This window comes from Streptomyces sp. B15 (assembly GCF_018070605.1).
Lineage (GTDB): Bacteria > Actinomycetota > Actinomycetes > Streptomycetales > Streptomycetaceae > Streptomyces > Streptomyces smyrnaeus.
In genome coordinates, this window is record NZ_JAGPXJ010000012.1 from 57,476 (window position 1) to 113,459 (window position 55,984).

Annotated in this window: 50 protein-coding genes and 3 pseudogenes (1 of these 53 only partly in view); 30 read left to right on the forward strand and 23 right to left on the reverse strand. The window is 70.4% G+C overall.

All coding sequences use genetic code 11. The features are described 5' to 3' along the window. Positions 1–159: 159 nt before the first annotated feature. Complete coding sequence (locus tag KBY19_RS08435) at positions 160–903, forward strand: VCBS repeat-containing protein (protein ID WP_210965509.1); 744 nt, start codon at positions 160–162, stop codon at positions 901–903. 127 nt (positions 904–1,030) lie between these two features. Here KBY19_RS08435 and KBY19_RS08440 read toward each other — a convergent pair. Both KBY19_RS08440 and KBY19_RS08445 read right to left on the reverse strand, forming a co-directional pair. Then, positions 1,031–1,234: pseudogene (locus KBY19_RS08440) on the reverse strand (VOC family protein); the annotation flags it as partial. Between the two features lie 13 nt (positions 1,235–1,247). Further along, positions 1,248–1,835 carry a GNAT family N-acetyltransferase gene (locus KBY19_RS08445; RefSeq protein WP_210965510.1) on the reverse strand — a complete coding sequence of 196 codons (588 nt, stop codon included), beginning with the start codon at positions 1,833–1,835 and terminating at the stop codon, positions 1,248–1,250. A 172-nt stretch (positions 1,836–2,007) separates the two neighbouring features. Here KBY19_RS08445 and KBY19_RS08450 point away from each other — a divergent pair, with 172 nt between their 5' ends. Next, complete coding sequence (locus KBY19_RS08450) at positions 2,008–2,883, forward strand: IS5 family transposase (RefSeq protein WP_210965511.1); 876 nt, start codon at positions 2,008–2,010, stop codon at positions 2,881–2,883. Positions 2,884–2,904: 21 nt separating this feature from the next. On the opposite strand, the gene KBY19_RS08455 is transcribed toward KBY19_RS08450, so the two are convergent. Beyond that, entirely contained in the window at positions 2,905–3,324 is a 420-nt protein-coding gene (locus KBY19_RS08455) for a MarR family transcriptional regulator (protein ID WP_247690759.1), read from the reverse strand. A gap of 124 nt (positions 3,325–3,448) precedes the next feature. Here KBY19_RS08455 and KBY19_RS08460 point away from each other — a divergent pair, with 124 nt between their 5' ends. The 3 genes from KBY19_RS08460 (at position 3,449) to KBY19_RS08470 (ending at position 6,310) form a co-directional block, all read left to right on the forward strand. Beyond that, positions 3,449–4,321, forward strand: a complete 873-nt coding sequence (locus KBY19_RS08460) for an alpha/beta fold hydrolase (RefSeq protein WP_099885950.1) — start codon at positions 3,449–3,451, stop codon at positions 4,319–4,321. A gap of 93 nt (positions 4,322–4,414) precedes the next feature. Further along, on the forward strand, positions 4,415–4,861 hold the full coding sequence (locus tag KBY19_RS08465; protein WP_099885949.1) for a hypothetical protein: 447 nt from the start codon (positions 4,415–4,417) through the stop codon (positions 4,859–4,861). A gap of 90 nt (positions 4,862–4,951) precedes the next feature. Further along, positions 4,952–6,310 carry a hypothetical protein gene (locus tag KBY19_RS08470; protein ID WP_143674949.1) on the forward strand — a complete coding sequence of 453 codons (1,359 nt, stop codon included), beginning with the start codon at positions 4,952–4,954 and terminating at the stop codon, positions 6,308–6,310. 70 nt (positions 6,311–6,380) lie between these two features. Here the strand turns inward: KBY19_RS08470 and KBY19_RS08475 are convergent, their stop codons facing one another. Together KBY19_RS08475 and sigJ are read right to left on the reverse strand one after the other, a co-directional pair. Then, the gene (locus KBY19_RS08475; protein WP_210965512.1) at positions 6,381–7,583 is read right to left on the reverse strand and encodes an NAD(P)/FAD-dependent oxidoreductase; all 1,203 of its coding nucleotides are present in this window, start codon (positions 7,581–7,583) and stop codon (positions 6,381–6,383) included. Positions 7,584–7,676: 93 nt separating this feature from the next. Next, positions 7,677–8,621, reverse strand: coding sequence for an RNA polymerase sigma factor SigJ (gene sigJ / locus KBY19_RS08480; protein WP_099885946.1), 945 nt, complete (start codon positions 8,619–8,621; stop codon positions 7,677–7,679). 184 nt (positions 8,622–8,805) lie between these two features. On the opposite strand from sigJ, the gene KBY19_RS08485 reads away from it, so the two are divergent. The 3 genes from KBY19_RS08485 to KBY19_RS08495 all read left to right on the forward strand — a co-directional run bounded on the left by KBY19_RS08485 (position 8,806) and on the right by KBY19_RS08495 (position 11,763). After that, on the forward strand, positions 8,806–9,561 hold the full coding sequence (locus KBY19_RS08485) for an SDR family NAD(P)-dependent oxidoreductase (protein ID WP_099885945.1): 756 nt from the start codon (positions 8,806–8,808) through the stop codon (positions 9,559–9,561). A gap of 227 nt (positions 9,562–9,788) precedes the next feature. Further along, complete coding sequence (locus KBY19_RS08490; RefSeq protein ID WP_210965513.1) at positions 9,789–11,144, forward strand: hypothetical protein; 1,356 nt, start codon at positions 9,789–9,791, stop codon at positions 11,142–11,144. A gap of 145 nt (positions 11,145–11,289) precedes the next feature. Beyond that, complete coding sequence (locus KBY19_RS08495) at positions 11,290–11,763, forward strand: carboxymuconolactone decarboxylase family protein (protein WP_099885943.1); 474 nt, start codon at positions 11,290–11,292, stop codon at positions 11,761–11,763. Positions 11,764–11,941: 178 nt separating this feature from the next. Here KBY19_RS08495 and KBY19_RS08500 read toward each other — a convergent pair whose 3' ends face one another. Beyond that, positions 11,942–12,790: an oxidoreductase gene (locus KBY19_RS08500; RefSeq protein WP_099885942.1), complete on the reverse strand. Its 849-nt coding sequence runs from the start codon at positions 12,788–12,790 to the stop codon at positions 11,942–11,944. Between the two features lie 39 nt (positions 12,791–12,829). On the opposite strand from KBY19_RS08500, the gene KBY19_RS08505 reads away from it, so the two are divergent. Continuing rightward, entirely contained in the window at positions 12,830–13,522 is a 693-nt protein-coding gene (locus KBY19_RS08505) for a DNA-binding response regulator (protein WP_247690760.1), read from the forward strand. 108 nt (positions 13,523–13,630) lie between these two features. On the opposite strand, the gene KBY19_RS37475 is transcribed toward KBY19_RS08505, so the two are convergent. Continuing rightward, complete coding sequence (locus KBY19_RS37475) at positions 13,631–13,942, reverse strand: hypothetical protein (RefSeq protein ID WP_307843470.1); 312 nt, start codon at positions 13,940–13,942, stop codon at positions 13,631–13,633. Here KBY19_RS37475 and KBY19_RS08515 point away from each other — a divergent pair. Then, positions 13,834–14,136, forward strand: a pseudogene (locus tag KBY19_RS08515) (aldo/keto reductase); the annotation flags it as partial. The gene KBY19_RS37475 and the pseudogene KBY19_RS08515 overlap by 109 nt on opposite strands. A 202-nt stretch (positions 14,137–14,338) precedes the next feature. On the opposite strand, the gene KBY19_RS08520 reads toward KBY19_RS08515, so the two are convergent. Together KBY19_RS08520 and KBY19_RS08525 are read right to left on the reverse strand one after the other, a co-directional pair. Then, positions 14,339–14,629 carry a hypothetical protein gene (locus tag KBY19_RS08520; RefSeq protein WP_099885941.1) on the reverse strand — a complete coding sequence of 97 codons (291 nt, stop codon included), beginning with the start codon at positions 14,627–14,629 and terminating at the stop codon, positions 14,339–14,341. Continuing rightward, the gene (locus tag KBY19_RS08525) at positions 14,626–15,336 is read right to left on the reverse strand and encodes an HNH endonuclease family protein (protein WP_247690745.1); all 711 of its coding nucleotides are present in this window, start codon (positions 15,334–15,336) and stop codon (positions 14,626–14,628) included. Before KBY19_RS08525 ends, KBY19_RS08520 begins: the two co-directional genes overlap by 4 nt. 382 nt (positions 15,337–15,718) lie before the next feature. On the opposite strand from KBY19_RS08525, the gene KBY19_RS08530 reads away from it, so the two are divergent. Further along, complete coding sequence (locus tag KBY19_RS08530; RefSeq protein WP_099885940.1) at positions 15,719–17,419, forward strand: SpoIIE family protein phosphatase; 1,701 nt, start codon at positions 15,719–15,721, stop codon at positions 17,417–17,419. An 87-nt stretch (positions 17,420–17,506) separates the two neighbouring features. Here the strand turns inward: KBY19_RS08530 and KBY19_RS08535 are convergent, their stop codons facing one another. The 4 genes from KBY19_RS08535 to KBY19_RS08550 all read right to left on the reverse strand — a co-directional run bounded on the left by KBY19_RS08535 (position 17,507) and on the right by KBY19_RS08550 (position 21,731). Further along, on the reverse strand, positions 17,507–19,174 hold the full coding sequence (locus tag KBY19_RS08535; RefSeq protein WP_210965515.1) for an alpha/beta fold hydrolase: 1,668 nt from the start codon (positions 19,172–19,174) through the stop codon (positions 17,507–17,509). A gap of 291 nt (positions 19,175–19,465) precedes the next feature. Further along, the gene (locus tag KBY19_RS08540) at positions 19,466–20,353 is read right to left on the reverse strand and encodes an aminoglycoside phosphotransferase family protein (RefSeq protein WP_210965534.1); all 888 of its coding nucleotides are present in this window, start codon (positions 20,351–20,353) and stop codon (positions 19,466–19,468) included. Between the two features lie 79 nt (positions 20,354–20,432). Then, positions 20,433–20,939: an aldehyde dehydrogenase family protein gene (locus tag KBY19_RS08545; protein WP_307843471.1), complete on the reverse strand. Its 507-nt coding sequence runs from the start codon at positions 20,937–20,939 to the stop codon at positions 20,433–20,435. A 57-nt stretch (positions 20,940–20,996) separates the two neighbouring features. Then, positions 20,997–21,731: a hypothetical protein gene (locus tag KBY19_RS08550; protein ID WP_210965517.1), complete on the reverse strand. Its 735-nt coding sequence runs from the start codon at positions 21,729–21,731 to the stop codon at positions 20,997–20,999. 254 nt (positions 21,732–21,985) lie between these two features. Here KBY19_RS08550 and KBY19_RS08555 point away from each other — a divergent pair, with 254 nt between their 5' ends. Further along, positions 21,986–23,137, forward strand: coding sequence for a S1 family peptidase (locus tag KBY19_RS08555; protein ID WP_099885935.1), 1,152 nt, complete (start codon positions 21,986–21,988; stop codon positions 23,135–23,137). 102 nt (positions 23,138–23,239) lie between these two features. Here KBY19_RS08555 and KBY19_RS08560 read toward each other — a convergent pair whose 3' ends face one another. Continuing rightward, entirely contained in the window at positions 23,240–24,229 is a 990-nt protein-coding gene (locus KBY19_RS08560) for a LysR family transcriptional regulator (protein ID WP_210965518.1), read from the reverse strand. Between the two features lie 86 nt (positions 24,230–24,315). On the opposite strand from KBY19_RS08560, the gene KBY19_RS08565 reads away from it, so the two are divergent. Further along, positions 24,316–25,638, forward strand: coding sequence for an aspartate aminotransferase family protein (locus tag KBY19_RS08565; RefSeq protein ID WP_099885933.1), 1,323 nt, complete (start codon positions 24,316–24,318; stop codon positions 25,636–25,638). Between the two features lie 86 nt (positions 25,639–25,724). Here KBY19_RS08565 and KBY19_RS08570 read toward each other — a convergent pair whose 3' ends face one another. Both KBY19_RS08570 and KBY19_RS08575 read right to left on the reverse strand, forming a co-directional pair. Beyond that, entirely contained in the window at positions 25,725–26,486 is a 762-nt protein-coding gene (locus KBY19_RS08570) for an IclR family transcriptional regulator (RefSeq protein ID WP_307843472.1), read from the reverse strand. 40 nt (positions 26,487–26,526) lie between these two features. After that, positions 26,527–27,930, reverse strand: coding sequence for an MFS transporter (locus KBY19_RS08575; RefSeq protein ID WP_210965520.1), 1,404 nt, complete (start codon positions 27,928–27,930; stop codon positions 26,527–26,529). Positions 27,931–28,207: 277 nt separating this feature from the next. On the opposite strand from KBY19_RS08575, the gene KBY19_RS08580 reads away from it, so the two are divergent. Then, a complete protein-coding gene (locus KBY19_RS08580; RefSeq protein WP_247690747.1) occupies positions 28,208–29,191 on the forward strand; it encodes a 2-hydroxyacid dehydrogenase in 984 nt (327 codons plus the stop codon). A 39-nt stretch (positions 29,192–29,230) separates the two neighbouring features. On the opposite strand, the gene KBY19_RS08585 is transcribed toward KBY19_RS08580, so the two are convergent. The 5 genes from KBY19_RS08585 to hppD all read right to left on the reverse strand — a co-directional run bounded on the left by KBY19_RS08585 (position 29,231) and on the right by hppD (position 33,897). After that, positions 29,231–29,665 (reverse strand): VOC family protein, encoded by a 435-nt coding sequence (locus tag KBY19_RS08585; protein WP_210965522.1) that lies wholly within the window; start codon positions 29,663–29,665, stop codon positions 29,231–29,233. A 74-nt stretch (positions 29,666–29,739) separates the two neighbouring features. Then, positions 29,740–30,429 carry a DUF899 family protein gene (locus KBY19_RS08590; RefSeq protein ID WP_210965524.1) on the reverse strand — a complete coding sequence of 230 codons (690 nt, stop codon included), beginning with the start codon at positions 30,427–30,429 and terminating at the stop codon, positions 29,740–29,742. 171 nt (positions 30,430–30,600) lie between these two features. Further along, positions 30,601–31,890 carry a geranylgeranyl reductase family protein gene (locus KBY19_RS08595; RefSeq protein WP_099885930.1) on the reverse strand — a complete coding sequence of 430 codons (1,290 nt, stop codon included), beginning with the start codon at positions 31,888–31,890 and terminating at the stop codon, positions 30,601–30,603. Beyond that, on the reverse strand, positions 31,887–32,636 hold the full coding sequence (locus tag KBY19_RS08600) for a demethylmenaquinone methyltransferase (protein WP_099885929.1): 750 nt from the start codon (positions 32,634–32,636) through the stop codon (positions 31,887–31,889). Before KBY19_RS08600 ends, KBY19_RS08595 begins: the two co-directional genes overlap by 4 nt. A 100-nt stretch (positions 32,637–32,736) precedes the next feature. Next, the gene (hppD, locus tag KBY19_RS08605) at positions 32,737–33,897 is read right to left on the reverse strand and encodes a 4-hydroxyphenylpyruvate dioxygenase (protein ID WP_099885928.1); all 1,161 of its coding nucleotides are present in this window, start codon (positions 33,895–33,897) and stop codon (positions 32,737–32,739) included. Positions 33,898–34,266: 369 nt separating this feature from the next. On the opposite strand from hppD, the gene KBY19_RS08610 reads away from it, so the two are divergent. The 4 genes from KBY19_RS08610 to KBY19_RS08625 are packed head-to-tail and all read left to right on the forward strand — an operon-like array spanning position 34,267 to position 38,508. Continuing rightward, positions 34,267–35,292: a methyltransferase gene (locus tag KBY19_RS08610; RefSeq protein WP_180289982.1), complete on the forward strand. Its 1,026-nt coding sequence runs from the start codon at positions 34,267–34,269 to the stop codon at positions 35,290–35,292. Continuing rightward, the gene (locus KBY19_RS08615) at positions 35,289–36,404 is read left to right on the forward strand and encodes a prenyltransferase (RefSeq protein WP_307843473.1); all 1,116 of its coding nucleotides are present in this window, start codon (positions 35,289–35,291) and stop codon (positions 36,402–36,404) included. The genes KBY19_RS08610 and KBY19_RS08615 overlap by 4 nt, the downstream gene beginning before the upstream one ends. Next, positions 36,401–37,555, forward strand: a complete 1,155-nt coding sequence (locus KBY19_RS08620; RefSeq protein WP_099885927.1) for a polyprenyl synthetase family protein — start codon at positions 36,401–36,403, stop codon at positions 37,553–37,555. The genes KBY19_RS08615 and KBY19_RS08620 overlap by 4 nt, the downstream gene beginning before the upstream one ends. 2 nt (positions 37,556–37,557) lie before the next feature. After that, positions 37,558–38,508, forward strand: a complete 951-nt coding sequence (locus tag KBY19_RS08625) for a tocopherol cyclase family protein (protein WP_210955578.1) — start codon at positions 37,558–37,560, stop codon at positions 38,506–38,508. 314 nt (positions 38,509–38,822) lie between these two features. Here the strand turns inward: KBY19_RS08625 and KBY19_RS08630 are convergent, their stop codons facing one another. Beyond that, positions 38,823–39,596: a YhjD/YihY/BrkB family envelope integrity protein gene (locus KBY19_RS08630; protein ID WP_221506101.1), complete on the reverse strand. Its 774-nt coding sequence runs from the start codon at positions 39,594–39,596 to the stop codon at positions 38,823–38,825. Positions 39,597–40,122: 526 nt separating this feature from the next. Here KBY19_RS08630 and ctaD point away from each other — a divergent pair. The 3 genes from ctaD (at position 40,123) to KBY19_RS08645 (ending at position 43,448) form a co-directional block, all read left to right on the forward strand. Then, positions 40,123–41,775, forward strand: coding sequence for a cytochrome c oxidase subunit I (gene ctaD, locus KBY19_RS08635; protein ID WP_099887008.1), 1,653 nt, complete (start codon positions 40,123–40,125; stop codon positions 41,773–41,775). Next, entirely contained in the window at positions 41,765–42,166 is a 402-nt protein-coding gene (locus KBY19_RS08640) for a hypothetical protein (RefSeq protein ID WP_210965526.1), read from the forward strand. Before ctaD ends, KBY19_RS08640 begins: the two co-directional genes overlap by 11 nt. A 190-nt stretch (positions 42,167–42,356) precedes the next feature. Beyond that, on the forward strand, positions 42,357–43,448 hold the full coding sequence (locus tag KBY19_RS08645) for an NAD-dependent epimerase/dehydratase family protein (protein ID WP_210965528.1): 1,092 nt from the start codon (positions 42,357–42,359) through the stop codon (positions 43,446–43,448). A 24-nt stretch (positions 43,449–43,472) separates the two neighbouring features. On the opposite strand, the gene argG is transcribed toward KBY19_RS08645, so the two are convergent. Then, positions 43,473–44,918 (reverse strand): argininosuccinate synthase, encoded by a 1,446-nt coding sequence (argG, locus tag KBY19_RS08650; RefSeq protein WP_099885922.1) that lies wholly within the window; start codon positions 44,916–44,918, stop codon positions 43,473–43,475. Positions 44,919–45,251: 333 nt separating this feature from the next. On the opposite strand from argG, the gene KBY19_RS08655 reads away from it, so the two are divergent. From KBY19_RS08655 to KBY19_RS08695, 9 genes and pseudogenes are all read left to right on the forward strand, one after another. After that, positions 45,252–45,416: a hypothetical protein gene (locus tag KBY19_RS08655; protein WP_210955577.1), complete on the forward strand. Its 165-nt coding sequence runs from the start codon at positions 45,252–45,254 to the stop codon at positions 45,414–45,416. Positions 45,417–45,468: 52 nt separating this feature from the next. Then, the gene (locus KBY19_RS37180; protein WP_307843474.1) at positions 45,469–48,531 is read left to right on the forward strand and encodes an AAA family ATPase; all 3,063 of its coding nucleotides are present in this window, start codon (positions 45,469–45,471) and stop codon (positions 48,529–48,531) included. A gap of 759 nt (positions 48,532–49,290) precedes the next feature. Then, complete coding sequence (locus tag KBY19_RS08665) at positions 49,291–50,781, forward strand: sensor histidine kinase KdpD (RefSeq protein ID WP_247690748.1); 1,491 nt, start codon at positions 49,291–49,293, stop codon at positions 50,779–50,781. Positions 50,782–50,784: 3 nt separating this feature from the next. After that, positions 50,785–51,189, forward strand: coding sequence for a roadblock/LC7 domain-containing protein (locus KBY19_RS08670; RefSeq protein WP_180289847.1), 405 nt, complete (start codon positions 50,785–50,787; stop codon positions 51,187–51,189). Beyond that, positions 51,186–51,533, forward strand: a complete 348-nt coding sequence (locus KBY19_RS08675) for a DUF742 domain-containing protein (RefSeq protein WP_099885920.1) — start codon at positions 51,186–51,188, stop codon at positions 51,531–51,533. The genes KBY19_RS08670 and KBY19_RS08675 overlap by 4 nt, the downstream gene beginning before the upstream one ends. Further along, complete coding sequence (locus KBY19_RS08680) at positions 51,514–52,134, forward strand: ATP/GTP-binding protein (RefSeq protein WP_099885919.1); 621 nt, start codon at positions 51,514–51,516, stop codon at positions 52,132–52,134. The genes KBY19_RS08675 and KBY19_RS08680 overlap by 20 nt, the downstream gene beginning before the upstream one ends. Positions 52,135–52,283: 149 nt before the next feature. Then, entirely contained in the window at positions 52,284–53,660 is a 1,377-nt protein-coding gene (locus tag KBY19_RS08685; protein ID WP_247690765.1) for a cytochrome P450, read from the forward strand. Positions 53,661–54,034: 374 nt separating this feature from the next. Next, positions 54,035–55,220: pseudogene (locus KBY19_RS08690) on the forward strand (selina-4(15),7(11)-diene synthase). 36 nt (positions 55,221–55,256) lie between these two features. Next, a protein-coding gene (locus KBY19_RS08695; RefSeq protein ID WP_307842359.1) for a cytochrome P450 crosses the window boundary here: on the forward strand, positions 55,257–55,984 show its 5' portion. 622 nt of this gene lie beyond the right edge of the window; only the first 728 of its 1,350 coding nucleotides appear in the window; it begins with the start codon at positions 55,257–55,259; its stop codon lies beyond the right edge, outside the window.

The window sequence follows — 55,984 nt, forward strand, 5'->3', positions numbered from 1 at the left end:
AGCCGACCGACAGGGCGTTCCGCGGGGCGTCGCCCTGAGCCCGGAGCCCAACCCGGGCGGGGCCGACGCCGTCCCCATCCCGGTGATCCAGGCGTGCGCGCGTGGAGCAGCACCGGCGCACATCCCGACCAACCGCAATGACAGACAAGGAGTCAATAGATGTCTCGCACACGCACACGGTGGATCGCCGCACCGCTCGCGGCGGCAGCCCTGACCCTGACGTACGCCGGCTACCAGGCCGGGGCAGCCGAGCCGTCGGCCCAGGGCGCGGACGTGTCCGGCCGTGCCGCCGGAGCGGCAGCCCCCTGCCTGACCGACGCGACCACGCTGGTCGGCGACCTCGACGGCGACGCCCACCCGGACAAGATCACCAACCCGGAGCACACCGGGACCGGGATGACGGTCCAGTGGGGTGGCACGAACGGCTCGTTCGGCGAGAAGATCCCCGTCAGGAACCTTCTCGGTGCGGAAAAGGGTGAGATCGCGGCCGCCGCGGTCGCCGACTTCGACAACGACGGCACCCTCGACATGGTCGTCAACATCGTCGAGCCGTCCGGCGGAGACGACCCCTCCACCGCTCGCCTCGCCGAGTACCGCCCCGGTCCCCTCGACCGGACGAACCTGCGGTCCCCCGACGCCCGGCACTCCGACATCGGCGAGCACAGCGAGGTCCAGCAGTTGAGCGTCGCCCGCTACAACGACGACGAGTATCCCGACCTCGCCGTCCTCAACAACTCCGGTGACGGTCAGATGGACCGGGACGTACGCCTGTCCCAGCCGGGCGGCGGCCTGGGCGACTACGACTACGAGGCGAAGGAGAAGTACGGCGAATTCGGCACGTGGGCCGAGCCGCCGGCCATGCCCGGCGACGGCTGGAAGCAGTTCTACAAGCCCTGCTCCTGACCACCGCCGAGGGCCGCCGGTTCCCAGGAGAGCGACGGCGCCGCTGTGGCCACAGCGGCGCCGTCCGCGTGCCGCCGCGTACACCGGCACCCCCGAGCGTCCGGGCGCACGACACTGCGGCGGGGCCTTACTTGCTGTGCAGGATCTGGATCAGATTGCCGCAGGTGTCGTCCAGCACCGCAGTGGTGACCGGACCGGCCTCCAGCGGCTCCTGGGTGAAGTGCACCCCCAGTTCGCGCAGCCGGTCGAACTCGGCAGGCACGTCATCCACGGCGAAGGAGGCGGCCGGGATACCCTCCTCGGCCAGCGCCGCCTTGTACGGCCTCACCGCGCTGCCGGCTGCCTCATGGGATGTCTTCGTGGCGCCGCACCTGTCGGCGCTGCTCCCATGCCTCCCGCGTGAGTGCGTACTCGACCTCGCCGTGCCCGGAGCCGGGAATCGCCTCCGGCCAGTCTCCGGCGAAGTGCCGGACAAGGGACAGTCCGCACTTCTCCATCACACGCCGCGACGCCTGGTTGACCGCCATGGTGTTCGCGGTCACCCGCTCCACCGCGAGCTGGGTGAAACCCTTGTCGATGAGCGCACGTGCCCCCTCGGTGGCATGACCGCGGCCCCAGGCGGACCTGCCGAGCCGGTAGCCGAGTTCGACCACGGCCGGGCTGTCCTCCTCCAGCGGCCGGAACTCGAACCAGCCCAGGAACTCCCCGGCGTCCTTGCCCTGCGCGGCCCAGTATCCGCGGGTTCCGAAGCACGGGTGGTCGTGCAGAAGCCGTGGCAGGGTCCGCTCCAGGATGGCAGCGCGGCTCGTGGGCCGACCACCGTTGATGAAGCGCATGACCTCAGGATCGTTGTGCAGCGCGAGCAGGTCGTCGGCATCGTCGGCGGTCAACGGCCGCAACACGAGCCGGTCGGTCTCCAGGAACACGCCCATGAAGCGATCCTGACCGGCTCCGAGCGGGATCGCCACCGGGTTTCCCCGGCGGTCGCCGCCCGTCCGGCTCGCGGCGTCCACGAGTCCCGAGCGGTCACAGAGCCGGCCGTGTGCCGCGGTGTGCTAGGCCGTGTATCGAAAGTGGATCTTGACCTATGAATGATCGTGTTTCATGGGGCGGGGAGATCTCACGGATGAACAGTGGGCTGTGCTGGAGCCGTTGTTGCCGACGGGGACGAAGGTGGGGCGGCCGCCCGTCTGGCCGCGGCGGCAGCTGATCGACGGCATACGGTTCCGTGTCCGGACCGGTGTTCCGTGGCGGGATGTGCCCGTCGAGTACGGGCCGTGGGGCCGGATCTACGACTTGTTCCGCCGGTGGCAGCGGGATGGCACCTGGCACCGGATTCTCACCCGGCTCCAGGCTCTGGCCGACGCGCAGGGGGCGATCTCGTGGGAGCTGAGCGTCGACTCCACGGTGTGTCGCGCTCATCAGCATGCGGCCGGGGCCCGAAAGCCCGGTGACCTGCAGAAGGAACCGCCGGGCGGTGTCCTCACCGAGCCTCGTGATCACGGACTGGGACGCTCGCGCGGCGGGTTCACCACCAAACTGCACTTGGCTGTCGAGCAGGGCCAGAAGCCTCTATCGATCGTGGTGACGGCCGGGCAGCGCGGCGACTCGCCACAGTTCGAGGCCGTGCTGGAGAAGATTCGCGCGCCCCGCGTCGGGGTGGGCCGGCCACGCATTCGCCCGGACCGCGTGCGCGCTGACAAGGCTTACGCCTCCCGCAAGAACCGCGCCTACCTGCGTGGACGAGGTATCCGCTGCACCATCCCGGACAAGGCCGACCAGGCGCGTCACCGCAAGCAGCGCGGCTCCCGCGGCGGTCGGCCGCCGAAGTTCGACCCGGTCGACTACCGCGAGCGCCACGCGGTCGAGTGCGGCATTAATCGCCTCAAAAGGCATCGTGCCGTGGCCACGAGATACGACAAACTCGGGGTTCGTTACGAGGCAACCGTTCTCGTCGCGGCCATCAACGAGTGGCTGTGACCAGCATAGTCGAGATACATCCTAGACCGCTGCCTTCCGCATCCCAGTCAGAAAGCCCCTGACCGCGGCCAGTTCCCGCTCGTCGTATCCCCGCAGCAGGTCCACCGCCCGATCGATGAGCGGTCCGAAGTGGGACCAGCCGAGGGCGACCGCCCGCTCGTCCACTTCGATGGTGACCTTGCGGCGGTCCCGCGCATCGCGCACCCGCCGCACATGCCCGGCCCGTTCCAGGCGGTCGACCAGTGCTGTGGTTCCTGCGGAGTTGAGCCCGAGAGCGGTGCCTAGGTGCCCTGCTGTGGTCTTCTCGCCGGCGCGGGCGGCGTCCATCAGGGCGATCAGCGCACGCACGTCGGTGGGGTGCATGCCGTTGCGCTGTGCGAACCGGGTGCTGTGCCTGCCCAGGTCGACGGCCACCGCGCGCAGCAGGTGGACGATCTCCATCTCGGGCCCCGGCTCGGCTCGTTCGACGAGTTCCTCACCCTCCTGATCGGGCACGGACCACCTCCACGTATCATCTCGCCCAACAAGTATCTTGCTGAGCGAGATAATAGAGGAGTCGCCGTTCATGAACGCTCGCGATACGTACGACGCCGACAACTTCCTCATGGCCTACGACAAGGTCATGACCAAGTGGCCTGCCGCTCGCGAGACGGCGACCGTTCCCACGCCCTTCGGCACGACACACGTCAACGTATGCGGCCCGGCCGACAGGCCCTCGCTCGTCCTCCTGCCCGGCGGAGGGGGCGCAACCTCCGCGTCCTGGTACGCGCAGGCCGCCGAACTGTTCCGCACCCACCGGGTGTTCGCCGTCGACTTGATCGGCGCCCCCGGACGCAGCACTCCCGACGGCGACCGCCGCCCCCGTACGGTCGCCGACCTGTCGGCCTGGCTGGACGCGCTCCTCGACGGCCTCGGAGTGGCCGAGACCGACCTGGGCGGACACTCGTACGGCGCCTGGATCGCGCTGCATCACGCCATGCGCGCGCCCGACCGGATACGCCGCCTGGCCCTTGTGGACCCGACCCAGTGCTTCGCCGGGTTCAGCCCGGCCTACCTGCTGCACGCACTGCCCATGCTGCTGCGGAACACACCCCGCCGGGTCCGCGCCTTCCTGGAGTGGGAGACCAAAGGCTCCGCCCTCGATCCCGACTGGCTCGCCCTACAAGAGGCGGCCGCCGGTTTCCCCTCTCTCCGACCCGTAACCGGGCCGCGCCCGGCACCGGACGCCCTGCGCGGCCTGGACCTGCCGGTCCTGTTGCTCCTCGCCGGAAGCAGCAGGACCCATGACCCCTCCAAGGTGGCCGCCCGCGCCGAGGCGCTGCTGCCACGCGTCGCAACGACCGTGCTGCCGGATGTGTCCCATCACGCGCTTCCGCACGCCATCCCGCCCGAGGCGAACCGTAGCCTCGCCGGCTTCCTGGAACGGTCCGGTGACTGACTCTCAGTCCGCCCCGGGCACCGCACCCTGAAAATCAACCCTCGCTTAGCTCCGCTAATAGCACTTCCGATACTCGGCCTAGGAGTTGCGCACATGGACCTGGAAGACCGACTGATAGGCCACTGGAGCAGCGTCCCGTTCTCCTACGGCGCCATGGAGGCTTCGGAGCTCGGATTCCTCGGCGACGGACGGGGGTGGAGTGCGTGGTTCAACGCCACCGACGCGCTGTGCGTCACGCGCTTCGCGTGGGGGTGTCCGCAACCTGGAGTTCTGGAGCTGCGGGCACAGTGGCTGGTGCAGGGCACGCTCAGCCAGGCGGCGGGCCGCACGGCGTTCTCCTCCACAGAGCGGGCCGAGCGGCTGGGCGATGTCACCCGCCATCCCTATGCCATCGGCCCGGCCGTGCCGATGCCAGGTGCTGAGGCGTTGATGGCGGTCAGCTTCGAAGAGCCGGTGGAGTTCAGCCACCAGTACGCCCGGGGGGTGACACTCATCCGGCCCGAGGAGGATCCCGCCCACCTCGTGCTGCCCCATCGGTAGCCCGGCTCGCCGGGGCCGCGACCCAGTCGCCGCCCACTGTCGACGGATCTCCGACTCGGCTGCCTCCGGGCTCGTCCTTACACTGCGGGAATGCTCAGCCCCCTCCCCCGCCTGCCCGCGCCCTACGCCCCCGCGCACGCGTGGGTGGCGTACGACCTGGCCGTCCGCCGCGAGCGGTACTGGACACCGGGCCAACAATGGACACCGGGCCCGCGTCGCGTCCCCGACCAGCCCTCGGACCCCGCGGTGGCGCTCCGCCACCGCGACGGGCGCGTGCGCGAAGCGGCGCTGCGCGCCGGGGTGTCCGATGAGCTGCTGCCACTGGTGGTGTTGCGCTGCGCCGATTGGGCCGGGCCCGTGCGGGAGACGGCACGGAGGGTCCTCGAACAGGCCGCACCTGAGGCGCTGGTGGGCGCAGCAGCCGTTGTGCTCCACGCCGCCGCCCGCAAGCGCGGCGGTGCCGCGCTCTCCCTGCTGGAGACGCGACTGGCCGAAGGCGGCCCGGAGCTGTGGGAACGCGCCTGCGCACACCCGCTGCGCGAGGTGCGGCGCTGGGCGTACGGACGGGCGGTGCGCAACGGTCGGCTCACGACTGAGCAGTTCGCGCGTGGCGCGGTACGCGACCCGGATGTCGTCGTCCAGGAACGCTGCGCGGAGGCGGCGCTCGCCGCCTGCCCGTCCCCCGTACCGCCCGAAGTGCTCGAGGTGCTGCTGGGTGCGCGCAGCGCGCGCGTCCGTGCCGTCGCCGTCACCGCGCTGCGGCGACTCGGGCAGCCGCTGCGAGCGGCCGACTGGCTGATCGACCGGTCGCCGAGCGTACGGGCCTGCGCGCAGTGGGCCGTTCGGCAGGGAGGCGGAGACCCCCTTGCGTACTACCGACGGGCCGCCGCCGAGGCTCCTGGCCGCGCGCGGCCATCGGTTGTCGCAGGCCTCGGCGAGTGCGGCGGACCGGCCGACGCCGAGCTGGTGCTGCCCTGTCTGGCCGATGCGCGGCCCGGTGTGCGCGCGGCGGCGGTCGGCGCGCTACGAGCGCTGGGAGCCGCGTCCCCCGAGCGCGTGGCGCCGTTGCTGGACGACCGGTCGCCCGCCGTCGTACGACGCGTCTGCGGCGCCCTCCTGTCCGACGCGGAGGCGCTGTCGCCGGACGCGTTGCGGGCCCGGCTGGAGTCGGACCGGCCCCGGCACATCCGGCTGGCAGCTCTTCGCCTGCTCGCGGTCCACCGCGGCCTGGCTCCGCTCCGGGCCGGGCTCGCGCTGGTGGAGGACCCGGATCACGAGATACGCGTCCGGGCCCGCGCCCTGGTGATCCGCTGGGCACCGCCCGACTCGGCGGCCCTCGCAGCCGCGCTTCCCGCTCCCGAACGCGCCCGCCTCACCGCCGAGATCGACCACGCGGCCCCCGCCCTCGGGCCTTCCGTCGTGCGCTTCCTGCACTGGATCCTGCGGTAGACCTGCCCTCGACGGGTACCAGGGCAACCGGGCGGCGGCGGGCGCCGCCTGGCTCGATCCGGTCGCCGGGTCAGACCCGGGCCTGCGCGTGGGCGGGCGAGTCGGCCTGGGCCCGCTCGCGCGGGACGCGGCGGCGCCGGGTCGGCATCGCGAACGTCGGGTTGGCGACGCCCCAGGCCGCGCCTTTGCAGACCAGTTCCTTGTAGACGGCGGCGATCCGGCCGGTCAGTGCGGCCCGCAGGGCGCGGTCGTCCGCGGTGACGTACTGGATCAGGCCTTCCCTGCGGCCCAGCGAGATGCACTGGTTGAAGTAGCGGAGCGGCACGTTGGGGAGTTTCCCGTCGGTCAGCCGCGCCGCGATGGCGTCGGCGGCCTGCCACGCGGTGGGGGTGCCCGTGGCGCAGGACATGCGCAGCGGCTTGTCGCCGGGGCCCCTCACCATGGCCGCGTCGCCGACGGCGTACACGTCGGGGTGCGAGACCGAGCGCATGGTGTTGTCGACCACGATCTGGCCGGTGCCGGTGACTTCCAAGGCGGAGGCCCCGGCGATCGGATGGACAGCGAAGCCGGTGGTCCACACCGTGACCGAGGCCGGGATGGTGTTGCCGCCCTCGGTGGTGACGCAGTCGGCTCGGACGCCGGTGACGGCGGCATGCTCGTGCACGGTGATGCCGAGCTTGTCGAAGACCTTCCGCAGGTGCTGACGGCCTCGGGGGGAGAGCCGGTCGCCGAGGCCGTCGCGCGCGATCAGGGCGACATCGAGGTCCGGGCGGGCCTCGGCGATCTCGGTCGCGGCCTCCAGACCGGTGAGGCCGCCACCGACGACGGCCACGGGCTGTCCGGCCTCCAGTCGGGCCAGTCGGGCGCGCAGCCGGAGCGCTCCGGGACGACTGGCGATCTCGTGAGCGTACTCGGCGGTGCCGGGGACCTCCTGGTGGTTCCAGCCGCTGCCGAGGGCGTACACAAGCGTGTCGTACTCCAGTTCCTCGGGACCGTCGGCGCCGAGGACGGTGGCGGTCTTGCTGTCGGCGTCGACGCCGGTGACCTTCGCGAACTTCAGTTCGACGCCCGTACCGGCGAACATGTCGCCGAGCGGCCGCGGTTCGAGGTCCTGGCCGACCGCCAGCTGGTGCATCCGGACGCGCTCGACGAAGTCGGGCTCGGCATTGACGAGGGTGACGGTGACGTCCTCACGGTGCAGCCGCTTGGCGAGGCGCCCGGCTGCGGAGGCTCCGGCGTACCCGGCTCCGAGGACGATGATGCGGTGCCGCATGTGTCTGCTCCTGTCTGGCGTGGACTCGCCCCTTGAACCGGGCAGCCCCACGGTTTCTGACAGAAACGCGATGTGAACCACGTCACATCGTGGTCAGAAGGCCTTGAGCAGGGGTTCTCCGTGATCGGCTGCCGCCCACCGCTCGGTCGCCCGCACGAGCTTGTCGGGGTTGATCTGGTTGCGGAACGCGGCGACGCCCTCAGCGTTCACCTCCAGACACATGACACCGACGACCCGGCCGTCGACCACCGCCACGATGGCGGGGTCGCCGTTGGCGGTCGTGGCGTAGACGTCGGGTGAGCCGCCGATCAGCGCGCGCTTGGCCTCGCCGGGTTTGAACAGGCCCCGCATGAACTTCGCGACAGCGAGGGCGCCTTCGAACGCCTTGGCGCGGGCCGGGACCTTGCCGCCGCCGTCGCCGATCGCGAAGGCGTTGTCGGTGAGCAGTTGCACGAGCGGTTCGGTCCGGCCGCTGGTGGCGGCCGCGAGAAACTCCTCGACGACCCGTCGGGCGGCGGCCTCGTCGATCTCGGTACGGGCCTTGCCGTCCGCGACCCGTCTCTTGGCGCGGTGGAAGAGCTGCTGACTGGATGCCTCGCTGATGTCGAGGATCTCAGCGATCTCCCGGTGCGGATACTCGAATGCCTCCCGCAGTACATACACCGCGCGCTCCTGGGGGGAGAGTCGCTCCAGGAGGGTGAGGACCGCGTAGGAGACCGATTCACGCTGCTCGGCGGTGTCGGCCGGGCCGAGCATCGGGTCCCCCGGGAGCAAGGGCTCGGGGAGCCATTGGCCGACGTAGGTCTCGCGTCGTGCGCGGGCGGAGGTGAGCTGGTTGCGGCACACATTGGTGAGCACCTTCGTCAGCCACGCCTCGGGGACCTCGATCCGGTCGACGTCGGCTGCGTGCCAGCGCAGAAAGGTCTCCTGCACGGCGTCCTCGGCCTCACCTGCGGAGCCGAGGAGCCGGTAGGCGATGGCCTCCAGCCGGGGCCTGAAGACCTCGAACCGCTCCACGTCGTCCATGGTCACGGGCATGGCCCCGATCCTAACGCCCACGACCGGCGACGACCGCTCCGCTGCGGCCCCCGAGGCCTGCCGGGCCCCTGCAGACGCGGCCCTTCGAACCGGGTACCGGCCCGCCCGGAGCAGATGGAGCCGGAGCGCGGGCCGAGGACGACGCACGATGGTCCCGCGTCGCGGCTCTGCGTAAGTTGACGGCATGACACCCACAACTGCCACAGGCACCGCCTTGGTCACCGGAGCCTCCCGCGGCCTGGGAGCCGTCATCGCTCGACGTCTGGCGGCCGACGGTCACCCCGTCGCCGTCGGTCACCGGTCGGGGGCTGAAGCAGCCCACAAGGTGGTCGCGGACATACGTGCATCGGGCGGGACCGCCGACGCGTTCGCCGCCGATGTGACGGACGAGGCCGCCGTCACGGATCTCGTTGCCGACGTCACCGCCCGCCTCGGTCCCGTCACCACGCTCGTCGTCAACGCGACCGGCCCGCAGCCCGAACTGGACCCGGCCCAGGTGACCTGGGACGACCATCTCGCCCAGCTCACCTTCTTCGTCAAGAGCCCCACCCTGCTGATGCAGGCGGTCCTGCCGACCATGCGGGAGCGCGGTGATGGCCGCATCATCCAGATCGGTTCCGACGTGCTCGAACGCGTCCTGCCCGCGATGTCGGCGTACACCGCCGCCAAGGCCGCCCAGCACAGCCTGACCGAGTGCTGGGCCCGCGCACTGGGCCCGTACGGGATCACGGTGAACACCGTCGCGCCGGGCTGGATACCGGTCGAGCGGCACGCCGGAGCCAGCCGTGAATCACTCGCCGCCTACACCGCCGACGTACCACTCGGGCGGATGGGCCGTCCGGAGGACGTCGCCGCCGCCGTGGCCTTCCTCGCCTCACCGGAAGCAGCCTTCGTCACCGGGGAACGTGTCAAGGTCAACGGCGGCCACACCCTCGGCTAGCTTCTGCCTCGTCCCTTCGTCCCTTCGTTTCTCCGCCTCTCGTTTCTCCGCCTCGTCGCCTCTTCGGCCGGCGTCGGGTCCGGCGAGATCGGCAACAGACCGCCCGCACCAGCTGCGCCGACTCCTGGCAGCGGCACTCAGAGGGTACGGTGAGCCGCGATTCCCTCCCACGGGGGACCAACACCGAACCGGCGGTGCGGTAGCCGCCGGAACGAAGGGGGACAGACGTGACGCGGTTCGGCAGCCGGGTCAGGGAGTTGGCACTGTGCGCGGCCGTCGCCGGTCTGCTCAGCGGATGCGGCGGCGGTGACGACGCGGACGGTGAGGAGACCAAGCGCAAGAGCGGCAGCGATTCCCGGAGCAGCGCCGAGGACACGGCACCGGAAGGGAAACAGAAGGAGAGCGCCCCGCCCAGGCGGCCCGCCACTCAGCTCGAAGCCGCTCCCGTCTACGACACCGGTGCCGGCTGGGAGCGGCGCTGGCACGGCGATCCGCTGGTCCTGCCCCGGACGGACGCCGTGGCCGAATTCTCCGGACAGGACGCGCCCCAGGGCCGGTTCACGGTGGTCGACGCCGCAACCGGTAAGGTCCGCTGGATCTCCCGGTCCCTGTCCTCCGTCGCCCCGGCGGACGACTCGGAGATGGACTCCGCGGTACTGACCACCGGCGGCAAGGACTATCTGGCGGCCTGGTCCTCGGGGCGGACCGGTGAGGACGTCGTACGGCGCGGCGAACAGGTCCTCACCGTGGACCTCTTCGACGCCGACGCGTCGGGTGACTCGGTGCCGCCCGCTCACCACGTCGAGATCAAGAACCCGCGGCGGGTATGGCACGGCACGGGCGCGCTCATGGTCGAGCTGAAGGACGAGGTGGTGGCCATCGACCCCGCCACCGGGAAGAAGACCACCTACGACCCGGAAGAGCTGAAGCCGCCGCGCGGCTGCGCCGATTGCTCGCCGGGCGGCAGCGTCGAGGCGATCACCACGGCGGGTCCCGTCGCCCGCACATACATCAATGACTACGACGGCTTCTGGGTGCCCGGTAAATGGGCGAGCGCCGACATCGCTCCCTCCGGCGCCGTCCCGGAGGGAGCACGGACGCAGCCTGTCTCGGACGAGCTGCTGATCGCGCAGTGGGAACGGAAGGGCAACAAGGAAGAGACGGTGTGGGCCGTCGTGAACGCCGCCGACGGCAAGGTTCGGGCATCCGCACAGTGCGGGAGATACGGCTGGCAGGCCGCAAAGAAGACCACACCGCGCCTGTCCGCCAACGGCCGCTTCGTCAGCTACGGCACGGCCGTCTTCGACGTCGAGAAGGGCGACGGGCACTGCTTCCCGGACACGGACAAGTCCAAGGAAGTGATGTTCGATCAGGTGACCGACAAAGGCGAGGCCTTCGGCTACACGAAGGCCGCCGGGCAGGGGCTGAGCACCGAACGGACGCCCGTGCTGATCGACATCACGTCCGGGAAGGCCAAGCCACTCGCCGAAGGTACCGCCGTTCCAGAAGCCGACCTCGCAGGCATGGGGCTTTTCCTGGTCGAGAGGGAAGACAGACTCGTCGCCTACCGGCACGCCGACTGACCGCGCGGCGGGCGTCCTCCCCGCGTCTTCATCGCGTGACCGGCCGACATCGACGAGAGACGCGGGTCACATCCGCTCATGTCACAGGGGACCGAGCTGCCCCGTCTCAGAGAAGGGAGCAACCACCACCACCAAGGGGAACACCATGGACGCGCGACTCGACTACTTCGCCGACCCGACCGCCGGCAAGGCCCTCAAGCACTTCATGTCGGCGGGCAAGGTACTCAAGGAATCGTCGCTGTCGGCCGCGACGCAGGAATTGATCGCGCTGCGCGTCAGTCAGATCAACGGCTGCGCCGTCTGCATCGACATGCACACCAAGGAGGCCGCCGCCGCGGGGGAGAGCGCGGTGCGGCTGCACCTGGTCTCGGCGTGGCGGGAGGCCACGGTCTTCACCGAGGCCGAGCGTGCGGCGCTGGAGCTGGCGGAGGAGGGGACCCGGGTCGCGGACGCGGCCGGCGGGGTCAGCGACGAGGTGTGGGCACGGGCAGCCGAGCACTACGACGAGGAACAGCTCACCACCCTGGTCGTCATGATCTGCTTCATGAACGCGGCGAACCGGCTCAACATCATCGCCCAGCAGCCGGCCGGCGACTACGAGGTCGGGCAGTTCCACTGAGCCGCACCGGCCGGCAACCGGCCCGGGGCACCGGCAGCGCGCCCCGGGCCACCGGGCCACCCGGGCCACCCGGGCCACCGCGCACCGGGCACCCGGGTCGGCGAGTGGGCATCGTGCGTCTTCACCGCGACGGGACGCTCGTCGAGGGCGCGGTGCTACCAGGCACTGGGCCGACCGGTCAGCCGCGCAGGTCGGACAGGTCCTCGTCGCCGAGAGTCAGATCGATCGCGGCGAGGTTCTCCTCGAGGTGGTCGAGCGAGCCGGTACCCGGTATCGCCAGCACCGACGGCGACCTCGCCAACAGCGAGGCGATCCGCACCTGCGCGGCGGTCGCACCCAACCGTGCCGCCACCTCGCCGAGTTGTTCGGCGTCGAGCGAGTCACGGTCATCGCCGCCGCCGAGTGGGAAGTACGGCACATATGCGATGCCCGCATCCTCACACTCCGCGAGGAGCTCCATGGCATCGGTGTACTGGTTCTGCACCGCCGTGACGGGCGCGATCGCCCGCGCCTCGGCGAACTGAGCAGCGTCAACGTTGCTGACTCCCAGGTGCCGGATCAGCCCCTCCACCCGGAGCTCGGCCAGCACCGCGAACCGGTCGGCGATCGACTCGCCGTCCGGCCCGGTGACCCCGCCCACCCTCAAATAGACCAGGTCGAGCCGGTCCAGCCCAAGGGCACGCAGATCCGCCTCGACCAATCCGCGCAGTTGGTCAGGCGTCGCCTGGCCGCTCGGCACACCGTCCGGACCGAGCAGCGGCCCGACCTTGGTGGCGATCACCAGATCGTCACGGTAGGGGGTCAGTGCCGTACGGATCAGCTCGTTGGCCCACACCGTTCCCCTGCCGTAGAAGCCGGCCGTGTCGATGTGGTTCACGCCCAGTTCAACGGCGCGCCGAAGCACGGCGATGCCGCTCTCGGGGGCTCGTGCCGGACCGGTGAAGGTGCTCATCGCCAGGCGCATCGCGCCGAAGCCGAGCCGGTTGAGGGTCAGGTCTCCGCCGAGGGAGAAGGTTCTGCTCGTCATGACTCGATGGTGTCCACCTGCACCGTGCCGGGCGAGCGGATGGCCATTTGCTGCCAGACTGGCGAAGTGCGGAACGAACAGGTGTTTTCAGTCCGAGGGGACGAGGAGCTGGTCGCGCGTGCCGGTCATCTCTTCGCTTCCGTACAGAACGAGTTCCTGTGCGCCGCCCGAGACCTGAGGACCTGGTCGCAGCCGGAAACCAGGGCAGCGGTCCAGGGCCGGGTGCGCAGCAGCGCTGCCGCGGATCTCGCCCCTCGCAAGCTGCTCAGCCCGGTGGCGCTCGCCGATGAGGAGGCCCGCGCCCACCTGCGGTCCGTGCAGAACATGGGGGCTCTCGTGCGGATCAGCGGCTCTCCGCTGCCGCACGAGACCATCCTCATCGACCGGCGCGTGGTGATCCTGGCCGGCCAGGAGACCCCTGTCGGCCGGGAGTACACCGTGTCGACGTCGCGGGTCCTGGTCGACAGCGTCCATTCGCTGTTCCAGGCGATCTGGCACACTGCTGTCGATCTCGGCACCTATCTGCGCAGCGACGTCCCCCACCTGGACATGGAACGTCGCAGAATCCTCGAAGCGCTCGGCTCGGGACTGACCGACGAGTCGGCGGCCAAACGGCTCGGCGTCTCGCTCCGCACCTATCGCCGGCGCGTGGCCGAGCTGATGGCCACGCTGAAGGCCGACTCCCGCTTCCAGGCCGGGCTGCGCGCAGGCGAACTGGGACTGTCCCCTTGAGCTCCTCGATCTTTCGCGACGGGCCACCGACGGAGGCGTTTCGTGGCCACGGGCCGGGAGCGTCGAGGACGCTCCGTCACCGTGCGGACCCTTGAGGTCCGTTCGGCATCACTGTGCGGACAACCGCTCCAATGCCGACCGGCTCCGGTCGTCCGCGGCGCGGAAGATCATCAATCGCTGGTCCGGGTCTTGGAGCGGCACGAGCACTTCGACATGCACCGAGATCACACCGGCGTCGGGATGCCGCATCACCTTGTGCCCGCGGCCGTTGACCTTGATGTCCTGCTCGGCCCACAGCCGTGCGAATTCCTCGCAACCTTGCCATTGCTGATGCCGTGCAGGAGGTCGCCTCGGAGCTGGGCCGCACACCCGCCCAGGTCGGGCTGGCCTGGACCCTGCAGAATCCGAGCGTGACGACACCCATCATCGGCGCCCGCACCCTCGCGCAGCTGGAGGACAATCTGGGCGCCCTGGAGGTCGACTTCACTGCCGCCCAGCTGGCCCGTCTGCACGAGGTCAGTGCGATAGGACTCGGTTTCCCGCACGACATGCTCGCCAGTGACCACATCCGCAAGGTGGCCACAGGCGATCTGAAGCTCGAAGACCGTCGCTGATTCTCGGACCGGTCAAGGGTCGGTGGTGTGAGCGTGCCCGGCTGGAGCCGTTGCCGCCGAAGGACACGAAGCCGGGCCGGGTGGGAGTCGCGGGACCGGTTCCACGGTCTCTTGCGGCACCGGCAGCCCGCTGGCGCCCGGGCCGGGGAGCGTCACCCGGCTCGTGCATGGGGAGATGGTGCCGGGCCGGTCCGGCAGGTGCTCACCGGGGGGCTCGGGCGCCGCCGCCCCGCCGCAGCAGATCGACGACCTGGGCGTGGAGGGCGGCCAGCCCTTCGCGAGGCAGCGGCGCCGGGCTGCCGGTGAGGGTGTACCACTCCTCCGCGCCGGTGTACTGGACCTCGACCGCTGCCCGTCCGCCGGGCGCCGACCGGGTCACCACGGTCACGTCGCCGGTGATGACCCCCACCTCGTCGGTCATGATCCCGCCCGGCCCTGCCTGGACGCGGTCCTCGTACCGGCCCGGAGCGCGGTCGGTGTCACGGCTGGTCATCGGCTGCAGGTCGCCAGCATGTCGTCGAGCTCGTTCTTCTCCGCGCGTGTGACGGTCAGCTGGTAGGTGGCCTTCACCGAGGTCCAGGCGCGGGCGTAGACGCACCAGGTGGCCTTCACCAGGGGTTGCCATTCCTCGGGCCCCTGGTCGCCCTTGGTCCGGTTGGTGGACGCGGTCACCGCCAACAGCTGGGGGTGCGTCAGGTCGTTGGCGAACGCCTCGCGCTTCTTCTGCGGCCACGAGTCGGCCCCGGAGCGCCAGGCATTGGCGAGCGGGACCATGTGGTCGATGTCCAGCTCGGAAGCGTCGCTGACCTTCTTGCCGTCGTAGAGGCTGGTCCAACGGCCGGAGACCGCCCGGCACTCCTCGTCCCGCTCCACATCGGTGCCGGAGCGGGCGAGGACCTTCTCCCGGGTGTCGCAGCTGTCGCCCTGCGCGCTCCAGTGCGGGAACCGTTCACGGCTGTAGCCGGACATCGAACGGTGCGCCGCGACCTCCAGCTCGTCCAGCTGCTGCCGGGCCTTCGCAGCCGTCGGCAGGCCGGGCAAGCGCCCTTCGCCACCCGGGTTCTCCCCGTCGGCTGAGGGCTCGTCGGCGGACGGCTTGTCCTGCCCCGGCGACGACGTGTCCGAGGGCGAGCAGCCCATCGCGGTGAGGAGTACGGCCAGCGCCAGCGCCTTCGGTCCCCACCACCCCTTGCGCCGCATAGCTCTCCTGTATCGCCTTCGACAGTCCGTTTTCGAGAGTCCGTCCGGGCGCAGCCTACCCAGGCCGGCCCATGCCCCACGCCTCCCCCGTCCGGCGAAGCCGTGACCGACGACGGCTCGCCCACCCCGCGACGGCCGCCCACGCCCGAAGTCGCCCCGGTGCCCGGTCGCCTGGGACGCCACCGCTGTCGAGTCCGTACGACGTCTTGCTCCACCTCTCGCGTATTGCACCCGGATGCCTTCTTATGGCGGAAGGCAGCGAGGGCCCGGCCATGGTCGGGTGGAGATGGGTGATGGTGGCAGCGCGCCGTCGACGTTTCGTCGGCGGCGGGGGCGATCATCACGCCGAGGCGGGAACGATCGGGTCGAGGAGTCGCACATCATGGTCTCAGGAGAGGACGGCCAGGGCGGTCAGCGATCCCCGCACGGGTTGCCCGAGGTGTGCTCCTCCGGGATGCTCTTGCTGGATCAGCAGGCACGCATCGTCCAAGTGAATCGCGAGGCAGAGGCCCTGCTCGGTGTCGAGGCGGCGGATCTGCTCGACCAGGACGCCCACGACCGGCTCCATCGCGACCGGCACGGGCACACGATCCCGCGGAGCAGCTGCCCCCTCCAACGGGCCTTCCACAGCTCTCGGCCGGCTCAGGGGCAACTCGGCTGGTACGAGCGCGGGGACGGCACGCTGCTGCCGGTCTGCTGGTTCATCACCCCGTGCCGGATCAGTGCGGAGACGGACGGCGCGATGGTGCTCTTCTACACGGGCGCTCCGGATGACGGCACCGGCGAACAGGAGCGTCCCGCGGAAGTGACGCTGCCGGAGCTGGATCGGCTGGCCCTGCTGGCCGAGACCACCACCTCCTTGACCTCGACCTTCGACGTCCATGAAGCGCTGCACCGGCTCACGCGACTGCTGGTGCCCCGCCTGGCGGACTGGGCCGTCATCGATCTGCTCACCGAAGGCGACGAGGTGTGGCGTGCCGCCGTGGTGCACCACGAGGGCGACCGCCTGGTCGACCGCAAGGACCTGCAGGGGCCAATGCCTCCCCTCCCCCAGGAGTCCGTGATGCCGCTTTCACGGGCGCTGCGGGGAGCGGCGTCGACGCTGGCGGTGCCCGAGACGTATCAGGGGCCGCCGGATGCGGGGATCGCGGTGGCACAGCGCAAGCTGTTCGAGGCCACCGGGATGCACTCGGCGGCCATCGCCCCGATCCGGGGGGTGCGGGAGGTGCTGGGCGCCTTGACACTCGGTCAGGCCGAGCGGGCCGAGCGCTTCTCCGACCTGTCCCTGCTGGAGGACATCGCGCGCCGGGCGGGCCTGGCGCTGGAGAACGCACGCCTGTTCCAGCGGCAGCGGCGGGTCACCGAGACCATGCAGCGGCACTTGCTGCCGCAGCTGCCCCGAGAGCCCCGGCTGGAGATGGCGGCCCGGTATGTGGCCGCGCCGGAGGCTTCGGAGGTGGGGGGCGACTGGTACGACGCCTTCTTCCTCCAGGACGGAAATCTTGCTGTGGCCACCGGTGACGTCCTGGGGCACGACGCGGACGCGGCGGCTGCCATGGCGCAGGTCCGTAACATGTTGCGCGCCTACGCCTGGTCCTACCAGGAGCCGCCCAGCGCCGTGGTCGACCGGCTCGACCAGGCCGTGCAGCACATGACCGACGCGTCGTTGGCCACGCTGGTCTTCGCCCGGGTCGAAAGCGATACCGAGGGCCGACAGGGGGGTCAGGTGCGCTGGACGAATGCCGGACATCCGCCGCCGCTCCTGGTCACGCACGACGGGCGGGCCCGGTTCCTGGACAGCGTCGTGGACCCGCTGATCGGTGCGGACTTCCCGGCCTCGCGGCAGGACGCGGCGGTGGACCTTCCCCCGTTGTCGACCCTGGTCTTCTACACCGATGGTCTGATCGAATCGCGCGGCCACTCCCTTGATGAGGGGCTTGATCGATTGAGCGAGCACGCCGCCGCGCTGGCTCGCCGTCCTCTCGACACCTTCTGCGATCTGCTGCTCAATCGCGTCCGGCCCGCCGACAACGACGACGACGTCGCCCTGCTCGCTCTGCGCAGGCCCGCCCGCACCCCGTGAAACCGGTGAGCGGAAGTCTCCCGGCCCGCGGTCCGAGGGGCCCGAGGGGGATCAGTCGTCGGGCCCCGCTCACCGAGTCGACGTGGCTCACGGCCGGCGAGCACCGGCCCCCTTGCGGCTGAAGGGTGTGGTGTTGCCGTCGTCGCACCGGACCGTGCCGGTGGGGACCGCGCTGTGGAGCAGGTGGTTCTGGGTCCAGCGTCGGCTGCAGTCGGTGGGAACACCGTGTCCGAAGCCGTTGATGACGACGAGACCGCGCTGACCGAGGGCGTGGGTCATGTTCCGGGCCCACCTGAGGGGTGTGGACCAGTCCGACTGCTGGTTCATCACCAGGATGGGCGTCTTCGCCCTGTCCCAGGGACCGGTGTGGCGGGGCAGCGCTGCGCGATATTTCTCCGGCCAATCGCGGCAGGTGATGTCCGTGACGACCTCTGCGGGCCCGAAGACGGGCGCCTCGGCGCGTGCCTTCTTGAAGCGCTTCAGCCAGGGCCCGTACTGCTCGGGCAGCGGAGGAAGGTCGAGACAGTCAGTCGTTTCGAGCACGTCCTCCTCGTTGTTGTTCTCCGGCGGGTCGTTCTTCGCCGGTTCCGCGTTCTTGGTGGCGGCAACGCCCTTGGCCGGGGGGAAGGTCTTCTCGTAGAGGCGCTGCAGGCCCTGCGCCGCCTTTCCGGCGCTGCCGGGTGCCTTGAAGGCGTACGCGAGGTCGACGAACCGGTTCCAGGTGTCGGTCGAGGCGGCGTTGGACGAGCGTGCGGCGCCCAAGTGGTGCGCGAGGCGGTGGAACTTCTTTTCCGCGTGCCCGTGGAACGCGCAGTGCTTCGCGTCCAGGTCACATGCCTTCAACATCGCCTTGACGGTCTTCTCACCGCCCTTCGCCTCCGACAGGCTGACGGCGGCGGCGTTGTTCATCTGCGTCCTGGCGTCCACCACTCCGTGCAGGATGAGCGAGCGCACCCGCTTGGGGTACATGTTGGCGTAGACGGCGCCGATGGTCGTGCCGTACGAAATACCGAGGTAGTTGAGCTTCGCGTCCCCGACGGCCCGGCGGAGTCTGTCCAGGTCGTGGACGTTGTCGACGGTGGACATGTACGGAACGAGCCAGCCGGCGTTCTTCACGCAGTCGGCACCGGTGCTGTCCTTGTCCTTCAACTGGTCGAGCATTTCCTGCTCGGTGCGCGGGCTCTCGTGCTCGGTGTCGGCTTCCTGCAGGACGCGGGGGCGCGGAGTTTGTCTTTTGCAGTTCAGCGGGGGACTGCTGTGCCCTACCCCGCGCGGGTCATATGTCACCAGGTCGAACCGCTTGGTGACCTCGTTCGTGGCGTAGGTGGGCCAGCCTTCGCTGTCCGCGTCCTCGATGCCGGAGCCGCCGGGGCCACCGGGGTTCATGATGAGGGAGCCGATGCGCTTCTTGGGGTCGTCGGCGGGCAGTTTCGCCACCGCCAGTTTCAGAGTCCCCTTGCTCGGGTCCCTGTGGTCCAGCGGCGTCTCGAGCGTGCCGCACTTCCACTTGCTTCCCACATCCCAGTCGTCGGCGCATTTGTGCCAGCTGATGGCGGGGGGTGTACCGCTGCCCGTGCCGCCGGGGCGCGGTGTGCTTTCTGCGGATGTGTTCCGCTGGGGGAAGGCAGCCTGTGCCGACGCTGCCGGGGCGGATGCCGTCACCCCCAAGGAGAGCAGTGCCGAGGTGGCCAGCACCACGCGTGAGACGCCTGTTCGCCGCCCCGAGCGCCTCCGGTGTTTCACAGTGCGACTCATGAATCACTCCCTTAGCCATGGCGAGTCAGCACCACCATGAGCCAGGGCCGGAAGCGCCCATCCGGAGACACGTCAGCCGACCGCCATGATTACCCGATTGCTTCGCCGGGGCTCAACGGGTGAATACGGCGTACGGCTGGTGACCCGTTCGGCTTCGTCCGGCCGACGGCTCGGGGCGTTGCCGCCTGCCGGGCAGTCGGACGACGAGGCTGCCGTCCGCAGCGGGACAGCGTGCTGGTGACGGCCATCGGCGGGTGGTCTCCCGCGGGACCTGTCACACGGTGGGACGTCTCAGCCTTCGTCCAACACCGCCCGGATCACGTGTCGAGCGTTGCGCGCCATCGCGGGGTTCGTCTTGCGGTAGTGCGGCAGGGCGATCAGCGCCTGCGACAGTGTCCGCCCCCGGCCACGACGCCAGGTGGCGTCGTCCACGCCGAGCCCGGCGCGGAAGACCTCCCTCGCGTCGGTCGGCAGTAGGTTCCACGCCGGGAACAGGTCGCAGGCGGGGTCGCCCACCCCCGCGCACCCGAAGTCGATCACAGCAGTCAGCCTGCCGCCGCCGTCCACCAGCAGATTGCCCGGCATCAGGTCGGCGTGCAGCCACACCGGCGGCCCTGTCCATCCGGGCGCCCGGAGCGTGTCCTCCCATACGGCAGTCGCGGCGTCGCAGTCGACGCCCTCCTCCGGGATGCCGCGCAGTTGCTCGATCGCCTCCCTGGTCTCCGCGTCGAGCGACGCGACCGGGCCGCCTCGGTGTGCCTTCGGTCCAGCCGGCAGGTCGATGCCGCGCATCGCCGCCACGAATGCGGTCAGGTCCTCGGCGAGGCCCACGGCGTCACCCGGGGCGCCCTCCTGGGGGTGCTCCCCCGGCAGCCACCGGTACACCGCCCACGGCCATGGATACCCGTGGGCGGGCTCACCGGCTCCCAGCAGCTCGGGGACGCCCGTGGGCAGACGGGGTGCCAGTCGCGGCAGCCACTGCTGCTCCCGCAGCACGTCCCCGGCACCGTTCCGTGCCAGCGGCAGCCGTACGACCATCTCGTCGCCCAGCCGGTACATGGCGTTGACCGTCCCGCCGGACGGCCACCGTTCCACCGCCGACCCCGCCCACTGGGGGAACTGTCCGGCGATCAACCGCCGCACAAGTCCGACGTCGACGGGATGCGCACCGTCACGCATCTGCGCTGCGCTCATGGACGTCATCCGAACACCGGCGGCGTTGCGCGTCAAACGCCTTTCCGCGGCAGCGCAGCGGTGGCTACGCGTTGTGCACCAGGTGCTTGATCTCCTGGAACTCCATCAGTGCACGCGGCCCGTTGAGCCGTCCCATGCCGCTTTGTTCGAAGCCGCCTTCCTCCATCTGATCGCGGATGACGGCCCAGGTGTTGGTCCATACCGTGCCCGCGTCCGGCTGCCGGGCCACCCGAAGCGGCCGGTCGACATCCCGTGTCCACACGGAGGCGGCGAGGCCGTATTCGGTGGCGTTGGCCCGACGCACGGCGTCGGCCTCGTCCCCGAACACCTCGAACGTCGCGACGGGGCCGAAGACCTCGCGCTGCACCAGCGGCGCGTCCACATCCTCGATCTCGACCAGGGACGGCCGCAGCAGGGCGTCGGCCCCCTCCGGCCGCAACAGGCCGCCGCGTACCAGGATCTTTCCGTACGCCTCCGATTCGGCGACCAGCGCGTCCATGCGCAGCGCCTGCTCCCGGTCGACGACCGGGCCCATATCGGTGTCCGGCCGGTCACCGGGCCCGGGGCGCACAACCCCGGGTGGAACGGCAACAAGCCGCCGCTCGTCGGCGGCGGCTGCCGGGCGAGATCAGTCGGGCAGTTTGGCCAGTTGCGCGCGCAGCACCTCAGGGGCGGGTTCTGTCTTGTCCGGCTCGATGAGGTTGGTACCGAAGAAGATGGCGAGTGTGGAGCCGGAACGGACAACGGTGAAGGTCAAAGGCATACGTTGGCCGTCCACGGTGCTCTTCATGGAGTAGGACACCCCCTCGTCGCCCTCCGTGGGGTCCGGGAGCGGGACGACGTCCTGGTAGCTGCCGGCCTCGTCCCGGAATCCGCCGGTGCACTTGTTCACCGCCGCTTCGACATCCGCGACGATCTTCGCCGCGTCCCCCTCCCTGTGGCCCAGCAACCCGACGGAGGTGACGAGTCCGTCGTCGCGGCTGGTCGTGACGGCCCCACGGGACTCCGGCGCGGGCACCGAGGTGTGTGCGGCCATGTGGACCAGCGGCGAACATGCCGCGGGTTTCGCGCCGCCTCCCGCCAGCGCGAGCCGGGCCGTGGCCTCGTCGCCCGGCAGGGGTTCGACATCGACGCCCTTGACCTCACCCTTGCGCAGCAGCGCTTTCTTCAGCGCCGCCTTGCCGAGCGGGGGTCGCGCGGACCGGGTGTTCTCGGGCGTGTGCTCGTCCCCCGACGTCTCGGGGGCCTTCTTCCGGGCGCCGTTCGCCGCGTCGTCGTCCCCGGAGGAGCATCCGACGAGCAGCGCGGCTGCGAAGGACAGGGCGACCGCCGCGACGACGGCCTTTCGCGGTTCATGGGACACGGCGGTGGTCCTTCCGCTCACAGGCCCGACCACTTCGGGCATCTAGGTGACCGCTGCGCGGGCCCGGAGGTTGCCCTCTTCTCCCGGTTCCCCTGCCGTCCGCAACGAACGGGGCGCGTCAGGGGGGTTGACACCGCGATTGGCATGGACCTGTTCATGATCCCTGGTTAAGGTGCGCAGCGGCATGTCCCGGGACCGCTCCCAGGCTCTGCTGTTCCACCCCCACCACACTGGAACAACGAAAGGCCGATCCCATGAGACGCACCAGAACCCCGCGTGCCATCCTGTCCGCGCTGCTGCTCAGCGGTGCACTTGTGACAGCCGGATTCCTCCCGGCCTCGGCAGCAGGCGCGGAGTCACAGAGCGAGAAGGCTCCCGCCTCCGACGGCATACTCGCCGCCATGCAGCGGGACTTCGGTCTCAGCAAGCAGCAGGCCGCAGCACGGCTGGCCGCGGAGAAGCGTGCGACCGCCGTCGAGAAGAAGGCGCGACGAGCGGCAGGGTCCGCGTACGCCGGCTCCTGGTTCACCCCGAAGAGCCAGAAGTTGACCGTCGCGGTGGCCGACCGCAACAAGGCCGCAGCCGTACGGGCCACCGGCGCCACCGTCGAACTGGCCGACCGCAGCGCGAGGCAGCTCGACGCCGCCAAGAAGCGGATCGACGCACTCGACGCACCCGACGGCGTGACCAGTTGGCGCGCCGACTGGAAGACCAACCGGGTCGTCGTCGAGGTCCTCACCGACAAGCGATCCGACAACGATGTCAAGGACTTCCTGGCCCGGGCTCGCAAAGCAGGCCCGCTGACGGTACGGACCACCGACCACGCCCCCGAGACCTTCGCCGCCGGCACGGTCGGTGGCGACCCCTACTACACCGGTAACGTCCGCTGCTCCATAGGCTTCTCGGTACACGGCGGATTCGTCACGGCCGGCCACTGCGGCGGAACCGGCCAGGCGGTCAACGGCTGGGACCGCTCGTACATCGGCAACTTCCAAGGCTCATCGTTCCCCGGCAACGACTACGCATGGGTCAACGTCGGCAACGGCTGGTGGACCGTCCCTGTCGTCCTGGGCTGGGGCACGGTCTCCGACCAACTCGTCCGCGGCTCGGCGGAGGCCCCGGTGGGCGCCTCCATCTGCCGCTCGGGGTCGACCTCCCACTGGCACTGCGGCACCGTGCTCGCCAAGAACGAGACCGTCAACTACAGCCAGGGCGCCGTCCATGAGATGACCAAGACCAGCGCGTGCGCCGAGGGCGGCGACTCGGGCGGCTCCTTCATCAGCGGCGACCAGGCCCAGGGCGTCACCTCCGGCGGCTGGGGCAACTGCAGCAGCGGCGGCGAGACCTGGTACCAGCCCGTCAACGAGATCCTCAATCGTTACGGCCTGACCCTGCACACCGCCTGACCTTCCTGCCCCACCGGTCCGATGCGACGGTGCGCCCCTGCTCGGCACCGCCGCATCGGACCGCAGACCGGCGAGGAACCCGGCCGACTCGACAGGGCCGGATCACTCGTCATCGAGCGGCGTCAGGCCCTGGCTCTGGGCCTGGTCCTGGCTCTGGGCCCGGCCCTCGTGGTCCGCGCCCTGATCGCGGTCGTGGTCCTGGTCGTGGTCCTGGTTGTGGCGCAGCGCGTCCAGCACCACATGCACCGCCGCGCGGGTCGGTGAGCCCCGGCGGATCGCCGCCGTGATCGTGCGCCTCACAGGAGCCGCCAGTTCCCTGGTGGCGACGCGATAGCGGCGATCGACCGCCAACCCGGGCAGCAGCGTGATCGACAACCCGGCCTCGACGTGCTGCAAGGTCATCATGTAGTTGCTGAACCGGCACACCACACGCGGCTCGAACTGTGCTTGGCGGCACAGTCGCAGGGCGAGGTTCGCCATGTAGGACTGTGGTATGTCCAGCGCCCACGGCTCGTCCGCGTAGGCAGCGAGATCCGCCGGGCCACGCCCGGCCGCAGGGTGCTCGGGCGGCGCCACCAGCAGGATCGGGTCCGTGGCCAGCGGTACGAGATCGAGGTCCGGCCCCAACGGCAACTCGTCGAAGTCCGTGGTCGTGATGATGATGTCCACGTCGCCGCCCCGCAGCGCGGGCATGCTCTCGTGCGGCTCCAGCTGCAGCAGCTCGACGTCGAGGTGCGGATGCTGGCGCGCAAGGCGGGTCACCGCCGGCACGGCCATGGTGTGGATCGCGCTCTGGAACGCCCCCAGACGCACCAGCCCGGCCGGTTCTTCGCCGAACCCGCGCAGTTCCGCCTCGACGGTCTCCATGTGGTCGAGGACGGCCCGCGCCCGCCGCGCGAGGATCAGACCGGCCGGGGTCAGCCGCACCCGGCGTCCCGTCCGTTCCAACAGTTGGGTGCCTGTCTCGGTCTCCAGCACGGCGAGCTGCTGAGACACGCTGGACGGGCTCAGATCGGCGGCTTGGGCGACCGCCCGCACGGTGCCCAGTGTGTCCAGCCGGCTCAGCAGCCGCAGTCTCCAGGGGTTCATCACATGGCTATTGTTGTACGGAATTGCCGAACAGGACAGCCGGAATTGTTTGATGGACGTGTCGCTCGGCTGCGCCTTACCGTCGGGGCATGGCTGCTTCGACCACCGCCGCACCGTCCGCCGGAACCTTCTGGGCCGATGCCGACAAGCACCTCGTCCGCTACGGCGGCGAGTTCACCCGCGAGATCATCGACCGCGCCGCCGGGAGTTTCGTGTTCACCGCCGAGGGCCGCAAGCTCCTGGACTTCACCTCCGGGCAGATGAGCGCGATCCTCGGCCACTCGCACCCGCGGATCGTCGCCACCGTCCAGCGGCAGATCGGCACCCTCGACCACCTCTTCAGCGGCATGCTCAGCCGCCCGGTGGTCGACCTCGCCCGGCGGCTGGCCGACACCCTGCCCGCGCCGCTGGAGAAGGCGCTGCTGCTGACGACCGGCGCCGAGTCGAACGAAGCCGCGATCCGGATGGCGAAACTCGTCACCGGCAGGCATGAGATCGTCTCCTTCGCACGGTCCTGGCACGGCATGACGCAGGCCGCCGCCTCCGCCACCTACAGCGCGGGGCGCAAGGGGTACGGCCCGGGCGCTCCCGGAAACTTCGCCCTCCCGGTGCCGAACGCGTACCGGCCCGACTTCACCACGGCCGACGGCTCGCTGGACTGGCGGCGTCAGCTGGACTTCGCCTTCGACCTGATCGACGCCCAGTCGACCGGCAGCCTGGCCGCCTGTCTGGTCGAACCGATACTCAGCTCAGGCGGCATCATCGAGCCGCCGGCCGGGTACTTCGCCGCCCTGCGGGAGAAATGCCGGGAGCGCGGCATGCTGTTGATCCTCGACGAGGCCCAGACCGGCCTGTGCCGCACCGGGACCTGGTACGCGTTCGAGCGCGACGGTGTCGTCCCGGACATCCTCACCCTGTCCAAGACCCTCGGTGCCGGGCTGCCCCTGGCGGCGGTGGTCACCAGCGCCGAGATCGAACAGGAGGCGCACGAGCGCGGGTACCTGTTCTTCACCACCCACGTCGCCGACCCGCTGGTGGCCGCGGTCGGCAACACGGTTCTCGATGTGCTGATCGACGACAGGCTCGACGAGCGCGCACGGACGCTCGGCACGTTCCTCCACGACGGCCTGAGCGCCCTCGCCGACCGTCACGCGGTCGTCGGGGACGTCCGCGGCCGGGGCCTGCTGGCCGGCCTCGAACTCGTCGCCGACCGCGAGACGAAGCGGAGCTCCAACGAGTTGGGTGCGCGGGTCACCCGGCGCTGCCTCGAACTGGGCCTGCACATGAACATCGTCCAGCTGCCCGGTATGGGCTCGGTGCTGCGGATGGCACCGCCACTGACCGCAACCGAGGAAGAGCTGTCGCTGGGCCTGACGATTCTGGACCAGGCGATCGGCGACACCTGTCGCTGACCGCGCTGACCGCGCTGACCGCCGGCTGCACAAGAGGCACCTTGGGCGGCACCGGCGGCGCCGACAGTTCCCGCGATGGAGGCCGGTCAGCCCATGACGGCCGCGATCTCCTCCGCGCAGTCCAGCAGCGCGGGCACATGAGTGCGCAGCTCCTCCGCCGAGGTCAGGACGACCGTCGCACCCAGTGACACCGCCGGCCGGGGGCGCCCGTGGCCGTCAGGGTCGGGGACGGCGGCCGCGATCGAGCGGACGCCGACCTCGTTCTCCTCGTCGACCTCCGCCCAGCCGCGTGCTGCGACCCGGGCCAGCTCCTCCCGCAGCGCTCCCGGTTCCGTACGCGTCCGGTCCGTCACGGCCGGCAGACCGCCCGCGAGCAACCGCTCGCGCTCCCGCTCGGGGAGGGCCGCGGCGAGTGCCTTGCCCAAGGAGGTGGCGTGCCACGGGTTGCGGGTGCCCTCGGCACTGCGCAGCTGGAGGTGCTGGGTGCCCTGGACCGTGAGGACGAGCAGGACGTCGGCGCCGTCGAGGATCCCGGCGATCGCCGGCAGGCCGGTACGTGCGGCGAGGCGGCGCATCGGGTCGGCCGCCGCCGAGTAGCCGGCGGGGGAACGCTGGAAGGCGCGGGAGAGCTCCAGGACACGGACCCCGAGCGCATAGCGGCGGGTGTCCTCGTCGTATGCGACGAAGCGGTCGGCCGCCAGCCGTCCCAGCAGCCGGTGCGCACTGCTGACGGGGAGCCCGGCCGTACGGGCGACGGCGCTGACGCCGAGACCGGCGGGGTGGTCGGCCAGTACGGTCAACAGCCGCAGACCACGGCTGAGCATGTCGTCGCCCGACGGTGCGCTCACCCTCGCCGCTCCCTCGCCTCTCGCCACCGTGTGCGGCACATCATCCCCGTACCGCGGGCTTCACCGTACCGGCACCGTCGGTGGGCCGGGCGGCCGAGGCGTCCGGCCGCGGCTCGCGGATGGTCAGCATCAGCGCGGAGGAGATCAGTGTGCACACCGCCATGAAGCCGAACGCGCCCCCGTCGCCCAGCGAGGTGCCGCGCACCCAGCCGACGAGGTAGGTGCCCGCGAAGGAGCCGAGCGCGCCGAAGGAGTTGACGCAGGCCACCGCGGCGCCCGCGACACCCGCCGGTGCCAGCTCGGAGACGAGCGCGAAGTACGGGCCGTACGGGGCGTACATGCACAGGCCCGCGACGACCAGGAGGGTCAGGGCGAGCGGGAAGTGGGGACCCGCGAGGTAGGAGCCGAAGAGGGCCAGGGCGCCCAGTCCGAGCCATGGCCACACGGCGACGCGGCGTCGGCCGCTGCGGTCGGAGATGCGGGAGTTGACCAGCATGGCGAGCGCGGCGAAGACGTACGGCACTGCCGTCAGCAGCCCGGTCGTCCCGATGCCCTCGCCGGAGCCCTTCTTGACGATGGCGGGCAGCCAGAAGATGAAGCCGTACATGCCGAACGACCAGAAGAAGTACTGCGCGGCCAGGATGACCACGGGGCGGGAGCGCAGCACCTTGCGGTACTCGTCGGCGGTGGCGCGCGGGGCGTCGGCGGTGGTGGCGCCCGCCTCGGCGGCGGTGGTGACGGCTGCGGTGGCTGGGGTACCGGCGGCGGCGCGGTGTTCGGCGGCGAGTTCGGCGCGCAGTTCCCGGCGCTCGGGCTCGGGCAGCCAGCGGGCGTCGTCCGGGCGGTCCTTGATCAGTTTCAGGCAGAGCAGACCCCACAGGACGGACGGGATGCCCTCCGCGACGAACATCATCCGCCAGTCCGTCACCGCGATCAGCCAGCCGGAGACGACCGACAGCCACATGACGGTGATCGGGTTGCCCAGGATCAGCAGTGTGTTGGCCCGGCCTCGCTCGCCCTTGGTGAACCATCGGCTGAGCAGCATCACCATCGAGGGCAGTACCGCACCCTCGACGACGCCCAGCATGAACCGTACGGCGATGAGCTGACCGGGGCTGCTGAGGACGCCCTGCAGCACGGCCAGGACGCCCCAGGCAACCGTCGACCAGGCGATGAGGCGGCGGGCGCTGCGCTGCTCGGCGTAGATGGTGCCGGGGATCTGGAAGAAGAAGTAGCCGAGGAAGAAGGAGGCCGCGATGAGCGAGTCGAGACCGGCGGACAGATGCAGGTCCTCGGCCATACCGCCCGCCGACGCGATCGCGTAGTTCGACTTGTCGAGATAGGCGAGCGAGTAGGTGACGAAGGCGACCGGCATCAGATACCGGGCACGGGCCGAGGACCAGAATCCCCGGGCGTCGGTGCGGGGAGGTGACGCCACTGTCATTCCCGGACCCCCTTTTTTCCGTGGGATGGAAAGTGTTTCACTGAGCGGGAAGGACGTTACGAGCGTGTGGCGTACAGGTCAATGGTTCCGAAGGCGGCCGAGCCCACGGTCCGGGCCCACCGCCCGCGGACCGGGCAGCAGAGCCCCCGCCGGCCACCCGCCCGAGACCTCCGGTCAACGCCCCGACGAACGGCCCACGAGCCGGAAACACAAGCCGGAATCACGAGCCAGAACCGCAACCCGCGACCGCGAACCCCGACTCACGACCCACGAACCCATGACCCGACCGACGAGAGGCCGCAGCGAGATGTCCGACAACCGTGAGAGCACCGCCCCCGACACCGTCGATGTCCTTCTGCCGTGGAGCGGCCTCGACGAGAGGCACGGGCCCTGGCCCTCGAACGTCCGCGTCCACGTCTGGGACGGGCTCTCCCCCGAGGACGAGTTGCCACCCGAGGTGCTCGGGCGCGTCGACCTCTGGGTGATGCCGTATGCCGTACCGGGCGCGGAGCGGCTGCTTCCGCGTCTGACGCGGCTACGGGCCGTACAGTCGCTGAGCGCCGGTGTGGAGAAGCTGCTGCCGCTGCTGCCGGAGGGCGTCGCGCTGCACAACGGCCGTGGTCTGCACGACTCCAGCACCGCCGAGCACGCGCTCGGCCTCGTTCTCGCCGCCCAGCGCGACCTGCCGCAGTGGGTCGCCGACCAGCACGCGGGGCGCTGGGAGCCGCACTTCACCCGCTCGCTCGCCGACTGCCGGGTGGCGGTGATCGGCTACGGCTCCATCGGCGCCGCTGTGGAAAAGCGGCTGCTGGCGTGCGAGGCGGAGGTCGTACGGGTCGCCCGCCGCGCCCGTCCCGCCAAGCGTGTGCATCCTGCGGACGACCTGGCCCGGCTGCTGCCGGACGTCGACATCGCAGTGCTCGTCCTGCCGGATACGCCCGCCACAGTGGGACTCGTCGGCAAGGAGGAGCTGGCCGCACTGCCGGACGGCGCGCTCGTCGTCAACGTCGGCCGGGGCCGCACCCTCGACACCGAAGCGCTGCTCGCGGAGGTGCGGAACGGACGGCTGCGGGCCGCCCTCGACGTCACCGACCCCGAACCCCTGCCGGCGGACCACCCGCTGCGCACGGCCCCGGGCGTGCTGATCACGCCGCATGTGGCGGGCGGCTCCGCCTCCTTCCGCCCCCGTGCCGAACGCCTCGTCGTCGACCAGGTCCACCGCTTCGCGGCGGGAGCGCCGCTGCGGAATCGGTTCGAGTAGCGGGAGCCGTCCCCGCGATGCTCGGCATCGCGGGGACGCTCAGTCGAGACAGAACTCGTTGCCCTCGATGTCCTGCATCACGATGCACGACTCGTTCTCCTCATCGGCGGGCAGCAGCCGCACGCGTACCGCGCCGAGTGCGACCAGTCGTGCGCATTCGGCCTCGAGCGCGGCCAGGCGCTCCTGACCCACGAGTCCGGTGCCGACCCGTACGTCGAGATGCAGCCGATTCTTGGCCACCTTCTCCTCGGGTACGCGCTGGAAGTACAGTCGCGGGCCCACCCCCGAGGGGTCGCTGCAGCCGAACCACGAGCCCTGCTCCTCGGGAGGCTGGGAGCGGTCGAACTCTTCCCACGTGGCGAACCCCTCCGGCGGCGGAGGTACGACATACCCCAACACCTCGCACCAGAAGCGAGCGACGCGCTCAGGTTCTTTGCAGTCGAAGGTGACTTGAAACTGCCTGATCGATGACATCGGCGCACCATAGCAGGGACTCTGTCGATCATTTCCCGGCGCGGGCCCGCCAGTTGCCGGCTCGCCGCCTGGTGTCACCTACTCCAGTAGTCGAGTGCGGCGTACCAGTCGCCCCGGCCCGGGCGGGTGAGGTCGAGAAGGTGCCACACGGGGCTGAGCAGGTCGATGCCTCGCTGGTCGATGTCGTCGGACATCCGGGGGTGCGCCGAGTAGAAGTGGCGTACCGCTCCGTTGTCGTCGCGGGTGAACACCGACACCGTCGAATCCTGGTTGCCTTCGGCGTCCTCGCTGCCCAGGTCGTACTTGAAAGTGCTGGACCCGGCGCCGAGCAGCCGCAGAGCGGTCCACTTCCGGTTCCGGGCGTGCGTACGGAGTGCGGGCAGGTCGGCCGCCGCGACGATTGCGAGGTCGGCGTTCTGTGCGACGTGATGCGCCACCGCGTTGAAACCGTCGAGCCACATCGTGCACATGGGGCACGGCTCAGTCTGCGTCTTGCCGTACATGAAGTGGTAGACGATCAGGTCGCGGCCGGGCCCGGTGAACAGTTCGCTCAGGCGCACGCTCCGCACCGGGGCGTCACCAGCGTGCAGATCGGCGGGACCTTCCTCGAACACATAGTCATCGACGACGGGTCCCAGCGGCAATCGGCGGCGCAGGTCCGCCACACGTTCGCGATGGCGCATCAGCGCGATCTCGGCTTGTCGCAGCTCCTCACGGGCGCCGGCGTATGCGGCCGACTCTTCGGTGAGATTGGTCTGGCGCATCGCTGCTCCCGGTCCGGCTGCTGGGTGGTCGCCCACCATCTGCCCTGCTCCGGCATCGTATGTCTGCTGCAGGGCTCAGCCGGGGCAAATCGGCGGGCGCCTGGTCAAGTGCACCCCGCTGGATCAGCCGGGCCAGTGGCCGGTCCGGGCGCGGGCGCAGACGCCTGACGGTCACGAAGGACGCCCGCTCAGCTCCTTGTCCCGGGGGAAGACCCGTACCAGCGTATTGACCAGGTGGTCCACCGCGTCGGTCCCGGGGCGGTCCGACAGGTTCGACAAGAGCCGCACCATGGCGCCCATCACCACCGGCGATCTGACCGCGTTCCGGGTGACCAGCGAGGTGAACAGCGGGCGCGCCATCAGCGAGGAGAAGACGCGGCCGAACCGGTAATAGCGGCCCAACCGGGTGGCGATCTCCCGAGGGTACCGCTCCAGCACCCGCTCCCGGGAGGGCCCCGGGGGCCGACTCAGCGCCTGGGGTACCAGATCGGCGACGAGCTCGCCGGCTTCCATGGCGTAGGCGATCCCCTCGCCGTTGCACGGGTTGACCATGCCACCCGCGTCGCCGATCAGCAGCAGTCCCTGGTGGTAGTGAGGGAGCCGGTTGAATCCCATGGGCAACGCTGCGCCGCGCAGCGGCCCGTCCGCCTGCTCCTCGCCGTGCAGCCCCCACTCCCGCGGCGTCCGCTCCAGCCAGGGGGCGAGCATCGCACGGACGTCGGTGGTGCCGGTGCGGGAGTCGTTGAGGACTCCGAGGCCCACGTTGACCCTGCCGTCGCCCAGGGGGAAGATCCAGCTGTAGCCGGGCAGGATCTGGCCGTCGGCTCGGCGCAGGTCGAGCCAGGACTCCAGATACGGGTCCTGGTGTTTGGCGGGGCTGCGGTAGTAGCGGCGCACCGCCGTGCCCACGGGGCGCTTCCCCAGCCGGGTGACGCCCATGGCCAGTCCGAGCCGCGACGCGACGCCGTCGGCGGCGATCACCACGGGGGCCGAGAAGTCCCGTGACACCCCGTCGGGACCGCAGGCCGCGCTGACCCCGGTGATCCGGCCCGCCGCGTCCCGCAGCGGTGCCGTCACCTTCGTCCCGGTGTGCAGTACGACACCGGCGGCAGCCGCCCGTTCGGCGAGCAGCTGGTCGAAGTCGTGGCGGGTGCGGGTGAGGCCGTAGCCCGGAAAGCTGTGCCCCTCCGGCCAGTCCACCTCCAGGGTGACTCCGCGCGAGACGAAGCGCAGCCCGCGGTTGCGGCACCACCCGGGAGCGGTGGTGTCGACGCCCATCCGTACGAGGTGCCGTACCGCCCGCGGCGTCAGGCCGTCCCCGCAGACCTTCTCCCGGGGGAAGCCGGACTTCTCCAGCAGCAGCACCTCGACCCCCTGGCGGGCCAGGTGGTAGGCGGCCGTGGACCCGGCCGGTCCCGCGCCGACGACGAGCACCTGGGCGGTGGGGTGCGGCCCCGTCATACGGCGGGCTCCATGCGGGGGCCCTCGTGCCGGTCGGCACTGTGCGGCCCGGGGCCGTGGGCCGGGGCCGTGGCGCGGTGCAGCGCGACGATGCCGCCGGTCAGGTTGCGCCAGCCGACCCGCTGCCAGCCCGCTTCCTGGAGCAGTGCCGCGAGTGAGGGCTGGTCGTGCCAGGCGCGGATGGTGTCGGAAAGGTAGGTGTAGGCATCCGGGTTGCTGGAGACGCGGTTGGCGATACGGGGCAGGCCCCCCATCAGATAGCGCAGATACACGGTGCGGAAGGGCTCCCAGGTGGGGTGGCTGAATTCGCAGACGACCAGCCGTCCGCCGGGGCGGGTCACCCGCGCCATCTCCCGCAGCGCCGCGCCGGGGTCGACGACGTTGCGCAGGCCGAACATGATGGTCACCGCGTCGAATGCGGCCGCCTCGAAGGGGAGCTGCAAGGCGTCGCCGACCCGCAGGTCGAGGGAGCGGGCGGCGCCGCGGGCCACCATGCCGGGCGACCGGTCGACGCCGAGGACGGTGGCGCCGGACCGGGCGAGTTCCTCGGTGGAGACGCCGGTGCCGCAGGCGACGTCCAGACAGGTCTCGCCCGGCTGGAGTGCGAGCGCCGCGCGGGCGCGGGCCCGCCAGAGCCTGTCCTGCCCGCCGGAGAGCAGGGTGTTGGTGCGGTCGTAGTGGTCGGCCGCTTCGTCGAACATGCGTGTGACCTGGTCCGGGTGCTTCGCGAGGGTCGCACGGCTCATGGGCAGCTCCTTGGTCCGACAGCGGTTCGACCCGCGGCTGGACCCGCGGTTCGTCGACGGTTCGTCAGCGGCGTGGCAGTGGCATGGCAGCGGCTCGCGGTCAGAGGTTTCCTCGTCGGTCCTGCTCCCGCTCCACCGCTTCGAAGAGGGCCTTGAAATTGCCCTTGCCGAAGCCCTGGCTACCGTGCCGCTCGATCAGTTCGATGAAGAACGTCGGCCGGTCGACGAGGGGGCGGGTGAAGATCTGCAACAGGTATCCGTCCTCGTCGCGGTCCACGAGTACGCCGCGCTCCCGCAGTTCGCCGACATCCACCCGGACGTCCCCGAGGCGGGCCCGCAGTTCGGGATCGTCGTAGTAGGCGTCCGGGGTCGTCAGGAAATCCACTCCCGCTGCCCGCAGGGCGTCCGTCGCGGCCAGGATGTCGTATGTCTCCAGTGCGATGTGCTGGACTCCGGGACCGCGGTGGTACTGGAGGTATTCGTCGATCTGCGAGCGCTTCTTTCCGGGGGCGGGCTCGTTCAGCGGCAGTTTGACCTTGCCTGTGCCGTCGGCGACGACCTTGCTCATCAGCGCCGAGTATTCGGTGGCGATGTCCTCGCCGACGAATTCGGCCATCGTGGTGAAGCCCAGAACGCGCCGGTAGAAATTCACCCACTTGTCCATGAGACCGTGTTCCACGCAGCCGACTGTGTGGTCCACCTGGTGGAAGAGCAGCGGAGACGAGGGCTTGGGGACGACGGGTGGCGGGCCGAAACCCGGCAGAAAGAGCCCGTCGTAGGAGTCGCGCTCCACCAGGGTGTGCCGCAGTTCGCCGTACGTGGCGATGGCGGCCGTCCGGACCTGGCCGGACTCGTCGGTGTGCACCGTGGGCTCCTGGAGCACGGTGGCGCCGGCCTCGGCCGCGTATGCCAGACCCTCGTCCAGGTTGCTCACCTGGAGCGCGACGTCGCTGACCCCGTCCCCGTGGGTGGCGGCCCACCGTGCGGCGCCGCTGTCCGGGGAGGCACCGCCGGTGATGAGGAAACGCACCCGCCCCGAGGTGAGCAGATACTCCGAGAGCCCGGTGCGGGAGGTCTCGTTCCCCCGGTAGGCGGTCACCTCCATGCCGAAGGTGTTGACGTAGAAGTGCACGGCCTGCCGTGCGTTACCGACGCAGAGCCGAATGTGGTCGATACCCAGTAGATCGCAGGGACGTTTCCCGGCGGTTTCCTTCCGAGGCTGCGAAACCTCTCCTGCGGGAACGGTTTCCTGAAGTTCCATGACCGAGGTCCTTTGCACTGCGTCACGTGGCACGGCGGTGCCGGACAGCGTGGAGCTGCCGCGCGGAACCAAGCCGCACTGCGGGAGACGTTACGTGCCGCCGGGCAGCACGCGGGTCACCACGCGTGTGTCAGCCCCGTCCGGTCACTCAGCCAAGTGAATATTTGACGCCGCAGGCCCATCGGACGCTTATCTCCGGCTATGTGCGGCACCTATTCGCCGGGCCGCGGAATGCGGCCCCGCTGTGCGTTCGTCTCCATGATCCTGAGTATTGAGCCCTGAGAAGAAGGATTCCACGTGACCTCCTCGATGACCACGCGGCCGAGCGATGTGGGCCAGGTCGCCGCCCCGTCGGTGCCCCCGCTGACCATGGACCGCCTGTCGTTCATCCTGTTCGGTCACGCCGCCTTCCAGTATTTGAACGCTGCCTGCGAGCTGGGGGTGCTCGACCTGTTGGCGGAGCGGGGGCCCTTGCCGGAAGAGGAGATCCGCACCCGGCTCGGACTGGAGGAGCGGGCCTGCGCGGTTCTGCTGCTGGGGTGCACCGCGCTCGGGCTGACGGTCAAGGAGGGCGGCCACTACCGTGTCGCCGACCTGGTGGCATCGCTGCGGGCCGGCGGCACCTGGCAGAACATCAAGGACACGGTCGCCTTCGAGCAGCACGTCGTCTACGAGGGGCAGGCCGACTTCACCGAATCGCTGCGGCGGAACAGCAATGTGGGACTGCGCCGCATCCCCGGGGACGAGCCCGACCTCTACCAGCGACTGAGCGGCAACCCGCGGCTGGAGTCGGTCTTCTACCGCTATATGAAGTCCTGGTCCGAGTTGGCCAACAGCCACCTTGTGCACACGCTGGACCTGGGGAACGCCCATCGGCTGCTGGACTGCGGCGGCGGTGACGCGGTCAACGCCATCGCGCTGGCCCGGCACAACCCCGCCCTGCAGATCACCGTGCTGGAGATCCCGGCCTCGGCCGAGATGACAGCTGCCCGCATCACCCGGGCCGGGCTCTCGGACCGGGTCGGCGTGCAGCCCGGCGACATGTTCGCCGATCCTTTCCCCACCGGCATGGACTGTGTGCTGTTCGCCCATCAGCTCGTCATCTGGACACCGGAGCAGAACACGGCGCTGCTGCGCAAGGCCTACACCGCCCTCGAACCGGGCGGCCGTGTGGTGATCTTCAACTCCATGTCGAACGACGAGGGGGACGGCCCACTCGTCGCCGCGCTGGACAGCGTCTACTTCGCCGCACTGCCTGCCGAAGGCGGCATGATCTACCCCTGGCGGGTGCACGAGCGGTGTCTGCGGGACGCCGGATTCACCGCTGTCGAGCGTCATCCCGTACCCGGCTGGACCCCGCACGGGATCATCGTCGCCACCAAAGAGGCAGCGTGAGTCCGCCTCAGCCGACCAGCGGGGCCACGGCCTCCGGGACGCTGACCGCCTTTTTGAAGCTGGCGCGCGTCAAGTTCCTGTTCCAGAGCATGATGGTCACAGGGTTCGGTGTCACCCTCGCCGTCCACACGGGCGGGGCCTTCTCACTCCCCTGGTATCTGCTCACCTTGGGCTTCGCCTGGTCGACGCACCTGATGACGCACTTTTGCAACGAGTACTTCGACCTGGAGGCCGACCGGGCCAACCCCTCCCCCACCTCGTGGACCGGTGGCAGCCGCACTCTGGTGGACGGACTGCTCAGCCCCACGGTGAGCCTCGCCTCCGCCTTCGTGGCCCTCTTCGTCGGCATCGCGCTCACTGCCGCGATGCCGACACTGTCCACCCGGCTGCTCGCCGTCGCGCTGATGGCCCTGGCGTGGTTCTACACGGCGCCGCCGCTCCGGCTGAACTACCGCGCGCTCGGGGAGGTGACGTGTGCGACCGTGCTGTACGGCATGGGGCCGCTGCTGGCCGCGCTGCTGCAGCCGGGCGGGCTCTCGGCACTGCTGCTGTGGTGCACCGCCGTCGTCTGTCTGCTGCAGGTGCTCCGCTGTCTGATCATGAACTTCGCCGACATGGAGGGCGACCGGCTCGTCGGCAAGAACACTCTCGCCGCAGCTCTCGGCCCCATCAGAGTGGCCCGCCTGTACGCCTCCGGCCAGGGCGTGCTGTACGCCGGGGTGCTGGCGCTGGCCGCGGCGGGAGAGCTGCCGTTCCTGGTGGCGGTCGCCCAGCTGGCCTGTGCTCCGGCCGGACTCCATGTGCTCCGGGGGCTGCTCAACGGGGCGATGGCGGAGCCGCGCAAGGCCGACGGCGTCACCTTCTGGGCGTCCATGCAGTTGCCGCTGACCACATGCGGAACCATGATCGCGCTACTGGTCGATCTCGCGCTTCGGGGCACACCGGCGCCGACCCCGTGGATCGTCATCGCCGTGGGCACCACGGTCGTGTTCGCGGGGTGGCTGACGCGTACCGCACTGGTCTCCCGGCGTCCGACGACGACGGCGGCGGACGGGACGCGGACGCGGCCGGCAGAGCCGGCGCCGGTCGAAGGGCAGGCGGAACGGGCATGACCTCCGTGGCAGGGACGACTCCCGCCGACATCCGGGTCGCCCAGCAGCTGTGCGAGCACGCCCGCCGACAGACGCAGCCGGCACTTCTCAAGGCCGTCAGCCGCCTGCCCGGTCCGCTGGCTCCGGTCGGCGCCTACCACTTCGGATGGCACCGGTCGCCGAGCGGTGCGGAAGACGACGTCCCTCACCGGCCGGAAGACGACCTCCTGGGTGCCCCGGGGCAGGAGCGTGCAGGCGGGGCCCCGGACACCGCGTCGACGCCGGAGCCGGACAGTGGGAAGGCGGTGCGGCCCGCCCTGGTGTATCTCGCCGCCGAGGCACTGGGCGCGCCGAGCGAGCGCGCGATCCCCGGAGCGGTCGCTGTCGAACTGGTGCACAACTTCACGCTGGTGCACGACGACATCACCGACGGGGACGCCACCCGCCGCGGCAGGCCCGCGCTGTGGAAGCGGTTCGGCGTCGGCCCGGCGCTGCTGGCGGGGGACGGCCTCCACGTACTGGCCATGGACGCCCTGCTGAGGCCGCTCGACGAGCGCTCGGGCACGGCAGCCGCGCTGCTCAATCACGCCCTCATCGCGACCATGTACGGGCAGGTGCGGGACCTCAGCTTCGTCCAGCGGCCCTGGGCCGGCCCGTCGGCGGTCTCGGTGGCCGAGTACCGGGCTGCCGCCAAGGGCAAGACGGGAGCGCTGCTGGCCTGTGCGACGGCGCTGGGTGCCCTGCTCGCGGGCGGCAGGCCGCGGCAGGTGGCACGGTTCGCCGCGTTCGGCCGCCATCTGGGCGTGGCTTTCCAGTGCGCCGACGACATCCTCGGCCTGTGGGGCGATCGGCGGTGTACGGGCAAGCCCGTGGGCAACGACCTGCTGCTGGCGCGGAAGACCATTCCGGTGCTCCTCGCGCTCTCCGCCGAGACACCCGCGGCTGCGCGATTGCGGGAACTCCTCGGCCGTAGGGACAGCCCGCTCACCCCTCAGGTGGTGCCCGAGATCCTGGGGCTGGTCGGCGAGGCCGGCGGAGAGGAGGCCACCCGGCGGGAGGCGGAACACCAGACGGCGCTGGCCCTTCGGATGCTGGCGACGGTGCCGATGTCCGAACACACGCGCCGCCGGTTCGCCGCCATGGCCACCTATCTGACACGGCGGAGCTCCTAGGGATGCTCCGTCACTGGTGGCGGAGGACCGGCGCCGACCTGCCCTGGGGCGATCCACTGCCCTCGCACCGGTCGCCGATGGAGGGCTACTTGTGGCGGTTCACCGATACCGCTCGGAGCCGGGTGCTGCTGGCGGCCTGCGGCGTCAACCATCGGCCCGGCCGCCCCTGGGGGACCGTGGTGGTGGCCGCGAGTCCCCTCTCGCTCGTACGGTCGACGACGCTGGACGGCGCGCGGGCGGACAGCGACCTCTTCGCCGTACACGCCGCTTCCGCACTGACCTTCGCCCAGGACCGGCTGCGGGTCTCCCTCGCGGACGTGGACCTTGAGGTGAGCCTCCTTCCGCCCGCACGGCGTCGTACCTTCCTGCCCGCCGCGAGTGTCTTCTCGTTGGTACCGGGACTCAACCACTACTGGCACCCCTATCTCTTCGACGCCCGGGTCGAGGGCGCGGCGCGGCTCGGGGACGAGCACTGGGACCTGACGGGGTGCCAGGTGTACGCGGAGAAGTCGTGGGGGCGCGGCTTTCCTCCCGCCTGGTGGTGGGGCCAGGCCCACGGCTTCGATCGCCCCGACGTCCGGGTCGCCTTCGCCGGCGGACTGCTGGGGAGGGGCCGCGCCACGGTGCCCGTCGGGGGCCTGGTCCTGGGCCTGGGCGACCGGCGCATCGAGCTGTTTCCCCCCGCGGCGATCGTCCGCGGCGGCGCCCGGGCCGACCGCTGGTGCCTCACGGCCGCCGGCCCGCGCTACCGGGTACGCCTCACCGGCGAGGGCGCGGGAAGTCCACTGCTGCGACTGCCCATTCCCACGCTGACCCCGCACCACCTGGACTTCTCCGAGCAGCACTTGGCGGGTGAGATCCGGTTGGAGATCGACCGCGCCGGCCGGCCGCTGTATGCGGGCACCTCCCACCTCGCCGGGCTGGAGACCGGCCCGGCGCCCCGGTCCGCATGAGAGGGCCACCTCGCCGGGCCGGGATGTGTGTGGCTTCGTCGCGGCGTTGCGGCGGCGGCAGGATACTGCTGCGCCGTAGCCGGTGGGTGGACCGGGGGAAGCCCATGACCGCTGCGCGCACCAGCCCCCGGACGAGCCTGTGACTCCTCGCGGACGCCTACCTCGGCTGGGCCGCGGCCCAGCCGCCGGGATGGGCCACCGGGCACGGACACTGCTCACCAGCCAGATGAGCACCCTGGCGGCGACGTTCCGCCTCCCGGACGACTGGCCGGAGCGGGCGACGGGCTGAGAGCGGAGAAACCGTCCAGGACGGCTCATCGTGCGGCAGGCGTCGTCCATCGGTGCACATGGTGGCCGAACAGCGATCCGCCGTAGACGACGAAGCCCACGCCGATGAACCACGACTGGACGATCAGGAGAGTCCCCGCGGGACCGTAGGAACGGGTGCTGCTGACCAGCAGCGGCGAGAAGACGAAGTAGGAGAAACCTCGCAGGCCCGCCAGCCCCACCACGGTGGCCACCGCTCCCGGGAGCAGCGCGGACCAGGACATGCGGCCGGTGAGCAGGAAGTGCTGGGCCCACCAGAAGAAGAGCAACCCGAACACCAGCGTCAGTACCACGTAGGCCGCGGTCTGCGGCGCTCCTGACCGCAGCATCTCCTCGCTCTCCACCTCGGCGAAGAGGTACAGCGTGAGAACAGCGAGCCACACGACCTGGCGCCAGACCTTGTGCCGGGTGCGGCTGGGTGGGAGATCCCAGATTTTCTCGTACCCCGTCTGCACGCTTGCCGCGAAGGTCACACCGAAGAAGCCCAGCAGCACGGCGCTCAACACACTGGTCGTGTCGATCACCTGCTGCGGCGAGGAGAAGAGGTCGCGGACGCTCTCCGCCGCCGCGGAGTCCTCCAGCCCCATACCGTTGATGATCCACCGCTCGAAGCCGGCGCGGTCGAGCGGGTCGATCGCGGCGACGACGACGAGCAACGGCACCATGGCGACGAAGGCCAGTACGGCGAAGCTCATGGATCTGCGGAGCAACTCGAACTCGCTGCCGTGCCGCCAGACCCGCCCACCCGCGGACGTCTCCATCCGCTGTCTGAGACTCGGCCGGTGATCGCGCACCTGTTGACCTCCCATCCTGGCGGATCGGCAAGTCGGCACGCCGGTGGATCGGTAGGGGGAGCCGAGGGGCCGGGTCCGCGGTCGCTCCCCGAGTCTGCGGACCCAGACCTCTTCGGCCAGTATCACAAACACAGCAGCCGCAAGGCCGCAGCCCACACCGAAAGTGTGCACTCGAACGGCTCAGCAGCGGCTACTTGTGGTTCCGCACCGGCCTCCCGGCACGTCGAACCACTCATCCGCCATGAGAGGAATGATCCAGTTAAGTCCGTTTTCTTCGTGTCTACTGGCCTTTGTGCGCCGTTGAGTGTGGTGCCCGTTGCGCTTCCCCGACATCGACGTGGCGGATCGCAGGGCACCAGGTGACAGCTGTACGACAGCCGGACAGGAGAAAGGGCACAAGGTGGCGGTAACGACTGACCGACCCGTGGACGAGGAGTCGTCCGGGAACACGGGGCGGGCCGGACACAAACGCGGATCGATCGTCGTGGCCTGGATGACCACCACCGATCACAAGAAGATCGGCTCGCTGTACATGTGCACGGCCTTCGTCTTCTTTCTGCTGGGCGGCCTTCTCGCCCTCGGCATGCGGATCGAACTGGCACGTCCCGGTCTGCAGTTGCTGTCGAACGAGCAGTACAACCAGGCATTCACCATGCACGGCACGATCATGATGCTGATGTTCGCCACCCCGCTGTTCGCCGGTTTCGCCAACGCGATCATGCCGTTGCAGATCGGCTCCCCGGATGTGGCCTTCCCCCGGCTCAACATGCTTTCCTACTGGCTCTTCCTGTTCGGCTCGCTCATCGCCGTGGCGGGATTCCTCACCCCGCAGGGCGCGGCGGACTTCGGCTGGTTCGCGTACACGCCGCTGTCGACCGAGGTGCGCTCGCCCTATCTGGGGAGCGATCTGTGGGTGATGGGGCTGGCCCTGTCCGGATTCGGCACGATCCTGGGTGCCGTCAACTTCATGACCACCATCGTGTGCATGCGGGCCCCGGGTATGACGATGTTCCGCATGCCGATCTTCACCTGGAACGTGCTGCTGACCAGCGTGCTGGTCATCATGGCCTTCCCCGTGCTCGCCGCCTCCCTCTTCGCCCTGGAGGCCGACCGGAAGTTCGGCGCCCATATCTACGACGCCGCAAACGGAGGACCGCTGCTGTGGCAGCACCTGTTCTGGTTCTTCGGTCACCCGGAGGTCTACATCGTCGCTCTGCCGTTCTTCGGCGTGATCACCGAGATCATTCCGGTCTTCGCCCGTAAACCGATCTTCGGCTATGTCGGTCTCATCGGGGCCACCATCGCCATCGCCGGCCTGTCGGTCACCGTCTGGGCGCACCACATGTTTCCCACCGGGGCGGTCCTCCTGCCCTTCTTCTCCTTCATGTCCTTCCTGATCGCGGTGCCCACCGGGGTGAAGTTCTTCAACTGGATCGGCACCATGTGGAAGAGTTCACTCTCCTTCGAGACCCCGATGCTGTGGTCCCTGGGCTTTCTGGTCACCTTCTTGTTCGGCGGGCTGACCGGGGTGCTGCTGGCCTCCCCGCCGCTCGACTTTCATGTGACCGACAGCTACTTCGTCGTGGCCCACTTCCACTACGTCCTCTTCGGAACGGTGGTGTTCGCCATGTTCGGCGGGTTCCACTTCTGGTGGCCCAAATTCACCGGCCGTATGCTCGACGAACGCCTCGGAAAGATCCACTTCTGGACCCTTTTCACCGGCTTCCATACGACCTTCCTGGTTCAGCACTGGCTCGGCGCCGAAGGCATGCCGCGCAGATACGCCGACTATCTGTCCGCCGACGGCTTCACCGCTCTCAACACCGTCTCCAGCATCGGCGCCCTTCTCCTGGGGCTGTCCACCCTTCCGTTCCTCTACAACATCTGGAAGACCGCCAAATACGGCGAGAAGGTCACCGTCGACGACCCCTGGGGCTACGGTCGGTCCTTGGAGTGGGCCACCTCCTGCCCACCGCCCCGGCACAACTTCGTCACCATGCCCCGGGTCCGCTCCGAATCCCCGGCCTTCGATCTCCACCACCCCCATATCTCCGAGATCGACCAGGTGGAGAACATCGATCGCCGTGACGTCGTGGAGACGGGAAAGGGTGTGGCTCCGCCCCTGGGGAGGCGGGATGACCAGTGAGCACGGCGGCGGACCACCCTCGTCCGAGGCGCACCCGGCACCGCGTGCGGGCGAGCGGGACGAGGCCGCACGCGGGGTCGCGGAACTGGAAAGCTATCTGCTGCGGCAGACCGAAACACACAACGCTCAGCACGGCGCCGCCTGTTTCGCGGCGGAACTCCCCTGGTTGACGTCGGCACAACGCAAACAGGTCATCCGTCTCTATGTGCGCGATCGAAAGGCCCTGGCCCGGCAGACGCAGAAACTGATCGAGACAGCACTTGAGCAGCGCGCGGCGGAGGTCGCGACCGCCCACGAGGCGCTGCGGCGCCGTATGTGCCTGACCGTCAGCGTGCTGATCACCGCGCTGACCTTCGCACTCTGCCTGCTCAGCCTGACGCTCCTGACGTGACGCCTCCGCTCCAGCGGCGGAGGGCGATCCGGCGCTGAGGGAGCGGCTGCCGCCGGGACAGGAGGTGCCCCGGAAGTGAACGGTGCGCACCGGGGCGTTTGAGCCGGGCGTGCCCGGCAACCGAGGGTCGTGGAGAGGTGGGCGCCGTGCTGCGCTCCAGCAGGGCGGGCAGGGTCCGGAAGGAGCTGTCATGGCGGGACGCGAGGGCACGGACGGTCACCGCTCGGGGCTGCGGGTGGTCGTCGTCGGCGCCACCGGCAACGTGGGCACGAGCGTCGTCCGGGCGCTCAGCGAGGACGAGCGCGTCGGATCCGTCCTCGGGCTGGCCCGGCGGTCGTGCAGGCTGTCGGTGCCCAAGACGGAATGGTCCTGCGTGGACATCGGGGACCCCCGGACCGATCTGGCGCCCCATTTCCAGGGCGCGGACGCGGTGGTCCACCTGGCCTGGCTCTTCCAGCCCACGCACGATCCGGTCACCACCTGGCGGACCAACGTCGACGGCAGTGTGCGGGTCTTCGACGCCGTCGCGCGCAGCGGCGTCCCCGCCCTCGTCCACGCCTCCTCCGTGGGCGCGTACTCCCCCGGCCCGAAGGAGGAGTACGTGGACGAGTCGTGGCCCACCCACGGCTGGCCCCGGGCCGCCTACTGCCGGGAGAAGGCCTATCTGGAGCGGGTCCTCGACGCCTTCGAGGAGCGCAACCCCGACATCCGGGTGGTGCGGATGCGCCCCGGATTCCTCTTCAAACGGGAATCGGCCTCCGAGCAGCGGCGGCTCTTCGCCGGCCCGCTGGTGCCCCAGCGACTGACGCGGCCCGCGCTGCTCCCGGCCTTCCCCGACATCCCGGGCCTGCGGTTCCAGGCCCTGCACACCGACGACGCAGCCGACGCCTACCGCCGCGCCGTCCTGCGCCCTGTGCGGGGCGCCTTCAACCTGGCCGCCGCCCCGGTCATCGACTCCGCCCAGCTCGCCGGGCTCCTCGGGGCACGCACGATGCGGCTCCCCCTGCGACCGCTGCGCAGTGCCTTGGCCGCGGCCTGGCATCTGCGCCTCGTACCGGCCTCCCCCGACTTGTTCGACGCGGTGCTGCGGCTGCCACTGCTGGACACCACCCGGGCGCGCACCGAACTGGAGTGGAGCCCCGGCCGCAGTGCGACCGAGGCCGTCGACGAATTCGTGCGCGGGCTGTATCAGGTAGCCGGCGCGGACACCGCCCCCTTGGCCTCGCGCCTGCCCGGCGGCCGGGCCCGCGAACTGGCCACGGGCGTCGGCCGGCGCCCTTAGCACAGGCCCGGCCGACGGGGCTGGTCAGTCCGTGCCGGACTCCATCGCGGCTCGATCCAGCAGCTCGTCGTCGCCGAAGACCTCGCCGCGCGAGGCGATGGCCTCGGCACCGCCCTCGGGCAGGGTGCCGATCAGCCCGGTCGCGGCCGCCTGGGCGGCGCCGATGGCGGGGGTGGAGGTGCCGATCAGGCCGAGCCCGGCGTACTGCTCCAGCTTGGCGCGGGAGTCGGCGATGTCGAGGTTGCGCATGGTGAGCTGGCCGATCCGGTCCACCGGACCGAACGCCGAGTCCTCGGTACGCTCCATCGACAGCTTGTCCGGGTGGTAGCTGAACGCCGGGCCCGTGGTGTCGAGGATCGAGTAGTCCTCACCGCGCCGCAGTCGCAGCGTCACCTCGCCGGTGACGGCCGCGCCGACCCAGCGCTGCAGCGACTCGCGCACCATCAGCGCCTGCGGGTCCAGCCAGCGGCCCTCGTACATCAGCCGACCCAGGCGCCGGCCCTCGTTGTGGTACTGGGCGAGGGTGTCCTCGTTGTGGATGGCGTTGACCAGCCGCTCATACGCCGCGTGGAGCAGGGCCATGCCCGGCGCCTCGTAGATCCCGCGGCTCTTGGCCTCGATGATCCGGTTCTCGATCTGGTCCGACATTCCCATGCCGTGCCGCCCGCCGACGGCGTTCGCCTCCATCACCAGGTCGACAGCGGAGGCGAACTCCTTGCCGTTGATCGTCACCGGACGGCCCTGGTCGAAGCCGATCGTCACATCCTCGGTGGCGATCTCCACCTCGGGGTCCCAGAACCGCACGCCCATGATCGGCTCCACGGTCTCCACCCCGGTGTCCAGGTGCTCCAGGGTCTTGGCCTCGTGGGTGGCGCCCCAGATGTTGGCGTCGGTGGAGTACGCCTTCTCCGTGCTGTCGCGGTAGGGCAGGTCGTGGGCGAGCAGCCACTCCGACATCTCCTTGCGGCCGCCCAGTTCGGTCACGAAGTTCGCGTCCAGCCAGGGCTTGTAGATCCGCAGGTTCGGGTTGGCGAGCAGTCCGTAGCGGTAGAACCGCTCGATGTCGTTGCCCTTGAAGGTGGAGCCGTCGCCCCAGATCTGCACGTCGTCCTCGAGCATCGCCCGGACCAGCAGGGTGCCGGTGACGGCGCGGCCGAGGGGTGTGGTGTTGAAGTAGGCGCGCCCGCCGGAGCGGATGTGGAACGCCCCGCAGGTGAGTGCGGCCAGGCCCTCCTCGACCAGCGCCGCACGGCAGTCGACCAGGCGCGAGATCTCGGCGCCGTAGGTCTTCGCACGGCCGGGCACCGAGGCGATGTCGGGCTCGTCGTACTGGCCGATGTCGGCGGTGTAGGTGCACGGAACGGCGCCCTTGTCGCGCATCCACGCGACCGCGACGGAGGTGTCGAGGCCGCCCGAGAAGGCGATGCCGACGCGCTCGCCGGCGGGAAGGGAGGTGAGGACCTTAGACATAGGAAGATTATGCATAATCACGCATGCTCATGCAAAGGGTGGCCCCCCTTCGGGGAGACGGAAGCACACGGTGAACGCCCCTTCACGCTCACCGGCGCCGCCCCGGCACCCTGAGTAACTGAAGGAGCACGGTGGGACGACCCGTCTTGCAGTCCGGTCCGGCGCCTGGCCGTGTGACCGGTCCGATCGGCCCGGTCGGCAATTAAGGCCTCCGCACCCCAGGCCTAAGGCACCCCCGTGCCACAAGATGCGCAGACTTCCCCATGTGGCGCCCCCACCTCGGACACGACGCTGGAAGCACAGCAGAAGACCAGCTCGTCCAAGGAGACCGGCATGATGCACCACGAGTTCCAGGCCGCCCGCCAGGCCGACCTCCTCACCCGGGCGGCGCAGCGCCGCCTGGTCCGCGAGGCCCAGCAGGCCAACAAGGCGGCCCGTACCGGCGCCGACAGCACCTACGGTACCGGCAGCCGCAAGCTCTTCTTCCGTGCCGCGTGACGGGGCGAGGGCGTCGCATGGCCGGGCCCTACGACATGGGATGCTCGGCACCGTGCACAGCAGTCACACAAGCCCCGTTTTCGTAGGCCGCAGCGCCGAACTGACCGCCCTCGGTGAGGCCCTGTCCCGGGCGGAGGCCGGGGAGCCCCGAGCCCTGTTCGTGGGCGGTGAGGCCGGCGTCGGCAAGACCCGGCTGATTCAGGAGTTCCTCGGCCGGGCCGCCGCGGGCGGGGCCGTGGTCGCTCTCGGCGGCTGCGTCGAAACCGGCGCCGACGCCCTGCCGTACCACCCCGTCTCGGCCGCCCTGCGCTCCCTGCGCCGCCAGCTCGGCGCGGAGCTCCTCGCCGCCGTCGCCGGCCAGGAGGGCGAGCTCGCCCGACTGCTGCCCGAACTCGGCGAGATGGACCAGGGCCGCTCCGAATCCGACGGCCGCGCCCGGCTCTTCGAGCTCACCGTCCGCCTGCTCGAACGCCTCGCGGCGGACCGGACCCTCGTCCTGGCCCTGGAGGACCTGCACTGGGCCGACCGTTCCACCCGCGAGCTGCTCAGCTATCTGCTGCGCGCCCTCACCGACAGCCGCCTGCTCATCGTCGCCACCTACCGCGCCGACGACCTGCACCGCCGCCACCCCCTCCGCCCCGCCCTCGCCGAGTACGAGCGGCTGCGCACCGTCACCCGCCTCGAACTGCCCCGCTTCGACCGGGACGAGGTCCGCCACCAGCTCGCCGCCATCCACGGCGGGACCCCGCCCGAACAGATACTGGACCGGGTCTTCGACCGCTCCGAGGGCAATGCGTTCTTCGTCGAGGAGCTGGCCCGCAGCATCCTCGCAGGCTCCCCGGGCGCCATCCGCGACTCCCTCCGCGATCTTCTGCTGGTCCGGGTCGAGGCACTGCCGGACCAGGTGCAGCGCGTGGTGCGGATCGCCGCCGAGGGCGGCTCCGAGGTGGAGTTCCGGCTGCTGGCCGCCGTCACGGGTCTCGCCGAGGACGAGCTGATCGAGGCGCTGCGCACCGCTGTCGGCGCCGCCGTCCTGCAGCCCTCCGACGAGGGCGAGTCCTTCCGTTTCCGGCACGCCCTGATGCGCGAGGCAGTGGTCGGCGATCTGTTGCCCGGCGAGCGCTCCCGGCTCAGCCGCCGCTACGCCGAGGCGCTGGAGGCCGATCCCACGCTCGTACGGTCCGAGGAACGGGCCGGGCGGCTGGCCGGCTACTGGTTCGACGCCCGCGACCCCGCCAAGGCGCTGCCCGCCCTGATCGCCGCGGCGGCCGCCGCGCGCGGCCGGCACGCCTTCGCCGAGCAGCACCATCTGCTGGAACGGGCGCTGGAGCTGTGGGACGACACCTCCGAGGCGCTGCGCCGCCGGGCGATGCGGCAGGGCGTCGACGACGGCCTGTGTCCGGCCATCTACCCGGACATGCCGGGAGACTTCGTGGACCTGCTCGCCGCACTCACCGTCGCCGCGCGCCTCACCGGAGAGCGGGAGCGGGCGCTCGCCCTCTGCAACCGGGCGCTGCGCGCATTGGAGGGCGCCCCCTCCCCCACCTCCCGAGCTCTCGGCTCCGGTCGAGCAGGGGGTACCCCACCGGGCGACGGAGACCCCATCAGGGCGGCCTGGTTCTGGACCGAGCGCTACCAGTTGATGCGCGACCTGTCCCGATCCGACGGCTGGGACGAGATCGCCCACGCCCAGGAGTTGGTGAAGGGCCTGCCGCCGTCCGTCGTACACGCCGATGTGCTCACGCACGCGGCGCACTGGTACGCCGTGCACCAGCCAGGGCCGACGGCGATCGAGACCGCGAAGCAGGCGGTGGAGCTGTGCCGGTTGACGGGAGCCGAGACCACCGGCCTTGCCGCGCAGCACACCCTGGCCTGGCTGATCATCGACTCCGGCGATGTCGAGGCCGGCCTCGCGCAGGCCCGCGAGGTGTGCGCCCGGGAACTGGAGCCGGGCAACGCCAACGTCCTGCTGCGCGGCTACGGCAACCTGTCCACGGCACTGCACGGCATCGGCCGCTACGCCGAGGCGGTCGAGGTCGCCGAGGAAGGCAGCGGACTGGCCGACCGGCACGGGCTGCCGGACACCGCTTCGTTCATCGACTGCAACCTCGCCGAGTCCCTCACCCAGCTCGGCCGCTGGGCCGACGCCGACGAGGTGCTCCGGCGGGCCCTCGGCCGCCGCGGGGTGAGCGTCCGCGTCCGGGGGCAGATCGCCGGGCAGCGGGCCGAACTGGCCGTGGCCCAGGGCGCGTACGACGAGGCCCGACGACGGTTGGAGGAGTCCGACAGCTGGACCACCGGCCCCTACCCGGAGCCGCAGCACACCCTGGCCACGGCCCGGATCGCCATCGTGCTCGCGGCCGCCGACGGCCGGATCCTCGACGTCCGCTCCCTGCTCGATGCGGCGGTCGGCGAGGCCATCGCCCCCAGCCACCAGCGCTACGGCTGGCCACTGCTGTACGAGGCAGCAGCGGCGGAGGCGCGGGCCCGCGGGCGCGCGGTGGCCGAGCCGGGGCGCGCGGCGGCGGTGGACCGGATCCGCAAGGCGATGCGGGGCCAGCCCGAGTTCGCCCCGGTATGGGCCGCGCAGGCCCGGATGACCGAGGCCGAACTGCTCACCGCCGAGGGCCGGGACGCCACCGCTTGCTGGACGGAGGCCGTCGCCGCCGTCGAGCGGCTGGAGGCCCCGCCGCTGCTGGCCACCGCCCGGCTGCGACTGGCGGAGGTCCTGATCGCCCACGGCGGCGCCGGGTCCCGCCAAGCGGCCGGAGAGCTGCTGCGGCAGGCTGAGGAGGCGGCGGGAGAGATGGGGGCGGCGCTGCTCCGGAAGGAGATCACCACACTGGCCGGCCGGGCACGGATCCCGCTGCCGCAGGCCGACGGGGAGACGGCCCCGCCCCCGACGCCGGCGACGGCTCTGGGGCTGACCGCCCGGGAGCGGGAGGTGCTGCGGCTGGTCGCCGCCGGGCGGAGCAACCGGCAGCTCGCGGAGGAGCTGTTCATCTCGCCGAAGACGGCGAGCGTGCACGTCTCCAACATCCTGGCCAAGCTGGGCGCCTCAGGCCGAGGGCATGCCGCGGCCATCGCGCACCAGCTGGGCGTTTTCGACGAATGACGCTCCGCCTGATCCGCTCAACGGGAAGATCGCGTCGACGAAGAGGGCCGAGTGACACCCGCAGGGGCGTGCTACGGGACATGACGGTCTTCTGCGGGTTCCTCACCGGCGCCCGTCGCTGGGCGACCGCGGCGGCAACCGGCTCAGGCGGTCCGGAGACGGACGAACATGTAGGACATGAGGAGGATCGTACCCGATCCTCGATCACTACCGGGACCGATGCGCGTCCCGGCGGACAAGACGACGCCTCGAACGACACGACGCCCTTGCATCCGGCACACAGCCTCAACTGGCGCGGGTACACGCGCTGTTCCGTGTTCCTCGGACGCCGCGACGGATGAGGCGCACGCGTGCCGCCGTCGTCCCCGAGTTACGGACGCGCTGACCCTCGCCGTAGCGGCGGGTCCTGCCGGGGGGAGCGCCGTGTGGTCGGCCGCCCGTGCTCCGCGCCGCTGTGGGCCGGCGTTCTCCCGGTGGCGCGGTCCGCGACGGGGGCTCGACCGGCCGAACGGGGCCTCGCTTGTTCGGCGTTGATCGTTTCTGGTTATGCTGCACCAGCCTCGGCATGACGGAGTCTCACCGAGTTCCCCGGCCACGTCTTGTCCTGTTGCGGTTCTCCGAACGTCGGGGGAGCCGTGCGGAGGGCCGGAGGTGGACTCGATGCTCCCCCCCATCGCCTCTTTGCTCAGTCTGTCGAACGATTTGAGGACGCTGATGATGCGCACGGGATCGTCGCCCGGAGGTCAACGGTCCGCCCCGATGTGGATCTGGTGGCTGCCGACACTCGCCATGGCCGTCGCCACGACCGTCGCGGCGATCCAGGTCCCCGATCAGGCACGCGCGGCGGTCATCGGCTGCGGAGTCGTGGGCACCGCCGCGGTGGCTCTCACCGCGGGAGAACTCCTCCGTCGGAGCCGGGCGCTGGCGATGTTGCGGGCCCAGTACGCGGAGCACCAGGAGACACTTCAGCGCCATCTGCGCCAGCAGGAGGCCGCGACCGTGCAGTTGGCCAAGGAGCGGCTGCCGGAGGCGGTGGAGCGGCTGCGCAGAGGCGAGTTCGCGGAGAACGTTGTCAGTTCCCTGGCGTCCACCGGACCGGCCTCCGGTCTCGGGGCCGAGTTCGAGGCGGCCCACCATGAGCTGCTGCGCTCCGTCGTCGAGGCGGTGCGGGCCGAGGAGTCCCTCCGCGACTCCGCACAACGCGGTGTCGTCAACATCGCCCGCCGCGTCCAGGCCATCGTGCACCGCCAGGCCACCGACCTGCGGGAGATGGAGGAGCGGCACGGCGGAAGCGGGGAGTTCTTCGCGGACCTGCTGCGCCTGGACCACTCCAACGCCCTGATCAGCCGACTCGCCGACACCATCGCGGTGCTCGGCGGTGCCCGGCCCGGTCGGCAGTGGAGCCAGGCCGTCCCGATCTACAGCGTGCTGCGCGGCGCCATGTCGCGCATCGCCGACTACCAGCGGGTCTCCCTGCACTCGGTCGCCGAGGTCGCCGTCGTCGGCCGCGCCGTGGAGCCGTTGATCCACGCGCTCGCGGAACTGCTGGACAACGCCACCTCCTACTCACCGCCGCAGACCCGGGTCCATCTGACGGCGAGCGAGGTGCACGCGGGTATCGCCGTGGAGATCGAGGACGGTGGCTTCGGGCTGAGCGAGGAGGCGCGGGCCCGGGCCGAGCACATGCTGGAGACCGCCCGTGAGGGCATCGACCTGGACGACCTCGGCGAGGCTCCGCGCCTCGGTCTGACGGTGGTGGGGCGCCTGGCCCAGGAGTACGACTTCCAGGTCTCGCTGGCGCCTTCCGCCTACGGGGGCGTACGCGCGGTCCTCGTCGTCCCGCACGAACTGATCACGACAGCGCCCGCGAGCGGGCGTGCCCACGGCATCGGTGCCGCATCCGGGCAGCGTCCTTCGGGTCGATCCGCCCCCTCGGCGCCGGCGGCCACGAAGCGCGTGCCGTCGGCCTCCGGCCGCGGGGAGCAGGAGCCGATGGACGAGGAGACGCCGGAGGTCGTCGAGCGCACGGCCAGCGGATTGCCGCAGCGCCGCAGCCGCCGCGGTCGGGCCGGCGCCCGCCCGGTGAGCGGCGCTTCCGCCCCGGAGCAGGCCGAGCGGGACGCCGCGGAGCCGGAGAATCCCGCGCCCGGGATGTGGATGGGCGCCTTCCAGGAAGGCCTGTCCGGCAAGCGATCGGCAACGGCTGCCGCCCAGGGACACAGCGACAAGTCGTCGAATGAAGGTGAGTAAGCGATGGTTCGGCAGCCCGACATGGACTGGATGCTCAAGGACTTGGCGGAGAGCGTCCCGCAGACTCGCCATGTCGTCCTTCTGTCGTCGGACGGTTTGTGCATGGCCCAGTGCCCCGCGGAAATAGACACCTCCGACCGGTTGGCGGCGATCGGAGCGGGTCTCCAGTCCCTGGCCAGGGCGGCTGCCGAGGAGTTTCCGCACAGCAGTGGCCGGATGCGGATGGTCGTCATCGAGGTGGACGGCGGCTTTCTGCACCTGATGGCGGCGGGCGAGGGGGCCCACCTGGTCGTGCTGGTCGACGAAGGGGTCGACATGGGCCTGGTGGGGCAGCACATGCGGGACCTCGTCACCCGTATCGGCGCCCACCTCACGAGCCCGCCACGCGGCGACCGGTTGGCGCGATGACGCCGGATGACGAGTGGGACGAGGGCACCCCGGAGCGGCTGTACATCCTTACGGGCGGGCGCAGCGGGCTGGAAGAGGCCGGGCTCGATCTGGTGACCTTGATCGTCGCCCGCAGCGCACCTCGGATCGGCATGCAGCCGGAGCACGAGTCCATCCTGCGGGTGTGCGAGTCCCCGCTGTCCGTCGTGGAGATCTCGGCGCATCTGAAACTGCCGGTGAGCATCGTCACCGTGCTGCTCGCTGATCTCTTGGCCGAAGAACGCGTGGAAGCCAGGGCACCCGCCCCGTCCCTTCCCGACATCGACATCATCAAGGCGGTGATCCATGGTCTCCAGAACCTTTGAGACGGTGGCGGGACCTCGGAGCGAAGACACGCTGCCGTCGTCGGCCACCTCCGCGGTCAAGATCGTCATCGTGGGCGGTTTCGGCGTCGGCAAGACGACCCTGGTCCGCTCGGTGAGCGAGATACGCCCGCTGACGACCGAGGAGACGATGACGCAGGCCAGTGTCAGCGTCGACGACCTCGAAGGCATCGAGCGCAAGAGCATGACGACCGTGGCCATGGACTTCGGCCGCATCAGCATCGACGACGAACTGGTCCTCTACGTCTTCGGCACCCCCGGGCAGCAGCGCTTCTGGTTCCTGTGGAACGGCCTGTTCGAGGGCGCGTTGGGCGCGGTGGTGCTCGTCGACACCCGCCGGTTGGAGGCGAGCTTCGACGTACTCGGCCGGCTGGAGGAGTCGCAGACGCCTTTCGTGGTGGCGGTCAACGCGTTCGACGAGGCGCCGTCCTACTCCGACGAGGAGCTTCGCGAGGCGTTGGACCTGACCGACGACGTGCCGCTCCTGGTGTGTGACGCCCGTAGCCGGGAGTCCAGCAAGGACGTTCTGCTGGCGCTGATGCGGTACCTGTATTCCCTCGCCATGACTTCGGAGGCGACGTGACCCCGCAACCCCCCGATCCGCTGTACCAGCCCGGAGAGCCGGACGCGCCGTCCCCGCATCCGGAGCCCGGCGACGGGATCCCCGCCGCCGCTGCCCTCTCCCCGCCGCCGGGGTGCCCCGCGCACGCGGGGGGTACCGGGGGCGACGGTCTGCGTCGTCTCTTCGGCCCCGAGGCCGACGCGGACCCGATGGCGCTGTACGAGAAACTGCGGGCGGAACACGGGCCGGTGGCCCCGGTGCTGCTGCCGGGTGATGTTCGGGTCTGGCTGGTGCTCGGCCACCGGGAGAACCTGGAGGTGGCACGCACCCCCTCGCTGTTCTCCCGGGACTCGCGCTACTGGCACGCCATGCGGGAGGGCCGGATCGGGCCGGACCATCCGCTGGCTCCGCTGACCACGTGGCAACCGCTGTGCGTGTTCGCGGACGGTATGGAGCACAAGCGGCTGCGTCAGGCCCTCACCGACAGCCTGTCCCGGTTCGAGTCGCGCGGCATCCGGCGCTACGTCATCCGCTTCACGCACCAGCTCATCGACGGGTTCCAGGACGCCGGACAGGCCGATCTGGTCAAGCAGTTCGCCGACCAGCTTCCCCTGCGCGTCATCACCCAGCTGTTCGGCATGGAGGAGGAGTACGGACCCAAGCTGGTCGAGGCCGCCAAGGACATGATCCAGGGCACCGAGACCGCCGTCGAGAGCAACAACTTCATCACCGAGACCTTGCAGCGGCTGGTGGAGCGCAAGCGGGCCGCCCCGGCCCACGACGTGGCGTCCAAACTGCTCGAACATCCGGCCCGGTTGACCGACGACGAGGTGCGGGAACATCTGCGGGTGACACTGGTCTCGGCCAACGAGCCCACGGTCAATCTGATCTCCAACACGCTGCGGATGCTGCTCACCGACCGCAGGTTCCGCGCGACGCTGGCCGGTGGGCACACGACCCTGCCCGACGCGCTGGAACAGGTGCTGTGGGACGAGCCGCCGATGACGACGAACATCGGCCGCTGGGCCACCGGGGACACCCAGCTCGCCGGCCGGCAGATCAAGGCCGGCGACATGCTGGTCCTCGGGCTCGCCGCGGGCAACGTCGACCCGGCCGTACGGCCCAATCTGTCGGTTCCCCTGCACGGCAACCGCTCCCATCTGGCCTTCAGCGCAGGTCCGCACGAGTGCCCGGGCCGGGATCTGGGCCGGGCCATCGCGGACACCGGGATCGACACACTGCTCTCCAGGCTGCCGGACATCCGTCTCGCCGTCCCGGAGGAGGAGCTGCGCTGGGACACGGCGCTGATGTCCCGTCGACTGGTGGCGCTGCCCACGTCGTTCTCCCCGCCCCGCCGCGTGGGGCGGCAGGCCACCGGCGCGCAGGCCTCGTCGGCCAGGCAGCCGCTGCCGCTGCCGGAGGCCGAGCCGCACCCCCAGGCACCGCCCGGGGCGACCGGAGCGGTTCCCGCTTCCGTTCCGTCGCCGCAGCCGGCCCACGGCTCCAGGTGGGCGGCCGTGAAGCGTCGGATGCGGGCCCGTCGGTAAGGGGTTGCCGGAGAGGTCGGCTGCCCGGCTCTCCCGCTCCCCGGTCCGTCCCGTTCGATACGGTTATGGAGGGGTAACCCCGGTTGTGTTCGGGATTGCCACACCTTCCGTGCGGAATATGCCGCACGGGTGCCACAGGGAACGCTGTGACGCGAATAGCCTTCTGATGCTGTGGACACATATGAGCAGTGGAGGGTCACACAGCGTTCAACCACTCCCTGCCGTCCACCGGCCCGCCCCACCGGGCGGGCCGTGGCATGAGTGCTGGTCGTGAACGCAGCGTCGCGACCGGACAACGGCGCGCCGTCGACAGGCCTTCTTGAGTGTTCGGGCACCAAAGCGGCACAGCCGCAGGACAACTGAGGTGATCGATAGTGGAGCACGGGGTGCTGGTCCCGCCCGTCTATTCTCCGATTTCCCCCGCGATACATTCCCGGCACGAGCTGATCAACCAACAAACCACGGCCTGGGCACATAACTTCGGCATCGGCTCGCGTGAACTCCGCGAGAAACTGATCGGTCAGGAGATCGGCACCTTCGCCGCCCGTATCCTCCCTGAGGGCAACGAGGAGGTCGTCTCGCTCCTCGGCGACTTCATCCTGTGGCTCTTCGGCGTCGACGACGGCCACTGCGAGGAGGGCGAACTCGGCACCGATCCCAAGGAGCTGATCCCCGAACTCTCCCGGCTGCTTCCGGGTTCTGCGCATAGCCCAGAACCCGGAAGCAGCCATGCTCACCGAGGACTCCTTGGCTGCAGGGCTACGGGACCTGCGGCGCCGGATGGACCAGCATGCGACACCGGGGCAAGTGGCCCGCTGGGTGGACGCCCTGCGGGAGTACTTCCTTTCGGTGGCCTGGGAGGCGTCGCACCGCAGCAAGGGCACCGTCCCCGACCTGAACGACTACACCCTGATGCGCCTGTACGACGGGGCCACGTCCGTCGTCATGCCGTTGCTGGAGATGGGCTACGGCTATGAACTCCAGCCGCAGGAGCGGGACAGCACCGCCGTACGTGCTGCCGCCGAGATGGCCTACTTCATCATCACGTGGGACAACGACCTCTTCTCGCATCACAAGGAGTCCCGGGGGCAGCAGTACTACCTCAACGTGCTGCGCGTCCTGGAACACCACCATGGGCTCTCGCCTGCCGAGGCCCTCGACACGGCCGTCGCCCAGCGCGACCGGGTGATGTGCCTCTTCCTGCGGGCCCGCGACCACCTCGCCGCCTACGGCAGCCCTCAGCTGCGCCGATACCTGGAAAGCCTCACCTCCTTCATCCGCGCCGCACAGGACTGGGGCATCTCCTCGCGCCGGTACACCACGCCCGACGACCCGGCAGAGCTGCCCACCACGTTCCGGGACACCCCCACCGACGACAGCGCCGAGCCGCTGGACATTCCGGCCATCGCCTGGTGGTGGGACGTGGTCCCCGACGAACCGGCCCCCGTCCTCCCGCAGCGTGCACGGCCCCGAGACGGCGACACGGCGATCGGGGTCGCTCACCGCCCCGTCACCGAGCGTTTGGCGGCAGCCGGGCACCGCCGCCGTTCCTGCGCCTGACACCGCAGTCATCAGGGTTATGAAGAGGAGCATCCAGTGAGTACAGCGCTGCGCGCGATTCCCCGGGCCCCCGGACGACTGCCGCTGATCGGCCATGTCGTCCCCCTCCTGCGTCGACCGCTCGACTTCATGCAGTCCCTGCGCTCGTCCGGGGACCTGGTCCGGGTGGACGTCGGCACTCTCCCCATCTACTTCGTCAACAGCGCCGACCTCACCCACGAACTGCTCGTCAACAAGGCGCGTCATGTGGAGAAGGGCAGGTTCTTCGTCCGGGCACGGGTCCTGGTCGGGGACTCCCTGCCGACCGCGCCCTCCCACATCCACCGGCCGCACCGCCGGCTGATGCAGCCGGCCTTCCATCGGGAGCGGATCGCCGAGTACGCACGCGTGATGGCCGATCGGGCCAGGGCCATGGCCGATGCCTGGGTCCCGGGCCGGACCATCGCCGTCGACGAGGAGCTGGCCGAGTTCTCGGTCGGCACGCTCGCCGAGACCATGTTCTCCACCGACATCAGCCGTCCCGCCGCGGTGGCCGTACGCAGGGACGTGCCGATCCTGCTGAAGACGGCGCTGCTGCGCGCCGTGACACCACGGCTGCTGGACCGGCTGCCGATTCCGGCCAACCGGAAGTTCGACCAGGCGGCCCACCGGTTGCGGAAGGTCATCGACGACGTCGTCGCCGCCTCCCGCGAACAGGACGGCCCCGAGGTCAACGACCTGCTGTCCACCCTGCTGGCCGCCCGCGACAGCGACACGGGCGAGGC

What these genes read in the sequence shown, in the direction of transcription:
- KBY19_RS08645 (WP_210965528.1), top strand. Translation starts at nt 42,357, where the DNA reads ATGGCGGGACGCGAGGGCACGGACGGTCACCGCTCGGGGCTGCGGGTG.
- KBY19_RS08575 (WP_210965520.1), bottom strand. Translation starts at nt 27,930, where the DNA reads ATGACAGTGGCGTCACCTCCCCGCACCGACGCCCGGGGATTCTGGTCC.
- sigJ (WP_099885946.1), bottom strand. Translation starts at nt 8,621, where the DNA reads ATGCCCGTGACCATGGACGACGTGGAGCGGTTCGAGGTCTTCAGGCCC.
- KBY19_RS08665 (WP_247690748.1), top strand. Translation starts at nt 49,291, where the DNA reads ATGTGGATCTGGTGGCTGCCGACACTCGCCATGGCCGTCGCCACGACC.
- KBY19_RS08470 (WP_143674949.1), top strand. Translation starts at nt 4,952, where the DNA reads ATGCTCAGCCCCCTCCCCCGCCTGCCCGCGCCCTACGCCCCCGCGCAC.
- KBY19_RS08600 (WP_099885929.1), bottom strand. Translation starts at nt 32,636, where the DNA reads ATGAGCCGTGCGACCCTCGCGAAGCACCCGGACCAGGTCACACGCATG.
- KBY19_RS08475 (WP_210965512.1), bottom strand. Translation starts at nt 7,583, where the DNA reads ATGCGGCACCGCATCATCGTCCTCGGAGCCGGGTACGCCGGAGCCTCC.
- KBY19_RS08450 (WP_210965511.1), top strand. Translation starts at nt 2,008, where the DNA reads ATGGGGCGGGGAGATCTCACGGATGAACAGTGGGCTGTGCTGGAGCCG.
- KBY19_RS08520 (WP_099885941.1), bottom strand. Translation starts at nt 14,629, where the DNA reads ATGACCAGCCGTGACACCGACCGCGCTCCGGGCCGGTACGAGGACCGC.
- ctaD (WP_099887008.1), top strand. Translation starts at nt 40,123, where the DNA reads ATGACCACCACCGATCACAAGAAGATCGGCTCGCTGTACATGTGCACG.
- KBY19_RS08495 (WP_099885943.1), top strand. Translation starts at nt 11,290, where the DNA reads ATGGACGCGCGACTCGACTACTTCGCCGACCCGACCGCCGGCAAGGCC.
- KBY19_RS08435 (WP_210965509.1), top strand. Translation starts at nt 160, where the DNA reads ATGTCTCGCACACGCACACGGTGGATCGCCGCACCGCTCGCGGCGGCA.
- KBY19_RS08585 (WP_210965522.1), bottom strand. Translation starts at nt 29,665, where the DNA reads ATGTCATCGATCAGGCAGTTTCAAGTCACCTTCGACTGCAAAGAACCT.
- KBY19_RS08555 (WP_099885935.1), top strand. Translation starts at nt 21,986, where the DNA reads ATGAGACGCACCAGAACCCCGCGTGCCATCCTGTCCGCGCTGCTGCTC.
- KBY19_RS08620 (WP_099885927.1), top strand. Translation starts at nt 36,401, where the DNA reads ATGACCTCCGTGGCAGGGACGACTCCCGCCGACATCCGGGTCGCCCAG.
- KBY19_RS08530 (WP_099885940.1), top strand. Translation starts at nt 15,719, where the DNA reads ATGGTCTCAGGAGAGGACGGCCAGGGCGGTCAGCGATCCCCGCACGGG.
- KBY19_RS08460 (WP_099885950.1), top strand. Translation starts at nt 3,449, where the DNA reads ATGAACGCTCGCGATACGTACGACGCCGACAACTTCCTCATGGCCTAC.
- KBY19_RS08640 (WP_210965526.1), top strand. Translation starts at nt 41,765, where the DNA reads ATGACCAGTGAGCACGGCGGCGGACCACCCTCGTCCGAGGCGCACCCG.
- KBY19_RS08680 (WP_099885919.1), top strand. Translation starts at nt 51,514, where the DNA reads ATGGTCTCCAGAACCTTTGAGACGGTGGCGGGACCTCGGAGCGAAGAC.
- KBY19_RS08535 (WP_210965515.1), bottom strand. Translation starts at nt 19,174, where the DNA reads ATGAGTCGCACTGTGAAACACCGGAGGCGCTCGGGGCGGCGAACAGGC.
- KBY19_RS08465 (WP_099885949.1), top strand. Translation starts at nt 4,415, where the DNA reads ATGGACCTGGAAGACCGACTGATAGGCCACTGGAGCAGCGTCCCGTTC.
- KBY19_RS08505 (WP_247690760.1), top strand. Translation starts at nt 12,830, where the DNA reads ATGGCCATTTGCTGCCAGACTGGCGAAGTGCGGAACGAACAGGTGTTT.
- KBY19_RS08625 (WP_210955578.1), top strand. Translation starts at nt 37,558, where the DNA reads ATGCTCCGTCACTGGTGGCGGAGGACCGGCGCCGACCTGCCCTGGGGC.
- KBY19_RS08580 (WP_247690747.1), top strand. Translation starts at nt 28,208, where the DNA reads ATGACCCGACCGACGAGAGGCCGCAGCGAGATGTCCGACAACCGTGAG.
- KBY19_RS08540 (WP_210965534.1), bottom strand. Translation starts at nt 20,353, where the DNA reads ATGCGTGACGGTGCGCATCCCGTCGACGTCGGACTTGTGCGGCGGTTG.
- KBY19_RS08590 (WP_210965524.1), bottom strand. Translation starts at nt 30,429, where the DNA reads ATGCGCCAGACCAATCTCACCGAAGAGTCGGCCGCATACGCCGGCGCC.
- KBY19_RS08565 (WP_099885933.1), top strand. Translation starts at nt 24,316, where the DNA reads ATGGCTGCTTCGACCACCGCCGCACCGTCCGCCGGAACCTTCTGGGCC.
- hppD (WP_099885928.1), bottom strand. Translation starts at nt 33,897, where the DNA reads ATGGAACTTCAGGAAACCGTTCCCGCAGGAGAGGTTTCGCAGCCTCGG.
- argG (WP_099885922.1), bottom strand. Translation starts at nt 44,918, where the DNA reads ATGTCTAAGGTCCTCACCTCCCTTCCCGCCGGCGAGCGCGTCGGCATC.
- KBY19_RS08455 (WP_247690759.1), bottom strand. Translation starts at nt 3,324, where the DNA reads ATGGAGATCGTCCACCTGCTGCGCGCGGTGGCCGTCGACCTGGGCAGG.
- KBY19_RS08595 (WP_099885930.1), bottom strand. Translation starts at nt 31,890, where the DNA reads ATGACGGGGCCGCACCCCACCGCCCAGGTGCTCGTCGTCGGCGCGGGA.
- KBY19_RS08670 (WP_180289847.1), top strand. Translation starts at nt 50,785, where the DNA reads ATGGTTCGGCAGCCCGACATGGACTGGATGCTCAAGGACTTGGCGGAG.
- KBY19_RS08525 (WP_247690745.1), bottom strand. Translation starts at nt 15,336, where the DNA reads ATGCGGCGCAAGGGGTGGTGGGGACCGAAGGCGCTGGCGCTGGCCGTA.
- KBY19_RS08630 (WP_221506101.1), bottom strand. Translation starts at nt 39,596, where the DNA reads ATGGAGACGTCCGCGGGTGGGCGGGTCTGGCGGCACGGCAGCGAGTTC.
- KBY19_RS08445 (WP_210965510.1), bottom strand. Translation starts at nt 1,835, where the DNA reads ATGGGCGTGTTCCTGGAGACCGACCGGCTCGTGTTGCGGCCGTTGACC.
- KBY19_RS08675 (WP_099885920.1), top strand. Translation starts at nt 51,186, where the DNA reads ATGACGCCGGATGACGAGTGGGACGAGGGCACCCCGGAGCGGCTGTAC.
- KBY19_RS08500 (WP_099885942.1), bottom strand. Translation starts at nt 12,790, where the DNA reads ATGACGAGCAGAACCTTCTCCCTCGGCGGAGACCTGACCCTCAACCGG.
- KBY19_RS08655 (WP_210955577.1), top strand. Translation starts at nt 45,252, where the DNA reads ATGATGCACCACGAGTTCCAGGCCGCCCGCCAGGCCGACCTCCTCACC.
- KBY19_RS08610 (WP_180289982.1), top strand. Translation starts at nt 34,267, where the DNA reads ATGGACCGCCTGTCGTTCATCCTGTTCGGTCACGCCGCCTTCCAGTAT.
- KBY19_RS08485 (WP_099885945.1), top strand. Translation starts at nt 8,806, where the DNA reads ATGACACCCACAACTGCCACAGGCACCGCCTTGGTCACCGGAGCCTCC.